The sequence below is a fragment of the Pseudomonas fluorescens genome, from assembly GCF_902497875.1.
GTDB classification, from domain to species: Bacteria; Pseudomonadota; Gammaproteobacteria; order Pseudomonadales; family Pseudomonadaceae; genus Aquipseudomonas; species Aquipseudomonas fluorescens_BR.
Genome location: NZ_CABVHY010000004.1, coordinates 229,278 through 285,290, shown reverse-complemented (window position 1 = coordinate 285,290; position 56,013 = coordinate 229,278). Strand labels below are relative to the sequence as shown.

The 56,013-nt window shown below is 61.9% G+C and carries 55 protein-coding genes (2 of these 55 running past the window's edge); 26 read left to right on the top strand and 29 right to left on the bottom strand.

Annotation, left to right across the window (positions count from 1 at the left end):
• From F8N85_RS05815 to F8N85_RS05770, 10 genes are all read left to right on the top strand, one after another.
• Window positions 1-928, top strand: partial view of an alpha-ketoacid dehydrogenase subunit beta gene (locus F8N85_RS05815; RefSeq protein WP_150802701.1) — the 3' portion only. Its footprint begins 92 nt before the window's first position; the window shows 928 of its 1,020 coding nt (coding positions 93-1,020); its start codon lies off the left edge, out of view; the stop codon is at window positions 926-928.
• The gene (locus F8N85_RS05810; protein ID WP_150802700.1) at window positions 925-2,037 is read left to right on the top strand and encodes an acetoin dehydrogenase dihydrolipoyllysine-residue acetyltransferase subunit; all 1,113 of its coding nucleotides are present in this window, start codon (window positions 925-927) and stop codon (window positions 2,035-2,037) included. The genes F8N85_RS05815 and F8N85_RS05810 overlap by 4 nt, the downstream gene beginning before the upstream one ends.
• A gap of 164 nt (window positions 2,038-2,201) precedes the next feature.
• Window positions 2,202-2,951, top strand: coding sequence for a hypothetical protein (locus F8N85_RS05805; RefSeq protein ID WP_150802699.1), 750 nt, complete (start codon window positions 2,202-2,204; stop codon window positions 2,949-2,951).
• 113 nt (window positions 2,952-3,064) lie between these two features.
• Complete coding sequence (locus F8N85_RS05800; RefSeq protein WP_150802698.1) at window positions 3,065-3,775, top strand: FadR/GntR family transcriptional regulator; 711 nt, start codon at window positions 3,065-3,067, stop codon at window positions 3,773-3,775.
• Between the two features lie 124 nt (window positions 3,776-3,899).
• Window positions 3,900-5,093 carry an L-2-hydroxyglutarate oxidase gene (gene lhgO, locus F8N85_RS05795; RefSeq protein WP_150802697.1) on the top strand — a complete coding sequence of 398 codons (1,194 nt, stop codon included), beginning with the start codon at window positions 3,900-3,902 and terminating at the stop codon, window positions 5,091-5,093.
• A gap of 95 nt (window positions 5,094-5,188) precedes the next feature.
• On the top strand, window positions 5,189-6,541 hold the full coding sequence (locus F8N85_RS05790; protein ID WP_150802696.1) for an MFS transporter: 1,353 nt from the start codon (window positions 5,189-5,191) through the stop codon (window positions 6,539-6,541).
• Window positions 6,542-6,821: 280 nt separating this feature from the next.
• Entirely contained in the window at window positions 6,822-7,961 is a 1,140-nt protein-coding gene (locus F8N85_RS05785) for an iron-containing alcohol dehydrogenase (protein WP_150802695.1), read from the top strand.
• 130 nt (window positions 7,962-8,091) lie between these two features.
• Window positions 8,092-9,357, top strand: a complete 1,266-nt coding sequence (locus tag F8N85_RS05780; protein WP_224795647.1) for an MFS transporter — start codon at window positions 8,092-8,094, stop codon at window positions 9,355-9,357.
• A 40-nt stretch (window positions 9,358-9,397) separates the two neighbouring features.
• Window positions 9,398-9,703, top strand: coding sequence for a DUF1330 domain-containing protein (locus tag F8N85_RS05775; RefSeq protein WP_150802693.1), 306 nt, complete (start codon window positions 9,398-9,400; stop codon window positions 9,701-9,703).
• A gap of 42 nt (window positions 9,704-9,745) precedes the next feature.
• On the top strand, window positions 9,746-10,534 hold the full coding sequence (locus tag F8N85_RS05770) for an SDR family oxidoreductase (protein ID WP_150802692.1): 789 nt from the start codon (window positions 9,746-9,748) through the stop codon (window positions 10,532-10,534).
• A 57-nt stretch (window positions 10,535-10,591) separates the two neighbouring features.
• On the opposite strand, the gene F8N85_RS05765 is transcribed toward F8N85_RS05770, so the two are convergent.
• The 10 genes from F8N85_RS05765 to F8N85_RS05720 all read right to left on the bottom strand — a co-directional run bounded on the left by F8N85_RS05765 (window position 10,592) and on the right by F8N85_RS05720 (window position 20,146).
• A complete protein-coding gene (locus F8N85_RS05765) occupies window positions 10,592-11,362 on the bottom strand; it encodes a DUF2063 domain-containing protein (protein ID WP_150802691.1) in 771 nt (256 codons plus the stop codon).
• Entirely contained in the window at window positions 11,355-12,251 is an 897-nt protein-coding gene (locus F8N85_RS05760; protein WP_412072481.1) for a DUF692 domain-containing protein, read from the bottom strand. Before F8N85_RS05760 ends, F8N85_RS05765 begins: the two co-directional genes overlap by 8 nt.
• A 364-nt stretch (window positions 12,252-12,615) precedes the next feature.
• Entirely contained in the window at window positions 12,616-13,932 is a 1,317-nt protein-coding gene (locus tag F8N85_RS05755) for a sensor histidine kinase (protein ID WP_150802690.1), read from the bottom strand.
• Entirely contained in the window at window positions 13,929-14,669 is a 741-nt protein-coding gene (locus F8N85_RS05750; protein WP_150802689.1) for a response regulator, read from the bottom strand. The genes F8N85_RS05755 and F8N85_RS05750 overlap by 4 nt, the downstream gene beginning before the upstream one ends.
• A gap of 197 nt (window positions 14,670-14,866) precedes the next feature.
• Window positions 14,867-15,655: an amino acid ABC transporter ATP-binding protein gene (locus F8N85_RS05745; protein WP_150802688.1), complete on the bottom strand. Its 789-nt coding sequence runs from the start codon at window positions 15,653-15,655 to the stop codon at window positions 14,867-14,869.
• 17 nt (window positions 15,656-15,672) lie between these two features.
• Window positions 15,673-16,914 carry an NAD(P)/FAD-dependent oxidoreductase gene (locus F8N85_RS05740; protein WP_150802687.1) on the bottom strand — a complete coding sequence of 414 codons (1,242 nt, stop codon included), beginning with the start codon at window positions 16,912-16,914 and terminating at the stop codon, window positions 15,673-15,675.
• A gap of 49 nt (window positions 16,915-16,963) precedes the next feature.
• On the bottom strand, window positions 16,964-17,674 hold the full coding sequence (locus F8N85_RS05735) for an ABC transporter permease (RefSeq protein ID WP_150802686.1): 711 nt from the start codon (window positions 17,672-17,674) through the stop codon (window positions 16,964-16,966).
• Window positions 17,671-18,390 (bottom strand): ABC transporter permease, encoded by a 720-nt coding sequence (locus F8N85_RS05730; protein WP_150642698.1) that lies wholly within the window; start codon window positions 18,388-18,390, stop codon window positions 17,671-17,673. Before F8N85_RS05730 ends, F8N85_RS05735 begins: the two co-directional genes overlap by 4 nt.
• Before the next feature lie 112 nt (window positions 18,391-18,502).
• Entirely contained in the window at window positions 18,503-19,258 is a 756-nt protein-coding gene (locus tag F8N85_RS05725) for a transporter substrate-binding domain-containing protein (RefSeq protein ID WP_150802685.1), read from the bottom strand.
• Window positions 19,259-19,270: 12 nt separating this feature from the next.
• Window positions 19,271-20,146 (bottom strand): MurR/RpiR family transcriptional regulator, encoded by an 876-nt coding sequence (locus F8N85_RS05720; RefSeq protein WP_150802684.1) that lies wholly within the window; start codon window positions 20,144-20,146, stop codon window positions 19,271-19,273.
• A 144-nt stretch (window positions 20,147-20,290) separates the two neighbouring features.
• Between F8N85_RS05720 and F8N85_RS05715 the strand changes: the two genes are divergently transcribed.
• The 5 genes from F8N85_RS05715 to nahK all read left to right on the top strand — a co-directional run bounded on the left by F8N85_RS05715 (window position 20,291) and on the right by nahK (window position 27,549).
• Window positions 20,291-21,322, top strand: a complete 1,032-nt coding sequence (locus F8N85_RS05715; RefSeq protein ID WP_150802683.1) for an Ldh family oxidoreductase — start codon at window positions 20,291-20,293, stop codon at window positions 21,320-21,322.
• 367 nt (window positions 21,323-21,689) lie between these two features.
• A complete protein-coding gene (locus F8N85_RS05710) occupies window positions 21,690-22,874 on the top strand; it encodes a porin (RefSeq protein WP_150802682.1) in 1,185 nt (394 codons plus the stop codon).
• 366 nt (window positions 22,875-23,240) lie between these two features.
• Entirely contained in the window at window positions 23,241-23,513 is a 273-nt protein-coding gene (locus F8N85_RS05705) for a hypothetical protein (protein WP_150802681.1), read from the top strand.
• A 315-nt stretch (window positions 23,514-23,828) separates the two neighbouring features.
• Window positions 23,829-24,992 (top strand): nitric oxide-sensing protein NosP, encoded by a 1,164-nt coding sequence (gene nosP, locus F8N85_RS05700; protein WP_150802680.1) that lies wholly within the window; start codon window positions 23,829-23,831, stop codon window positions 24,990-24,992.
• Window positions 24,922-27,549 (top strand): hybrid sensor histidine kinase/response regulator NahK/ErcS', encoded by a 2,628-nt coding sequence (nahK, locus tag F8N85_RS05695; protein WP_412072480.1) that lies wholly within the window; start codon window positions 24,922-24,924, stop codon window positions 27,547-27,549. The genes nosP and nahK overlap by 71 nt, the downstream gene beginning before the upstream one ends.
• A gap of 209 nt (window positions 27,550-27,758) precedes the next feature.
• Here nahK and F8N85_RS05690 read toward each other — a convergent pair whose 3' ends face one another.
• The 6 genes from F8N85_RS05690 to F8N85_RS05665 all read right to left on the bottom strand — a co-directional run bounded on the left by F8N85_RS05690 (window position 27,759) and on the right by F8N85_RS05665 (window position 32,990).
• Window positions 27,759-28,424 carry a response regulator transcription factor gene (locus F8N85_RS05690; protein ID WP_150802679.1) on the bottom strand — a complete coding sequence of 222 codons (666 nt, stop codon included), beginning with the start codon at window positions 28,422-28,424 and terminating at the stop codon, window positions 27,759-27,761.
• A gap of 56 nt (window positions 28,425-28,480) precedes the next feature.
• The gene (locus F8N85_RS05685) at window positions 28,481-29,038 is read right to left on the bottom strand and encodes a PQQ-dependent catabolism-associated CXXCW motif protein (RefSeq protein WP_150802678.1); all 558 of its coding nucleotides are present in this window, start codon (window positions 29,036-29,038) and stop codon (window positions 28,481-28,483) included.
• A gap of 249 nt (window positions 29,039-29,287) precedes the next feature.
• A complete protein-coding gene (locus tag F8N85_RS05680) occupies window positions 29,288-30,079 on the bottom strand; it encodes an ABC transporter permease (protein ID WP_150802677.1) in 792 nt (263 codons plus the stop codon).
• The gene (locus F8N85_RS05675) at window positions 30,076-30,810 is read right to left on the bottom strand and encodes an ABC transporter ATP-binding protein (protein WP_150802676.1); all 735 of its coding nucleotides are present in this window, start codon (window positions 30,808-30,810) and stop codon (window positions 30,076-30,078) included. The genes F8N85_RS05680 and F8N85_RS05675 overlap by 4 nt, the downstream gene beginning before the upstream one ends.
• Window positions 30,807-31,766: a YVTN family beta-propeller repeat protein gene (locus F8N85_RS05670; protein ID WP_150802675.1), complete on the bottom strand. Its 960-nt coding sequence runs from the start codon at window positions 31,764-31,766 to the stop codon at window positions 30,807-30,809. The genes F8N85_RS05675 and F8N85_RS05670 overlap by 4 nt, the downstream gene beginning before the upstream one ends.
• Before the next feature lie 39 nt (window positions 31,767-31,805).
• Complete coding sequence (locus F8N85_RS05665; protein WP_150802674.1) at window positions 31,806-32,990, bottom strand: ABC transporter substrate-binding protein; 1,185 nt, start codon at window positions 32,988-32,990, stop codon at window positions 31,806-31,808.
• A 156-nt stretch (window positions 32,991-33,146) separates the two neighbouring features.
• On the opposite strand from F8N85_RS05665, the gene F8N85_RS35405 reads away from it, so the two are divergent.
• Genes F8N85_RS35405 through F8N85_RS05655 form a run of 3 tightly spaced genes read left to right on the top strand, consistent with a single transcriptional unit; the run spans window position 33,147 to window position 35,175 of the window.
• Complete coding sequence (locus F8N85_RS35405; RefSeq protein WP_263596367.1) at window positions 33,147-33,269, top strand: hypothetical protein; 123 nt, start codon at window positions 33,147-33,149, stop codon at window positions 33,267-33,269.
• Between the two features lie 2 nt (window positions 33,270-33,271).
• The gene (locus tag F8N85_RS05660) at window positions 33,272-34,534 is read left to right on the top strand and encodes a histidine kinase (protein ID WP_150802673.1); all 1,263 of its coding nucleotides are present in this window, start codon (window positions 33,272-33,274) and stop codon (window positions 34,532-34,534) included.
• Window positions 34,534-35,175, top strand: coding sequence for a response regulator transcription factor (locus F8N85_RS05655; RefSeq protein WP_150802672.1), 642 nt, complete (start codon window positions 34,534-34,536; stop codon window positions 35,173-35,175). The genes F8N85_RS05660 and F8N85_RS05655 overlap by 1 nt, the downstream gene beginning before the upstream one ends.
• Before the next feature lie 188 nt (window positions 35,176-35,363).
• Here the strand turns inward: F8N85_RS05655 and F8N85_RS05650 are convergent, their stop codons facing one another.
• A complete protein-coding gene (locus tag F8N85_RS05650; RefSeq protein ID WP_150802671.1) occupies window positions 35,364-36,014 on the bottom strand; it encodes a pentapeptide repeat-containing protein in 651 nt (216 codons plus the stop codon).
• Window positions 36,015-36,161: 147 nt separating this feature from the next.
• Window positions 36,162-38,057 carry a quinoprotein ethanol dehydrogenase gene (exaA, locus tag F8N85_RS05645; protein WP_150802670.1) on the bottom strand — a complete coding sequence of 632 codons (1,896 nt, stop codon included), beginning with the start codon at window positions 38,055-38,057 and terminating at the stop codon, window positions 36,162-36,164.
• Window positions 38,058-38,309: 252 nt separating this feature from the next.
• Between exaA and pedF the strand changes: the two genes are divergently transcribed.
• The 8 genes from pedF to pqqB all read left to right on the top strand — a co-directional run bounded on the left by pedF (window position 38,310) and on the right by pqqB (window position 46,813).
• A complete protein-coding gene (pedF, locus tag F8N85_RS05640) occupies window positions 38,310-38,771 on the top strand; it encodes a cytochrome c-550 PedF (RefSeq protein ID WP_150802669.1) in 462 nt (153 codons plus the stop codon).
• Window positions 38,772-38,774: 3 nt separating this feature from the next.
• Window positions 38,775-39,650: a substrate-binding periplasmic protein gene (locus tag F8N85_RS05635; RefSeq protein ID WP_150802668.1), complete on the top strand. Its 876-nt coding sequence runs from the start codon at window positions 38,775-38,777 to the stop codon at window positions 39,648-39,650.
• Between the two features lie 9 nt (window positions 39,651-39,659).
• Window positions 39,660-40,421 carry a quinoprotein dehydrogenase-associated SoxYZ-like carrier gene (locus F8N85_RS05630; RefSeq protein WP_150802667.1) on the top strand — a complete coding sequence of 254 codons (762 nt, stop codon included), beginning with the start codon at window positions 39,660-39,662 and terminating at the stop codon, window positions 40,419-40,421.
• A 15-nt stretch (window positions 40,422-40,436) separates the two neighbouring features.
• Window positions 40,437-41,375: a quinoprotein relay system zinc metallohydrolase 1 gene (locus F8N85_RS05625; protein ID WP_150802666.1), complete on the top strand. Its 939-nt coding sequence runs from the start codon at window positions 40,437-40,439 to the stop codon at window positions 41,373-41,375.
• 441 nt (window positions 41,376-41,816) lie between these two features.
• The gene (locus F8N85_RS05620) at window positions 41,817-43,598 is read left to right on the top strand and encodes a PQQ-dependent methanol/ethanol family dehydrogenase (RefSeq protein WP_150802665.1); all 1,782 of its coding nucleotides are present in this window, start codon (window positions 41,817-41,819) and stop codon (window positions 43,596-43,598) included.
• Window positions 43,599-43,929: 331 nt separating this feature from the next.
• Complete coding sequence (locus tag F8N85_RS05610; RefSeq protein ID WP_150802664.1) at window positions 43,930-45,450, top strand: aldehyde dehydrogenase family protein; 1,521 nt, start codon at window positions 43,930-43,932, stop codon at window positions 45,448-45,450.
• 319 nt (window positions 45,451-45,769) lie between these two features.
• Complete coding sequence (gene pqqA / locus F8N85_RS05605) at window positions 45,770-45,841, top strand: pyrroloquinoline quinone precursor peptide PqqA (protein WP_010209364.1); 72 nt, start codon at window positions 45,770-45,772, stop codon at window positions 45,839-45,841.
• Window positions 45,842-45,898: 57 nt separating this feature from the next.
• A complete protein-coding gene (gene pqqB / locus F8N85_RS05600) occupies window positions 45,899-46,813 on the top strand; it encodes a pyrroloquinoline quinone biosynthesis protein PqqB (protein WP_150802663.1) in 915 nt (304 codons plus the stop codon).
• Between the two features lie 10 nt (window positions 46,814-46,823).
• Here the strand turns inward: pqqB and F8N85_RS05595 are convergent, their stop codons facing one another.
• The 11 genes from F8N85_RS05595 to F8N85_RS05550 form a co-directional block, all read right to left on the bottom strand.
• A complete protein-coding gene (locus F8N85_RS05595; RefSeq protein WP_150802662.1) occupies window positions 46,824-47,528 on the bottom strand; it encodes an urease accessory protein in 705 nt (234 codons plus the stop codon).
• Window positions 47,529-47,537: 9 nt separating this feature from the next.
• Window positions 47,538-48,347 carry a hydrogenase nickel incorporation protein HypB gene (gene hypB / locus F8N85_RS05590; protein ID WP_150802661.1) on the bottom strand — a complete coding sequence of 270 codons (810 nt, stop codon included), beginning with the start codon at window positions 48,345-48,347 and terminating at the stop codon, window positions 47,538-47,540.
• A complete protein-coding gene (gene hypA / locus F8N85_RS05585) occupies window positions 48,347-48,688 on the bottom strand; it encodes a hydrogenase maturation nickel metallochaperone HypA (protein WP_150802660.1) in 342 nt (113 codons plus the stop codon). Before hypA ends, hypB begins: the two co-directional genes overlap by 1 nt.
• Window positions 48,688-49,785: a hydrogenase expression/formation protein HypE gene (gene hypE, locus F8N85_RS05580; protein ID WP_150802659.1), complete on the bottom strand. Its 1,098-nt coding sequence runs from the start codon at window positions 49,783-49,785 to the stop codon at window positions 48,688-48,690. Before hypE ends, hypA begins: the two co-directional genes overlap by 1 nt.
• The gene (gene hypD / locus F8N85_RS05575) at window positions 49,782-50,957 is read right to left on the bottom strand and encodes a hydrogenase formation protein HypD (RefSeq protein WP_150802658.1); all 1,176 of its coding nucleotides are present in this window, start codon (window positions 50,955-50,957) and stop codon (window positions 49,782-49,784) included. Before hypD ends, hypE begins: the two co-directional genes overlap by 4 nt.
• Window positions 50,954-51,640: an SIS domain-containing protein gene (locus tag F8N85_RS05570; RefSeq protein WP_150802657.1), complete on the bottom strand. Its 687-nt coding sequence runs from the start codon at window positions 51,638-51,640 to the stop codon at window positions 50,954-50,956. Before F8N85_RS05570 ends, hypD begins: the two co-directional genes overlap by 4 nt.
• Before the next feature lie 12 nt (window positions 51,641-51,652).
• Window positions 51,653-51,928 (bottom strand): HypC/HybG/HupF family hydrogenase formation chaperone, encoded by a 276-nt coding sequence (locus F8N85_RS05565; RefSeq protein ID WP_150802656.1) that lies wholly within the window; start codon window positions 51,926-51,928, stop codon window positions 51,653-51,655.
• Complete coding sequence (gene hypF / locus F8N85_RS05560) at window positions 51,919-54,261, bottom strand: carbamoyltransferase HypF (RefSeq protein ID WP_224795643.1); 2,343 nt, start codon at window positions 54,259-54,261, stop codon at window positions 51,919-51,921. Before hypF ends, F8N85_RS05565 begins: the two co-directional genes overlap by 10 nt.
• A gap of 91 nt (window positions 54,262-54,352) precedes the next feature.
• A complete protein-coding gene (locus F8N85_RS35705; RefSeq protein WP_412072479.1) occupies window positions 54,353-54,460 on the bottom strand; it encodes a DUF6893 family small protein in 108 nt (35 codons plus the stop codon).
• 36 nt (window positions 54,461-54,496) lie between these two features.
• Complete coding sequence (locus F8N85_RS05555; protein WP_150802655.1) at window positions 54,497-54,982, bottom strand: hydrogenase maturation protease; 486 nt, start codon at window positions 54,980-54,982, stop codon at window positions 54,497-54,499.
• A protein-coding gene (locus tag F8N85_RS05550; protein ID WP_150802654.1) for a hypothetical protein crosses the window boundary here: on the bottom strand, window positions 54,979-56,013 show its 3' portion. 351 nt of this gene lie beyond the right edge of the window; 1,035 of the gene's 1,386 nt are visible here — the last part of the coding sequence; its start codon lies beyond the right edge, outside the window; it ends in the stop codon at window positions 54,979-54,981. Before F8N85_RS05550 ends, F8N85_RS05555 begins: the two co-directional genes overlap by 4 nt.

Here is a 56,013-nt window from a genome sequence, read left to right as displayed (position 1 = left end):
CGTCGCCGGCGGTGCCGGAGCACCCGGCGAAGACGACGCCTGGGGCGGTGTGCTCGGGGTCACCAAGGGCTTGTACCACCAGTTTCCCGGACGGGTGCTGGATACGCCGCTGTCGGAACTCGGCTATGTCGGCGCCGCCGTGGGGGCCGCGACCTGTGGCGTGCGGCCGGTCTGTGAATTGATGTTCGTCGACTTTGCCGGCTGCTGCCTGGACCAGATCCTCAATCAGGCGGCGAAATTCCGCTACATGTTTGGCGGCAAGGCCTCGACCCCCCTGGTGATCCGCACCATGGTCGGTGCCGGCCTGCGGGCGGCCGCCCAGCATTCGCAAATGCTCACCTCGCTCTGGACCCACATTCCCGGGCTGAAAGTGGTGTGCCCGTCATCGCCCTACGATGCCAAGGGCCTGCTGATCCAGGCGATCCGTGACAACGACCCGGTGATTTTCTGTGAACACAAACTGCTCTACAGCATGCAGGGCGAAGTGCCGGAAGAGCTCTACACCATTCCCTTTGGCGAGGCCAACTTTCTGCGCGAAGGCAAGGACGTGACCCTGGTGTCCTATGGCCGCACGGTCAATCTGGCTATGGACGCGGCCCGCAGCCTGGCGGGTCGCGGCATCGATTGCGAAGTGATTGACCTGCGCACCACCAGCCCGCTGGATGAGGACAGCATCCTCGAAAGCGTCGAGAAGACTGGGCGCCTGGTGGTGATCGACGAAGCCAACCCGCGCTGTTCGATGGCCACCGACATTTCTGCGCTGGTGGCGCAGAAAGGCTTTTCGTTCTTGCAGGCGCCGATCGAAATGGTCACCGCGCCGCACACCCCGGTGCCGTTTTCCGACGCCCTGGAGGATCTGTATATCCCTGACGCGCCGAAGATCGAAGCCGCGGTGCTCAAGCTCATCGAGTGGAGGAAGCGCCCATGAGTCAGATCCATACCCTGACCATGCCCAAGTGGGGCCTGTCGATGACTGAAGGCCGGGTCGACGCCTGGCTCAAGGAGGAGGGCGCGACCATCACCAAGGGCGATGAAGTGCTGGATGTGGAAACCGACAAGATCTCCAGCAGCGTCGAAGCGCCGTTTTCCGGAGTGTTGCGTCGGCAGATCGCGCGCCAGGACGAAACCCTCTCGGTCGGTGCCTTGCTTGGCATCGTGGTCGAGGGGGAAGCCAGCGAGGCCGAAATCGACGCGGTGGTCGAGCAGTTCCAGGCCAGCTTCGTACCGGGAGATGTCAGTGATGAAGACAGCGGCCCGGCCCCGCAGAAGATCGAACTCGATGGACGGATCATCCGCTATTTCGAGCGCGGCGAAGGCGGCACGCCGATGCTGCTGATCCATGGTTTCGGCGGTGACCTGAACAACTGGATGTTCAATCACGAAGCGCTGGCGGCCGGGCGCCGGGTCATCGCCCTTGACCTGCCTGGCCATGGTGAGTCCGGCAAAGTCTTGCAGCGCGGGGACCTCGATGAGCTGAGCGACGTGGTGCTGGCGCTGCTCGACCACCTGGATATCGAGGCCGTGCATCTGGTCGGCCATTCCATGGGCGGCGCGGTGTCCTTGAACACCGCACGGCTGGCGCCACAGCGGGTGCGCTCGCTGACCCTGATCGGCAGCGCCGGTCTCGGTCCGCAGATCAACGGCGATTACCTGCAAGGCTTTATCGATGCGGCCAATCGCAACGCACTCAAGCCGCAACTGGTGCAGTTGTTCTCTGACCCGGGGCTGGTGAACCGGCAAATGCTCGAAGACATGCTCAAGTACAAGCGCCTGGAAGGCGTCGACAGCGCATTGCGCCAACTGGCCTCGGCGCTATTCGTCGACGGCCGGCAGCAGCTCGACCTGCGCGCGGTGGTGCAAGAGGGCCGACAACCGGTGCTGCTGATCTGGGGCAGCGACGACGCGATCATCCCGGCGGCGCACACCGAGGGCTTGTCGGCGCAGGTCGAATTGCTGCCGGGCCAGGCGCACATGGTGCAAATGGAAGCGGCGGAACAGGTCAACCGTCTGATTCTGGAGTTTGTGCAGCAACACTGATGGAATGCCCGGCTGCCCGTGGGGCAGCCGCTCGGCTGGGTATCCGCCTGGTCGCCTTGGCGATGGCCGTTACAGGCCATCGCACTTTTTCGGGTTTTGCGGCTCTACTCTTGGCCAGGCTGCGGCGACTCCCATCGCATCCGGATTGTCCAAGACCTTTGCCAATGGCCAACGCTACTCCTTCTATTATCGCGAGATATCTTCGTCATCCGTTACTGCTCGGCAGCGTGTTGCTGTTCTGCGCCGGTGGTTGCAGCCAACAGCAGGGTCGGGATATGGCCACTCAGCTCAGCGAAGGAACCCCGACCGAACTGTTTCAAACCAGCGTCGATCGCATCGCCACCCTGAGCATGCAGGACAATCTGCAAAGCCTCTATCTGTTGATGAACAAGCTCTACCAGCGCAATCCCGCCGAGTGGCGCAAGTCCGGGTTCCTCGATGCGCGCACCGCCGAGCGCGAGGTGCGTCATGCGATCGAGCAGCGCCAACCGCTGCCGCAATTGGGCGAACGACGGAACCTGGCGGCGCTCAGTTATGCCCTGAGCCCGGAATTTCTCGGTGACCGGGTCGGCGCCTTCATTTACGCGATCGGTAGCATGCTGATCACGGCTCATGGCGGTCGGCAGGAGTTCTACATCACCGACGTGATCAACCCGCAATTCGTCAATAACGCTGCGCGCAATATCGAGAAAGCCACCTGGCTGCTGAGCCAGCGTCAGAATGCCAACGGCGAACTGCTGCTGTTTTCCAATGAAATTTCGGAGGAGGGCAGCAACCTGAGCTTCGCCGTGGAGTTTGGCAAGATCGTCGCGCGCCTGGACCTGCTCACGCAAATGCTCGATGAGCGTTATCGGCGAATCGGCCTGAACTATGCCCAGAGTCTGCTGTTGATGAATTTCCTGCCGGTGCAATAACCGCACCAGGGCCTTTCGCAGACCCGGGCGAGTGCTCAACGACGCGGCTCACGCTTGACAAGGGGAAAACAGGCAGTCTATTGTCTGACAACCTGACATACCAAGGTTGTCTTATGCTTGAGCTACAGCGCCCCGATTCTCTGGTCATGCGTGTTGTCAGCGCCATCCGCGCAGAGATCGACTCCGGCCAACTGGGTCCCGAATCGCGATTGCCGACCGAACAGCAACTGTCGGAGCAGCTGCACGTCAGCCGCTCGGTAGTGCGCGAGGCGATCGCCCAGTTGAAAGCCGATGGCGTGCTGATTGCCCGGCGCGGCCTTGGCTCCTATATCTCGGCGACCCCTGCCGGCACGGTTTTCCGCTTTCCCGAGCAAGGCGGGCGCAAGCCCGACCTGGCGCAAATGTTCGAAATGCGCTTGTGGATCGAAACCCAGGCCGCCTCGATTGCCGCTCAGCGACGTGATGCAACGGATTTGCAACGCATGAAAGACGCGTTGCAAGAGATGCATGACAAGCGCACCGATTTCGAAGCCGCGGCCTCGGCCGATGTGGCGTTTCACCGGGCCATCGCCGAAGCCAGCAAGAACGACTATTTCGTCGCCTTTCATGACTTTCTGCGCAGCCAGTTGGCAAGCGCGCGCCGAACCGCTTGGGAAAACTCCGCGTCACGTTTTGTCGGCGGTTCGGCGGATGCCGGCCGCGAGCACCAGGCGCTGTACCAGGCCATCGCCGATGGCGACCGTCAGGCCGCCGCAGCCTGTGCCGACGCCCATTTGCGCGCATCGGCCAAACGCCTGCAGCTTGAGCTTCCCCTTACCGACTGAATCGATCGATCACTGAAGCCCTGAACCATTAATGCGTGCGATAGCACGCAGGCTTTTCGCGAAAGCATTAGTCTGACAACCTGATAACTAGACTGGCACTTACTGATCCAAGGTAACCACCACAATGATTTATGACTTTTGCATCATCGGCGGCGGGATCGTTGGCCTTGCCACGGCGATGGAGTTGCTCAAGCGCCAGCCGACCGCGTCCCTGCTGTTGCTGGAAAAAGAAAGCTCCCTGGCCAGGCACCAGACCGGCCATAACAGTGGGGTGATCCACGCCGGTATTTACTACGCGCCTGGCAGCCTCAAGGCCGAGCTGTGCAAGCTCGGGGCCCAGGCCACCAAAGAGTTCTGCACCGAACACGGGATCAAATTCGACGTCTGCGGCAAGTTGCTGGTGGCCTCGACGCCCCTTGAAGTCGAGCGGATGAAAGCCCTGTATGAGCGTTCGCAACTCAACGGAATGAAAGTCGAGCGCCTCGATGCCGATGAGCTGCAGCGCCGCGAACCGAACATCGTCGGGCTCGGTGGGTTGTTTCTGGACGCCACCGGCATCGTCGATTACCGGCAAATCTGCGAAACCATGGCCCGGGTCATCCAGCAACAGGGTGGCGAGATCTGTCTGAACAAGGCCATCACCGCGATCAAGGAAAACCCTGACAGCGTGACGGTCAGCAGTGCAGACAGTCACTGGCGGGCGAAGAAGCTGGTGGTCTGCGCAGGCTTGCAATCGGACCGCCTGGCGACACTCGCCGGGATCAAAATCGATCACCAGATCATCCCGTTTCGCGGCGAATACTTTCGTCTGCCAGCGTCGAAGAACCACATCGTCAATCACTTGATCTACCCGATTCCCGACCCGGATCTGCCGTTTCTGGGGGTCCATCTGACTCGCATGATCGATGGCAGTGTCACTGTCGGCCCGAATGCCGTGTTGGGTCTGAGTCGCGAGGACTACAAGAAGTTCTCGATCAACTGGCGCGATGTTGCCCAGTACGCAAGTTTCCCCGGCTTCTGGAAAACCATCTGGCAGAACCTCGGTTCCGGCAGCGTCGAGATGAAGAACTCATTGTTCAAATCCGGCTATCTGGAGCAGTGCCGAAAGTACTGCCCCTCGCTGAACATTGAAGATCTGCTGCCGTATGAGGCGGGCATTCGTGCCCAGGCGGTCATGCGCGACGGCTCCCTGGTGCATGATTTTCTGTTCGCCGAAACCTCGCGGATGCTCCATGTCTGCAATGCACCTTCTCCCGCGGCCACTTCGGCCATTCCCATCGGCTCGATGATTGCCAAGCGAATTTTGAACCGCGGTTAGTACCGCTCCGTGCATCTGTCTCTGTTGGCCTTGGGCGACTAGAGGCAGCCAGTACTCCCTGAAAATAACTATAAAGACGCACAAGGAAACAGTGAATGACCGCTATCAATGCGACCGGCCAGTTGGCTGAAACCCCGCAACAAACGAAAAAGCGCCTGCGCAAGGTCGCCGCAGCGACTATTTTTGGCTCAATGCTGGAGTGGTACGACTTCTATTTGTACGCAACGATGGCGGCCATCGTTTTCTCGAAAATCTTCTTCGATAACAGCAACCCGCAGACGGCGTCGCTGCTGGCGTTCTCCACCTTTGCCATCGGCTTCATCGCTCGCCCGTTTGGCGGGATTCTGTTCGGTTACCTCGGGGACAAGTACGGCCGCAAGCAAGTGCTGGTAGTGACCTTCTGCATGATGGGCATCTGCACCACGCTGATCGGGCTGATCCCCAGCTATGCCTCGATCGGCATCTGGGCGCCGATCGTTCTGGTCGCGGTACGGATCATTCAGGGGCTGGGGGCCGGGGCCGAGCTGTCCGGCGCGGCAGTCACTTCCTATGAGCATGCCGCGGAAGGCAAACGCGGCAGTCAGGGTGCCTGGCCAGCGCTGGGTCTGAACCTGGGCCTGCTGCTGTCATCGCTGACCGTTTACCTGCTGACCATCAATGGCAATGAGTTCCTGCTGCAAGGCGGCTGGCGCATTCCATTCGTGTGCAGCATTGTCCTGGTCGGTGTCGGGCTGTGGGTACGCAACAGCATTCCGGAAACCCCGGAGTTCAGCGAAATGAGCAAGGAGCTGAGCAAGGAGCACGGCAAGGACACCCAAAAGGCCCAGGTTTCACCGCTCAAAATCTTGTTCAAGAACGACCTCAAAGGCCTGGCGGTGGTGTTTTTCGTAGCCATCGGCTACAACGCCCTGAGCTACATCTTCAAAACCTTCTCGCTGGCCTACCTGACCCAGTTCAAAGGCGTTGATGTGCATGTCACTTCGTTGTCGGTCACTATCGCCAGCCTGATTGCGATTGTCGCCGTGCCGTGTTTCGGCTGGCTGTGCGACAAGTGGAGCAGCAAGACTGTGTTGATGATCGGCGGGGTGTTGTCGTTATTGTTCGCCTATCCATTCCTGGCGCTGCTCAACACCGGTGAAAGCCTGATGATCTATGTCGCGATCGGCATCGGCACCGGCATTCTCGCGCCGATGATGTTCGCTCCACAGGGCTCGTTCCTCAGTCGCCAGTTCCCGACCCAGACCCGCTCCTCGGGCTTTGGCACCGGGCGCGAAATCGGCACCGCGGTCGCGGGCGGCCTGGCGCCACTGGGGGCCTTGTCGCTGGTCTCGGCGTCCGCCACGCACTCCACGGACGGGGTGGTGATCATCCTGGCGATCGCCTCGGTGCTGGTGGTGGTTTTTGCCCTGTGCGACCAGGGACGCAAGCATTCCGCGTTCAAGAACTGATAGCCCGGCGATGAACTGATGGGGCGGACCGACCTTTTCCACAGGGTCGGCCCGCCCCATGCCGTTTTGGCCCCTCAAGGCCGGCGCAAGCCGCTTGAGTCCAATGACACTCCGATCATTGGACTTGAGGATTAGTTATACCGGTATGGATTGTTGTCAATACCGCCCTTTCTTCAACGTACATATACTCCAGCGCAACTGCTTCCGAGCCCATCGACAAGGATTCTCGGGGACCCACTAAAAACGGGTAAAGCTCGTTGTCATACCTGCGGGGTAATGTATGTCGCTTATAAACTACGTCACACAGATCCAGTTCGAGGTCGGGGCCGTTGCATTGCTGCCGGGTGAGTGCACGCGAATCGGGATCAAGCGTCCGTTGATCGTCACCGATGCCGGTGTCAAGGCCGCGGGCATTCTGGATGCGGTATTGGCCACCTTGCCGGCGAATGCCGGGTTGCCGGTTTATGACCGGACTCCATCGAATCCGAACGAATCAGCGGTTCGTGATGCGGTGGCGATGTATCGGCAGCATGATTGCGATGGAATTATCGCCGTAGGCGGGGGCTCCTCCATCGACCTGGCCAAGGGCGTTGCGGTGTGCGCCACCCACGCCGGGCCGTTGAAAAGCTTCGCGGTGATCGAAGGCGGACTGGCGCGGATCACCGCCGCAACCGCGCCACTCATTGCGATCCCGACCACCGCCGGGACCGGCAGCGAAGTCGGGCGCGGGGCGATCCTGATCCTCGATGACGGGCGCAAGGTCGGGGTCATCTCACCCTATGTCGTTCCGAAAGTTGCCATCTGCGATCCGCAATTGACCTTCGGCCTGCCTGCGGGTCTCACCGCCGCCACCGGTATGGATGCAATTGCCCACTGCCTCGAAACCTTCATGGCGCCGGCGTTCAATCCACCGGCCGATGGCATTGCCCTGGACGGCTTGTGGCGGGCCTGGCGGCACATTGAACGGGCGACTCGGGAGCCTGGGAATGTCGAAGCCCGGATGAATATGATGAGCGCATCGCTGCAGGGCGCGCTGGCCTTTCAGAAAGGCCTGGGCTGCGTACACAGCTTGAGCCATGCCTTGGGCGGCATCGATCCGCGCCTGCACCATGGCACGCTCAACGCGATTTTCCTGCCGGCGGTGATCCGCTTCAATCGCCAGGCGCCAACCGTGCAGAACGAGCAAAAGCTCGCGCGTATCGCCCAGGCAATGGGACTCCAGTCACACGAAGCCGTCGAAACCGCCATTGTCGACATGACCCGCGCCCTGGGCCTGCCTACCGGTCTGAGCCAGCTGGGGGTTACCCGCGAACTGTTCCCGCGGATCATCGAAGGCGCGCTCGCCGACCATAGTCATCGAACCAATCCCCGTGAGGCTTCGGCTGCCGATTATCAACTGCTGCTGGAGCAGTCGATGTAAGGCGCGCCTGAAGAACATCGCGCCGCCTGGCGCGACCCACCTGAACAATAATAAAAAGAGTATCGATATGATCCCTGAATCCGCAACCGAGGTTGCAGGTCTCGCGCGCACTGGCGCCCGGACCTCTTCCCTGAAGAAGTACCAGAGCATCACCGTGGTGTTGCTGCTGCTGATTGGCATCGTCAACTATCTGGACCGCAGCGCGCTCTCGATAGCCAATACCTCGATCCAGAAAGACATGCTGATCAGCCCCTCGCAAATGGGCATTCTGCTGTCGGCGTTTTCCCTGGCCTACGCGTTCGCCCAACTGCCGTTGGGCATCATCATCGATCGACTGGGCAGCAAAATATCCCTCGGCGCCGCCTTGCTGACCTGGTCCGTGGCGCAATCGGTCTCCGGGCTGGTGAACAGTTTCGCCGGCTTCATCGGCCTGCGGATCCTGCTGGGAGTGGGCGAGGCGCCGATGTTCCCGTCGGCGGCCAAGGCCCTGTCGGAGTGGTTCGAGGCCGAGAAGCGCGGGACGCCGACTGGCATCGTGCTGTCTTCGACCTGCATCGGGCCGTGCCTGGCACCACCGTTGCTGACGCTGTTCATGATCAATTTCGGCTGGCGCGGGATGTTCGTCATTACCGGGCTGATCGGCATTGTCCTGGCCGCGTGCTGGCTGATGTTCTACAAGAGCAAAAAACAGTACCTGGCCGAACTGGCCGCCAGCGGTCAACTGTCGCCGGAAGTCGTAGAGGTCACCGAGAAAACCGCCGAGGAGGCTCCGCGCAAAGCGCTGTTCGCCGACTGGCTGAGCCTGTTCCAGCACCGCAGCACCTGGGGCGCGGTACTGGGTTTCATGGGCGTCATCTACATGCTCTGGCTGCACCTGACCTGGCTGCCGGGTTACTTCGAGCGCGAGCATGGCCTGGGCCTGTACAAAACCGCCTGGGTGGTTTCGCTGGCTTATCTGTTCGGGGCCTTTGGCACCATCGCCGCCGGGCGCATTTGCGACCGTATGGTCAAGCGCGGCATGAGCGTGTTGGGCAGTCGCAAGGTGACGGCTATTTCCGGCTTGTTGATGGCGGCGTTATTCACCCTGCCGCTGTCGTTTGGCAGCAGTCTGACCCTGAGTGTGGTGCTGCTGTGCCTGGCGTTGTTCAGCATCAACCTGGCCAGTTCAACGGCCTGGATGATCGCCAATACCATTGTCTCCACTCGGCGGGTCGCCTCCTTTGGCTCGATCCAGAATTTCGGCGGCTACATTGCCGGCTCCATCGCGCCGATCGTCACCGGTTTCAGCATCCAGCAATCAGGCTCCTTCGCCACGGCCTTCATGGTCAGCGCGGTGGTCGCAGTGGTCGCGGCGTTGGCCTACTGGGTGCTGCTCAAAGGGCCGGTCGGCGACTGACCGTTAGCTGTTTATCGAACACTATTGAGCGGGAGGATTTATGCCCAAGGGTTATTGGATTGGCCGGGTCGACGTCAACGATCCGCAAGCGTATCAGCGCTATGCCACGGCCAACGCCGTGGCTTACAAAAAGTACGGCGCGCGGTTTGTCATTCGCGCCGGTCGATTCGAAACGGTGGAGGGTCAGAGTCGGGCGCGCAATGTGGTGATCGAGTTTCCCAGTTATCAGGCTGCCATGGATTGCTGGAACTCCCCGGAATATCAGGACGCGGCGAAGATTCGTCAGCCCATTTCCATCATTGATCTGATCATTGTCGAGGGGTATGACGGGCCGCAACTCGATTGAGCCTGGCATCCGTATCACTTAATCATTCATAGAGAGGTCAGCATGGAACTTGGAATCGAAGGACGTTGGGCACTGGTCTGTGGCGCGAGCAAAGGTCTTGGCAAAGGCTGCGCCAAAGCCCTGGTCGCGGAAGGGGTGAACGTGGTGATTACTGCGCGTAACCCCCAGGCGCTGGAAGAAACAGCGGCTGAACTGCGTCAACTGAACAGCAGTGTCACGGTTAAAACCGTGGTCGGCGACATCACCACCGTTGCCGGGCGCGAAGCGGCATTAACAGCCTGTCCGGTGGTCGACATCCTCGTCACCAACGCCGGAGGTCCGCCACCGGGCGACTTCCGCGACTGGACCCGCGAGGACTGGATCGCTGCCCTTGACGGCAACATGCTCACGCCTATCGAGCTGATCAAGGCCAGCGTCGACAACATGGCCGAACGCGGATTCGGCCGCATCGTGAACATTACCTCGGGCGCGGTGAAAGCGCCGATCGGCATATTGGGCTTGTCCAATGGCGCTCGCAGCGGGCTGACGGGTTTCATTGCCGGACTGGCCCGCCAGCCGCAGCTGGTTTCGAACAACGTGACGATCAACAACCTGCTGCCCGGGCTGTTTGACACCGATCGCCTGCGCGAATCGACCCAGGCTTCCGCCAGCGCGGCAGGCCAGGCGCTTGACCAGGCACTGGAAAACAAACGCCGGGCAATCCCGGCCGGCAGGTTCGGTAATGCCGACGAGTTTGGTGCCTTGTGCGCGTTTTTATGCAGCCGCCACGCCGGCTATCTCACCGGGCAGAACCTGTTGCTGGACGGTGGCGCCTATCCGGGGACCTTCTAAGGGAGGTCGCGGGCCGATTCCTTGATCGGCCCGGTCTCGGTGATTTACGCATACCTGTCACTGCCCACTGTGTATGCCAATGACTCCTTCGGCATGCATCTGCTGCAACAGGATCAGGCCGCTGTCCATGAAATCGCTGAGGTCGGTGGCCGCGGCCTCGACGGCCAATTCCTGCAGTTGGACACGTCCCTGCAACTCGGGGAACTGTTCGATGCGTTGCAACAGTCGCCAGGCCAACGGGCTGAGCTCGGAAAAACGCACGCTCCAGTCGGTCGTTCGACGAACCAGCAGTAGGGTAGGCTGGGCTGGCGGCGCCTTGGGTTGGTAGTCGGGCCCCAGCTGATGGACCGGCCAGCTATAGGCCAGGGGCCAGGCCAGCGCTGAAACCTGCAAGAGGCGATCCAGCAACAACCCGCCATCGCTGGCGGGCAGGGGCTCGGCTTCATCCTGCTGAAGCGCCATCTCGATCCACTCGTAATGGGCCAGTTCGACCATGAACGGAGGCCAAGTAGCGTCCTTGAGTACCGCCGGCTCAGCCGCAAGAAAGCCAACGAACTCTTTGGCGATTTCGCCAAATTTCGGCGTTGGGGAACGGTAATCGCGCAAGAACGCCCTCACCAGTACCCGCCAGTTTGTATCGCCGAGGATCTTCACCAGCACCGGAAAGGTTCCGCTCAACAGGGACAGCAGGTTTTCGAAGACCAGCTCGCGATAGATTTGCACCCGCGCCGGGTCCATTCCGGCGGGTGATGGGCAGTTATCGGGATCGCGCAGATAGCGGGTCAGTGACTGTTGTTGCTGCTGCAAGGTTGCACTTGGCTTAACCATGGGCCACCACCAGAGCAGGGTTTTGCGCCCCGGTTTGCAGTTGGCGAATGATGTTCAACTCAGCCACCAGTACCTCGAAGGCCGGGAAGTTGAAATCCCGTTCGAGCAAGGTCGGTTTTGCCCCGAACCGTGTGTAGGCCTGGGCCAGCAATGCCCACACCACCGGTTTGACCGGAGCGCCATGGGTGTCGATTTTCAGCTCGTCGGATTCGTCGTAGTGCCCCGCAACATGCATGGCGACCACTCTGTCGGGCGTAATGCCGGCAAGGAAGGCCTGGGGGTCGAAGCGCTGGTTCACCGAATTCACATAGACATTGTTGACGTCCAGCAGCAGGTCGCAATCGGCTTCCTGGAGCACGGCATTGGTAAAGGTGAGTTCGTCCATATCCTGTTGCGGCGCGGCATAGTAGGAGACGTTCTCCACTGCCAGGCGCCGACCCAGGACATCCTGGGCCTGGCGGATGCGGGCTGCGACGTGATGCACCGCCTCTTCAGTGAAGGGCAGTGGCAGCAAGTCGTAGAGATGGCCGTCGTCACTGCAGTAGCTCAAGTGCTCGCTGTAGAGCGGCACCTTGTACTGGTCGAGAAACACCCGCACTTCCTGCAGGAACGCCACGTCCAGTGGCGCTGTGCCGCCCAGGGACAATGACAGCCCGTGACAGGACAACGGATAACGTTCGGCCAGCGATCGCAGCGCAGCACCATGGGCACCGCCGATGCCGATCCAGTTTTCCGGAGCGACCTCCAGAAAATCGAAGTTGCCGGCTGGGGCATCGCGCAACGGGTTGAGCAGCGAACGACGCAAGCCAAGACCTACGGTTGCCTGGGACGAGGAGAGCACAGGTTCGATGGATGCCTGCTGCACAGTCGAAGAGCGATGGGTCTGCATGAGCTTGATGTCCTTTGATCCAGTGACGGGAAGGTGCGCCGGTAGACAGAGTTAATCGCAGGGGTGTATCCGGTCTGTGTCCTGTGGTTGCGTGAACTAAAGCGGATGTATCAGGAACGCTTCATACACAGTCCGATACAAACCGCGGCCTGGCAGATCCTGGTGGCACAGATCCTGTGGGAGCGAGCTTGCTCGCGATGAGGGCGGTACATTCAAAGCTGCTGTGCCTGCCAGACCGCAATCGCGAGCAAGCTCGCTCCCACAGTTGATCTTCAGCGAACACCGAATTTGAGTACGACTGCGGCCTGGTGTGGGAGCGAGCTTGCTCCGGGCGGCGTTCCGACGATGCAGGCGACTCGGTTAATCAGGTCAACCGCGGATTGCCCAGTTGGAGCTCCGCACACAGTCCACCGCCTTCGCGGTTGCGCAGGGTCAGCGAGCCGCCGATGGCCTGGGCCAGTTGCTGGGCGATGGCCAGGCCCAGCCCGGTGCCGCCGGTGCTTCGATTGCGCGAGCTTTCCACCCGGTAGAAAGGTTTGAGCACCTGCGCCAGTTCCTGTTCGGCGATCCCTGGGCCGCGATCCAGCACCTGGATCGACAGGCTCCGGTCGGCCCTGGTGTGGATCTCTATTTGCGCGGCGCCGGCGAATTTCAGCGCGTTGTCCAGCAGATTGACCAGTACCCGGCGCAACGCATGGGGCCGGGTATCGATCACCGCGGCATTCTTCCCGCTCAGTTGCACCGCCTGGCCCATGTCCTGATAGTCGAAGACCAGACTGTCGAGAAATGAATCCAGATCGATCCGGCAACTGGCTTCGGTGGCGCCGTGGACGCTACGGGCATAGGCAACCCCTTCGCGGACCAGATGCTCGATTTCACCCAGGTCCTGCCAGAGCTTGTCCTTCTCGGCAGACTCGTCCATGAATTCGGCCCGCAGCTTCATGCGGGTGATGGGGGTTTGCAGGTCATGGGAGATCGCCGCCAGCAGTTGCATGCGCTCCTTGAGATAAGCAGCGATGCGCTTCTGCATGGCGTTGAAGGCGGCTGCGGCGTAGGCAACCTCGGTGGGCCCGGATTCATCCAGGTGGATCGCGTGGTTGTTCGGGTCGAGGGTTTCCACGGCCCGGGCCAGCCGCGTCAACGGGCGGATGGCGATCCTCACGGCCAGCCAGGTACAACCGATCAACAGCGCCAGTTGGCCCAGCAGGACAAACGGCAGCCAGGGGGAGAGCGCCATGATCGCCGGCCGGACGTCGATCGTCAGTGGACTGCCATCGGCGAGGCGCAGGTGCGCCTGGAAATGTTTCTGCGGGCCGGGGATATCGGTAAACACCAGCGGGTAATCATGGCCGATGGCGTCCTCGATCGAGCGCATCGCGACCGGCGCGTCAGCCAGTTCCAGGGGGGTGCCGGGCTCGCCCGCGTTCAGCAGGTAGCCATAATTGTGCCGATCCAGACGCCGTAGCCAGTCTGCTCGCTCGGCAGCCGGCAAGCGGTCGAGGATGGCGATGGAGGTCGAGACATCGGTTTCCAGATTGCCCAGCATGGTCGATTTCGCGCTCTGGTAGCGTTCATAGAACTGCGCGCCGAAAGACAGCCCCTGAGCGAGAATCAGCCCGACCAGAAAAATCAGCGAGAGCCGCGACGCCAGCGTGCGCGGCCAGCTCAAGGAGAATCTCATGCTGGCGCCCCGAGGACTTCTACCGGCATAGAGAACACATAACCTTCACTGCGCACCGTCTTGATGCACGCCGGTTCCCGGGCATCATCCAACAGACGCTGGCGCAGGCGGCTGACCAGCAGGTCGATGGAACGGTCAAACAGCTCGGCGTCGCGGCCCTGGGTCAGGTTGAGCAGTTGGTCGCGGCTGAGCACCCGTTGTGGATGATCGAGAAATACCCGCAGCAGACGATACTCGGCACCACTCAGGGCCACCAGGGTGCCGTCCTTGTCGAGCAGGTGGCGGGCCGAGGTATCCAGGCGCCAGCGACCAAAACCCAACAGCCGGCCGCTTTCGCTGACCACCAGGTTCGGCGGCAGCATCCGCGTGCGCCGCAGCACCGCATTGATCCGCGCCAGCAACTCGCGGGCGGCGAAGGGTTTGACCAGATAGTCGTCGGCGCCCATTTCGAGGCCGATGATCCGGTCGGTTTCGTCGTTGCGGGCGGTGAGCATCAGCACCGGGGTGTTTTTGTGTTTGCCGGCCCGCAGCTCGCGACAGAGCATCAGGCCGTCGTCGCCGGGCATCATGATGTCGAGTACGATCAGATCGACCGGCGTCGATTCGAGGAAGCTGCGCATCTGCCGCCCATCGGCGACCACCGTGGTGCGCAGACCGTTCTTCTTCAGGTAGTTGCCCACCAGTTCTCTGATCTCGCGATCATCATCGACTATCAGAATGTGATCGACATGTTCCATCTGCTCAGCCCTGTCTGTGTCTGTTTGTGACACAGCATATCGAGCCTTTCCCGACTTTCCCCCAGGCCTTTGTATTGCAGTGTATCCAGCTCGCCATGGATACATAAACATGCAAAATTCCGGCTTTTGTGCCGGATGTCACCGCTCGAACCGGCACCTGCGGCACCCATCCGGGTCACCGCAAGCGTGTGCCGACCTTAATGCACTATCTGCGCAAGAAAGGCTTTGGCCCGAGCACTTTTCGGCGCGCCGAAGAAGTCGTTCGGCGGCGCATCTTCGATGATTTTCCCGCCATCGAGAAACAGCACCCGCTCGGCCACTTGCCGGGCGAAGCCCATTTCGTGGGTGACGCAGAGCATGGTCATGCCGCTGCCGGCGAGCTTGACCATGACATCCAGCACTTCGCTGACCATTTCCGGGTCCAGCGCCGAGGTCGGTTCGTCGAACAGCATGATCTTCGGTTCCATGCACAACGCTCGGGCAATGGCTACCCGTTGTTGCTGGCCGCCGGAGAGTTGGCTGGGGTATTTGTCGGCCTGGTTTTCGATGCCGACTTTGTTCAGGTAATTGCGCGCCAGTTCTTCGGCCTTCTTGCGCGGCAGACCGCGGACCGAGATCGGCGCCAGGGTGCAGTTGTCGAGCACGCTCATGTGCGGGAACAGGTTGAAGTGTTGGAACACCATGCCCACTTCGCTGCGGACTTTGGCAGCTTCTCGGGTGTTTTGCGAGAGGTCGGTGGCGTCGATCAGGATGCGACCTTTTTCGGCGATTTCCAGGCGGTTGATGCAACGGATCAGCGTCGATTTGCCGGAACCGGACGGGCCGCAGAGCACGATGCGTTCGCCTTCGCGGACTTTCAGGTCAATGTCGTGCAGCACGTGAAAGGCGCCGTAGAACTTGTTCAGGCCGGCGATATCGACCACCACCTTGCGCGTGTCAGGGGCGGCGATCGTCGGGGTTTGCAGCAGGGCAGTGGCGGATTGCATGCTTATCTCTCCAGCGATCAGTGGAAGCGCTCGGCGCTGTAGGGTGTCGGGTCGGTAAACGGCATGCTGCCGGTCATCATCTCGGCCAGCAGGCGGCCGCTGACCGGGCCCAGGGTCAGGCCGTGATGCGCGTGGCCGAAGTTGAACCACAACCCCGGGTGGCGACTGGCCGGGCCAATCACCGGGCACATGTCCGGCAGGCACGGCCGGCGACCGAGCCAGGGTTCGGCATCCAGGCGCTCGCCCAGCGGGTAGAAGTGCCGCGCCAATTCTTCGCAACGGCGCAGCTGGATTTCGTTGATCGGGTCATCGCTGTCGGCAAACTCGATGCCGGTGGTCAATCGAATGCCACGCACCATCGGCGCCAGCACGTAACCACCCACCGGGTCGAGAATCGGATGCTGCATCGGGACCCCGGGTCTGGCCGCGTAGTGCATGTGATAGCCGCGCTTGATCGCCAGCGGAATGCGATAGCCCAAGGGTTCGAAAATGCCCCGGGCCTGGGGCCCGAGGGCAACCACCGCTTCATTGCCGCTGATCAGTCCCCGGTCGCTTTGCACCTGCCATTGGCCATTGTTCTGGCGCAGGCTCAGGGCATCGCCGAGGACAAAAGTCCCGCCGCGTTTCTGGAACAGTTCGGCGTAACCACGGGTCAGGCCACCGGGATCGCTGACGGTCTTGGGGTCCAGCCAGTGCAGGCCTCCCACCACATCGGCGTGCAGCCCGGGCTCGAGTTGGTGGATCCGCTGCCGGTCGAGCACCGCATAGTTCAATCCGTACTCGCTCAGGTCCAGGGCGTCCCGCTGCGCTTGTTCGAATGCCGCCTGATCGCTGAAGGCTTCGATCCAGCCGCCGCCCTGGATCAGGCCATTCATGCCTGCCGGTTCAGCCAGCAGCTCATGTTCACTGACGCAGCGTTCCACCAGCGGCAGCATGGCGCGGGTCGCCGCGGCCAAGCCCTTGGGCCCGGAGTTGCGCCAGTATTGCAGCAACCAGGGACCGGCTTTGGGCAGGTAACGCAGGCTATAGCGCACATCCGACTGTTGATTGAGGCCATAGCGCAGCAGCTTCGACAGCTGGCGCGGAAACGCATAGGGGATGACGCTGGCGCGCTCGATCAAGCCGGCGTTGCCATGGCTGGTGCCGTTGCCCGGTTGCTCGCGGTCGAGCAGCACCACTTTGCGGCCGCGGGCCTGCAACTGCAGGGCGGTGCTGACGCCGACAATCCCGGCGCCGAGAACGATGGTTTCACAATGCATGGGTAAATCCCTGGTACGCGGGCCACCTTGGCGGCCCGGGAAAATCGGATCAGTTCAAATGACGGCCGAGACGGCCTTCAAGCAGTTTCAGGCTGCGCCGCACCACTTCGACGATCAGCAGGTAGAGCACCGCGGCCCACAGGTAGATCTGGAAGTCGAAGCTGCGGGAGAAGGCCAGCTTGGTCACGCCCATCAAGTCATAGATGGTCACCAGCGAGGCAATGGCGCTGGCCTTGATCATCAGGATCAGCTCGTTGCCCAGCGGCCCGATGGCCACCAGCAACGACTGCGGCAGGATGACTTTGCGAAACGTGGTCCAGCGCGACAGGCTCAGGGCCTTGGACGCTTCGCGCTGGCCCTGGGCGACGGCCAGCAGGGCGCCGCGCAGGATCTCGGCCTGGTAGGCCGCGGTGTTCAGGGTGAAGGCCAGCAGGGTGCAGAACCAGGCATCGCGGAAGAACCACCAGAGGCCGACATCCTGCCAGAAGCCTTTGAACGAACCCAGGCCGTAATACAGCATGAACAACTGGGCGAGCAGCGGCGAACCGCGGAAAAAGTACACATAAGCGCCGGTGAAGCCGCGCAAAAACCGGTTGCTCGACAACCGGCCAAGAGCAATGAGCAGGCCGAGCAGGGCGCCGAGGGTGAAGGAGATCGCCACCAGTTTGCCGGTCACCAGCAAGCCGTCGATAAAGCGTGGGCCGTAGCGTTCGAGCAGTTCGGGGCTGAGGAACAGGTTCAACAGTTCATCGAAGCTCATGGCCGGGCACTCCGTTGATGGCGGCTGAAGTACTGTTCGAGAAAGTGGAACAAGCGACCGGACAATGCCGAGAAAAACAGGTAGCCGAAGCAGGCTACGGCGTAGAAGAACATCGGTTCCTTGGTCACGCTGACCGCCAGGTTGGTCTGGCGCATCAGGTCCACCAGGGAGATGGTCGAGACCAGTGAGGTGTCCTTGAGCAGCGACAACCAGTTATTCGACAGGCCCGGCAGGGCAATGCGCGCCAGTTGCGGCAGCACCACCTTGCGAAAGGTCGTGCCCTTGGACAAACCCAGCGCCGCGGCCGCCTCGAACTGGCCCTTGGGCACCGTCTTGAAGGCGCCCAGCCAGATCTCGCTGGAAAACGCGGCGAACACCAGGCTGAAGGCGATCATCGCGGCGACGAAGGTGTTGATCGTGACCTCGGTCTGGTAGCCCATGGCGGCGAGGATTTTCTGCGCGGCGATCTGGCAGCCGTAGTAAATGATCAGCAGGGTCAGTAGCTCGGGCAGCCCACGGAACACGGTAGAGAACACCGTGGCCGAAGTCCGCAACCAGCGCCGTTTGGAACGGGCTGCCAGGGCCACGCCGAGGCCCAGCGGCAAACCGATCGGCACACAGCTGAGGGCCAGCGCGATGGTCACCAGGGCCCCGGCCAACAAGGCCGAGCCCCAGCCGCCGCTGGCGAAAGATAACAGTGACAGATGTTCGAACATGCCCGAACCCTCTCGCGAAATTAAGCCTGCACGCCGCCGACGCGCTCAGGGCGAGCGCGGGGCAGGGGTGTCAGGGGGACAGGTCCGAGGCCAGTGCCGCGGACCCGAAGGCTCAGTAGATATCGAAGGCGAAGTAGCGGCTGGAGATCTTTTTGTAAGTGCCGTCGGCGACGATTTCATCCAGCGCCTTGTTCAGTCGTTCACGCAGGGCGTTGTCTTCCTGGCGCACGGCGATCGAGGCATCGGCGGTGGTGCCGTTGACGTCGCCGATGATCTTGCAGCAATCCTTGCCGGTGCTTTCGGCCCAGGCCAGCAGCGGAAACTTGTCGGCAATCACCCCGTCCAGGCGGCCGGCGGCGAGGTCGCTGTTGGCTTCGTCCAGCGTCGGGTAGAACTTCACATCGGCACCGGCCGGGGCGTAATGATCTTCGGCGTAGATCGCCTGGGTCGAAGACGATTGGGCGCCGACCGTCAGACCTTTGAACCTGGTCTGGGCGTCGGTGATGGCCGAGTCCTTGGCCACCGCGACGGAGAGCGGAGTGCGGTAGTAGTGATTGGTAAAGGCGATCTTCTTCTTGCGTTCATCGGTGGCAATCATCGAGGCGACTACCGCATCGTATTTCTTCGCCATCAGCGCCGGGATGATGCCTTCCCAATCCTGGGCGACGATGCTGCACTCGACTTTCATGCGTTCGCACAGGGCGTTGGCGATATCGACGTCGAAGCCGTGCAGCTTGTTGTCCGAGTCCACATAGTTGAACGGCGGGTAAGCGCCTTCGGTGGCGATTTTCAGTACTTCAGCCTGGGCCCCGGAGACTCCGGCGATGACCATTGCACAGGTAGCTGCAAAGCGAATGACGTTTTTCAAGTGACACCTCGATTATTGTTTTGGTCCTGGTGAGGATGTATATCCAACGAACTCGTTATGTAAGGCTGCGGTTGCTTCAAGACGTCTTTCGACTTCGGGGCCCAACTGCTTGCACACCTCGTTGACCAGCAGGTGCACCAGCGACAGCATGGCCGCCGTGGACTCCCAGAACAGGTTGAACTCGGTGGGCACGCGGAACACTTCATCGGCGTTCTGTTCGGCCCAGTCGCAGAAGGTGTCGGTGACCAGGGTCACCGGGATCCCGGCTTCGCGGGCCTTGCGACACAGATTCAGGGCGTGACGGGAATACCGCCGGGCTTCGAACACCACCAGCGCGCATTCCTCGGGTTTGCTCAGCAGCACGTCGGCGTAATGTCCGGCGGCGCCATCCACCAGCTGCACGCCATCGCGCAGGTACTGCAGCAGATGGACCATGGATGCAGCGATACCGCGTTCGGTCTGGAAACCGGCGACAAACACCTTGCGCCGGGTGGCCAGGCGCTGGCTGACGGTTTGCCAGGTCGGGGTCAGGCTGTATTCGTAGACTTTCATCAGCGCGCCGACTTCCAGCTCGAAACTGTGCGGCAAGCCCTGGGGGCTCTGGCTGGACTGCTGGCGGAACTCCTGCAAGCGTTCACCGACCAGCCATGGACCTTCGCCCAGGTCGGTTTTCAGGTCGTTTTTCAAATCCTTGAAATGGCTGTAGCCGATGGAGCGGCAGAAGCGCCCGACCGTGGACTCGCTGACGCCCAGCTTGGCGGCGATATCCGCCGAGGTCTGGAAGGGCAACTCGTAAAGGTTGGCCAGCATGTAATTGGCGATCGCCCGGCCCGAGGCGGCGGCGGTCGACAAGCTGCTTTCAAGACGTTGTTTGATGGGCTGGCTCAAGGCTGTTTCCTGTTGTTATTCAGCGCTTGAGCAGAAGGTGAATGTTTTCTGTCATTAAGTCAATATTTGACAGATAACTAGCATGACTAGATAGTCAGGCTGCTGCAGCCCACCCCCAATAACAATGTCCCCCGGAGCTTCGCAATGTCCCAATCCACCCCTGTATCGGCCGAGGTAGAGCATCTTGGCCTGGCCGAGTTAAGCCACTTGTTGCAACAGATCTTCGAGCGCCACGGCACCTCCAGCGAGGTCGCGCGGATTCTCGCCGACAACTGCGCGAGGGCGCAGCGCGACGGTTCCCATAGTCATGGGGTGTTTCGCATTCCCGGCTACTTGTCGTCGCTGGCCAGTGGTTGGGTCGATGGCCAGGCGCAGCCGATTGTCGAGGATCTGGCCTCGGGTTTTGTGCGGGTAGACGCCGCCAACGGTTTCGCTCAACCGGCACTGGCTGCCGCCCGCGAACTGCTGATCGAAAAGGCCCGCAGCGCCGGGATCGCGGTATTGGCGATTCGCAACTCGCACCATTTCGCCGCGCTATGGCCAGACGTCGAACCCTTTGCCAGGCAGGGGCTGGTGGCCTTGAGTGTGGTCAACAGCATGACCTGCGTGGTGCCCCATGGCGCGCAACGGCCGTTGTTCGGCACCAACCCGATTGCCTTTGCCGCGCCCCGTGCCGACGGCGAGCCGATTGTCTTCGACCTCGCCACCAGCGCCATTGCCCATGGCGATGTGCAGATCGCTGCGCGCAAAGGCGAACAATTGCCACCGGGCATGGGCGTCGACAGCCAGGGCCAGCCGACCCGGGACCCGCAAGCAATCCTCGCCGGCGGCGCGCTGTTGCCCTTTGGCGGGCACAAGGGCTCGGCGTTGTCGATGATGGTTGAACTGCTGGCCGCCGCGCTGACCGGAGGCAATTTCTCCTTTGAGTTCGACTGGTCGAAACACCCCGGTGCGCAAACGCCCTGGACCGGCCAACTGATGATCCTGATCGACCCGAGCAAGGCCGGCGGCAACAGCTTCGCCAGTCGCAGCGAAGAACTGGTGCGGCAGATGCACGCCGTCGGGCTGGAACGCATGCCGGGTGACCGGCGTTATCAAGCGCGGGAAAAATCCCGCAGCGCAGGCATTCCCCTGGCTGCAGCTGAACTGAAAAAGTTGCGTGAACTGGCGCAGTGACTCAGGAACAACCCGCTTCGTAGCAGCTGGCGCAGCCTGCGTTCGGGCGCGAAGCGGTCGTAAAACCAGCAACCTCATTCTTTCAGCACGGACGCGGTTTGCCCTATTACGACCGCTTCGCGCCCGAACGCAGCCTTCGGCAGCTGCTACGGGGGGTGTATGGGCGCACGGGTCGATCATCCCATCGACCCGGGCTCATAAGCCTTAAGTTTCGCGCCTCGTAGCAGTCCGGTACCGGATCGAATTTGCCGGGCCGCCCGCGCCAATCCAAAGCACCTGCCAATTGCCGCCAAGGCAGCATATAAGGCGCGGCCCTGTCTTTCGATAATCGCCTCCGACATCAAGTCCCCCGGTTGCGGAGCGCGCCATGCACAACAATAAGAATTTTCAGCACTGTTTCTTGCCTGCACTGATTGCCAGCCTGTCGGCCCTGGGCATGAGTTCGATGGCCAAGGCTGAAATCATGCTGTACGACAAGGACCAAACTACTTTCTCCACCGATGGCTACATCAACGCCTTCTACGTCAACAGCGACGTCGACCGCGAGGGCGAGCAGTTCGACCGCCGGCAGTCACGGGTGAAGATGGGCTTCTTGCCCAACTACCTGGGGTTCAACATGGGCAAGCAAGTCGAGGATTTGAAACTCGGCGCGCGGGCGTCGTTTTGGGTGACTATCAACGACAGTCAAACCAACGGCACTGACACCGCCATTGATGTGCGGCAGTTCTACGGCACCGTGGGCAATCCGGGCTGGGGCGAAGTGCTGATCGGTAAAGATTTCGGGCTGTTCGCCCGTTCCAACATCCTGCTCGACGAGATGCTCGCCGGTTACGGCCAGGTCAGCGATACCCTGGGGCTGGTGGATGGCGGCGGGGTGTCGTTCGGCAACATCGGCACCGGCTACCCGTACCCGTTCCCGACCTCGCAGATCACCTACCGCACGCCGGTCATGGACGGCCTGCGCATCGCGGTGGGGATCATGGACCCGGTGGACACCAACGACGACAGCGCGCTGGGCAAGGCCTACCAGGAAAACCCGCGGACCGAGAGCGAGATCACCTACCAGTTCGACGTCGGTGGCGCAAAGATCTACAGCTGGCTCAACGGCAGCTACCAGACTTCGGAAAACACCGACTCCGCGGTGCAGTCGGTCACCTCCAAAGGCGTCGGCTACGGCGTGCAGGCGAAGATGGGCGGCTTGTCGCTGACCGGTTCGGGCTTCCAGGCCAAGGGTATCAATCCGTTCTTCACCAACAACGCCGGCGAAGCAACCCTGCGTGAAGTCGACAGCGACGGCTACCTGGTGCAGGGCTCCTACAAACTCGGCAAAAACCGCCTGGCGTTGTCCTATGGCAAAACCAAAGACGACGGCAACGGCGTGGTCGGCAGCGGCGCGGATTATGAAACCCGCGGGATTGCGCTATTCCATGACGTCAATGACAACCTCAAGCTGGTGGCCGAGTACAACCAGTTCGAAATCGACGGCCACGACACCGTCGCCCAGAATGAAGACACCGACACCTTCGCCGTCGGCGCAGTACTGACCTGGTAACCCCGCCGGATCCGCCCGCGCTGCGCGCATCGCGGTGTGGGGTGGATCCCCTGGCCACAGGTCCTACACCAACCTCGGAAATCCCGTCACATCAACACCTTGCACCGCTCCAATGATGAAGCTTATAGTCCGCCGGTCGCCCATATGGCGATCGGGTTTGGCGACCCAGAGGATGATATGCAAAAGCTTCTGCTTGCTTGCAGGCGTTTTTGCACCCGCAAGGCTGCTTTATGGCGGCTGTGCGCGGGAGACCTTCGGGTCTGCCGGTATCCATCCCCGGTTCGCCAACCTGCGTACAGCTGCCACCCTTATCGTTTGGCGACGACTGAGCGGTAGCTCTCTTCAGTTTTGGATGGAGTTTTACCCATGAATCGATACATGCCCATCACCGGAGTCGACAACGACTTCCACGCCCTGTTGATCGACACCCAAGCACCCCTCGACGTACTGCACGAAACCGCCGACTACCGCATCCGCGCCGTCACCCAACTCTTGGAAAACCTGGCCCTGCGCGAAGAGATCCACTCCGACGCCGTGATCCTGCACGACTTCGCCCAGGTCCTCGCCATCCCGCTGCGTGACGGCTGTGATTTGCTGGATGTAATTGGTCGACGGTTGCGCGCGCAGATGGCGCCATAAACAAAACGGGCGACCTCAGAGGCGCCCGTTTTTTGCAGGACTGATTAAGAAATTCGAGCGATGAAGATCCTGTGGGAGCGGGCTTGCCCGCGAAGCGAACACCGTGGTTTTTCAGGCACTGCGCGTTATCGTTCTTCGCGGGCAAGCCACGCTCCCACAGGTTTTGCGCCTTAACTCCAATCCCCCTCACCACCATCAACCGCCACCCCACACTTCATCCCATCGAACCGCCTACCCGCTACCCAAGTAGCATAGGGTTGACGCCCCGGGCTTCGTACACTCATGCCTCAGACTACGCACCGGCGGGAGGCGAATATGCAACAGGGCCAGACCGATGGCGTCGTCAGTGCAATGTCCCAGGCCACCGATGCCCAGGAGGCCGCCCAGGACCTGGCGCGGCAACTGTTGCATCCGCACCTGGGCTTCGTGCTGTTCTTTTGTTCTGCCGAGTACGACTTGAAGGCGTTAGGTCCGGCCTTGCAGCAAAGCTTTGGCGGGATTCGCCTGGTGGGCTGCACCAGTGCCGGTGAAATCACTCCCAATGGCTATGGCCGGGGGTGCATCACAGCGGTGGGTTTCGATCACCGGCATTTTTCCATCGCCATCGAGCTGATCGATCAGATGGAACACTTCAGCCTGATCGACGCCCAGCAAATGGTCGAGCGCCTGGTGGGCGGCTGTCGTAGCAATACCCTGGCACCGATCAAGGGCAACAGTTTCGCCCTGACCCTGCTCGACGGGTTGTCGAGTCGCGAGGAAATGGTTCTTGCGGCGCTGAGCGCGGCCCTCGGCGATATTCCGCATTTCGGCGGCTCGGCCGGCGATGACAACAAGTTGACCCACACCCATGTGTATTTCGGCGGCGAGTTCCACAGCGGCGCGGCAGTGGTGGTGCTGGTCAACACCTGGCTGGATTTCGAGGTGTTCACCACCCACCACATCCTGCCGCGTGAAGAAAAACTGGTGGTCACCCAGGCCGACAGTCCCTCACGCCGGGTTTACGAGCTCAATGCCGAACCTGCCGCCGAAGAGTACGCCCGGCATATCGGCGTGCCGGTGGCCGAGCTCGATCATCGAGTGTTCGCCGCCCATCCGCTGGCAGTGCGCATCAACGAACAGTACTACGTCAGGGCCATCCAGCAGGTTCACCCGGACCTGAGCCTGAGTTTCTATTGCGCGGTGGAGAACGGCATCGTGCTGACAGCCATGACCCCGGGGCAGCTGTTGCCGAATCTGCAGACGCTGTTCGAAGGGCTTGAAGCGCGGCTCGGCCCACTGCTGCTGACCATTGGTTGTGACTGTTTTCTCAGGCGTCTGGAGCTCGAAGACGATGGCAGCCTGGAGCAAATTGGCGCCTTCCTGCGCGAGCAGCGGGTGATGGGCTTCAACACCTACGGAGAACAGTTCAATGGCATGCATATCAACCAGACTTTCACCGGCGTTGCCATTGCCCGAAACCGGCCCCCCGTCGCCCGCTGAGCTGCAGGAACAGATCGCCAGCCTGCAGCATGAAAACCGCAAGCTGCACCGCATCAATGCCGCGCTGATCGAACGGATCGAGTCCGGGGGCACCCGTGGCAACGATCCGTATTCGGCGTTCCAGCATTCGGTTGTACTGGCCGAACAGGTTCGCGAGCGCACCGATGCACTGAATCAGGCCATGGCCGAACTCAAGGCCGGCAATCATCTGCTCAGCGAGGCCAGGTTGCGGGCGGAAACCGCGCACCGTCACCTGATCGATGCCATCGAAAGCATTTCCGATGCCTTTGTGCTGTTCGACGAAGACCAGCGCATCGTGCTGTTCAACAGCCGTTTCAAGGCCCTCTGGGCCGACAGCCGGGTGCGGATCATTGCCGGCATGCGTCTGGCCGAGGTCAAGCGGCTGATGACCGGCACTGGCCTGTTCAGTGAAGAACCGCGCGGCCATGCCGATGAACATCTGCTCTACCGGCTGCAGAATGGCCGCTGGTTGCAGATCAGTGAACGGCCGACCCAGGAAGGTGGACGGGTGATCCTCTTCACCGACATCACCGAAATCAAACTCAGCGAAACCGCGCGTCGCGAACAGGCGGTGGCGCAGAAGTCGCACCTGTTGCAGCGGGCGGTCGACAACCTGTCCCAGGGCGTGGCAATGGTCAACGCCGACGGCGTCCTGGAACTGTGGAACCGTCGATTCCTCGAATTGAGCGGACTGGCCCCGGTGGCGGCCCATCGGCAGTTCGCCGAGGTGATCGGCGACAGCGAACTGAACCTGTTGACCCCGTCCAGTCGCGACACCAACGGGCGGGTGGTCCACGAGTGCGAGCAGCGGCTCTATGACGGGCGAGTCCTGGAAATTCGCACCCATCCCTTGCCGACCGGTGGTTTCGTCAACACCTTCACCGACATCACCGAGCGTTACCAGCATGTCGAAGCCCTCAGCGAGAGCGAACGCTGGATTCGCCTGATCACCGACCACGTGCCGGCACTGATCGCCTACCTCAACGCCGACCTGGTCTACGAGTTCACCAACAAGGTCTATGAGGAGTGGTACTGCTGGCCGCGCGGGGTGATGCTTGGCCAGAGCCTGCGCGAGGTCCACAGCGAAGAGCATTACCAGCGCCTGGAAACCTACGTGGCACGGGCCTTGGCCGGGGAGAGCGTGACCTTCGAGTGTCCCGAAACCAACATCAACAATCAGGAGCGCTACATGCTGCGCTCCTATGTGCCCAATCGCCTGGCCACCGGCGAGGTGGTGGGGATCTTTGTGCTGATCCGCGACGTCACCGAGCGCCGGCGCACCGCCGAGGCCTTGCATCAGGCCTATCAGAACCTGGAGTTGCGGGTCCGCGAGCGGACCGCCGAGCTGACCAGTCTCAACGATCAGCTGCTGCGCGAGATCGACGAACGCAGCCGGGTCGAATCGCGTCTGCGTGAGGCCAAGCTGGAAGCCGAGCAGGCCAACCTGTCGAAAACCAAATTTCTGGCCGCCGTCAGTCACGACCTGCTGCAGCCGCTCAACGCGGCGCGGCTGTTCACCAGTGCACTGCTCGAACGCCGCGAACCGGTGGCCAACGCGATTCTGGTGCGCAACGTCAGCAACTCCCTGGAAGACGTGGAGAGCCTGCTGGGTACTCTGGTGGATATCTCCAAGCTTGACGCCGGGGTGATCAAGGCCGATATCGCCGCGTTCGCCCTCAGCGAATTGCTGGAAAACCTGGCGACCGAATATGCCCAGGCAGCCCGCAGCGAAGGCCTGCAGTTGCACTTCGTGGGCTGTTCGGCATTGGTGCGCAGTGACATCCAGTTGCTTGCCCGCATCTTGCGCAACCTGTTGAGCAACGCCATTCGCTACACCACCAGCGGCCGCGTGGTGCTCGGCTGTCGGCGGCATCGTCAGCGCTTGTCGATCGAGGTCTGGGACAGCGGCATGGGTATCGCCGAAAACAAGCTGGAAGAAATTTTCCAGGAGTTCAAACGCGGTGACGTGCAACGGCCGAATCAGGATCGGGGTCTGGGATTGGGTCTGGCGATCGTCGAAAAAATCGCCGGCATCCTCGGGCACCGGATTACCGTGCGTTCCTGGCCGGGCAAGGGTTCGGTGTTTGCCGTTGAGGTGCCACTGACCAACAGCGCGCCGAAGGCGGTGGCGCAATTGCCCATGAGCGAGCCGATGCTGGAGCGCTTGCACGGGGCGCGGGTCTGGGTGCTGGACAATGACGCCGCGATTTGCGCCGGGATGCGCACGCTGCTGGAAAGCTGGGGTTGCCAGGTGGTGACGGCGCTGTCGGAGGAAGACCTGGCGCGCCAGGTGGACAACTACCATGCCGAGGCTGACCTGTTGATCGCCGACTACCACCTGGACCATGGTAAGAATGGCGTCGATGCCGTGGCCCTGATCAACGCCCGGCGCGCCTCACCCTTGCCGGCGCTGATGATCACCGCCAACTACAGCAACGAGCTGAAACTGCAAATGCGCGAGCTGGGCCATACCCTGATGCACAAACCGGTGCGGCCGATGAAGCTGAAGATGGCGATGAGTCATTTGTTGGGGTAGCCCCCCAGGAAGATCAAAAGATCGCAGCCTGCGGCAGCTCCTACGGGGGATTTGTGTTCATCCGGCAACCCATGGATGTACACGGTCGGCGTAGGAGCTGGCGAAGCCTGCGATCTTTTGATCTTGCTACCCGGCAATCTCCAGAACCACCAAAAGATCGCAGGTTGCGATCTTTGTGATTTTACGCCAACCCTTGGGGTTGTATCACCTCACCGCCGCAAATACGCCGCAAAATCAATATCCCCGGCACTGAGGATCGCCTGCACCCGATTGTGCACGTTGAGTTTGCGCAGGATCGCCGAGACGTGGGCCTTGACCGTGGTCTCGGCGATTTCCAGGGTGTAGGCGATCTGTTTGTTCGACTCGCCCTTGGTCATCCGTTCCAATACCAGCAGCTGCTTGCGGGTCAAGGCCTGGAGCAGTTCGGGGGCAAAGTTCGGCATGTCGTTCATGCTGCGCCGGGTACCGGGCTTCTGGGTGCGGATGATGTCCGAGGGCAGGTAGACGTTGCCGTTGAGGATCTGCTGGATGGCGTCGGTCATCTGTGCACGCGGCGATGACTTGGTGATGAAACCCACCGCGCCATAGGTGATGGCTTGCAGCACCACCTGCTTGTCCTGCTCGGCGGAGACGATCACCACCGGAATGGTCGGCGCCTCGTTGCGCAGGTTGATCAAGCCGTTGAGGCCGTGCATGCCGGGCATGTTCAGGTCGAGCAGGATCAGGTCCAGATCGTCATGCTCCTGGGTCAGCGCCAGGGCGCTGTCCAAGTCCGCGGTTTCCATGACTTCACTGCCGGGAAAGCCATCGCTGATGACGTTATGGATGGCTTCGCGAAACAGTGGGTGATCATCGGCAATCAGAATTTTGTACATGGCCTTTCACCTCGTTATTTTAATTATGGTAGGGCGCGAATACGCTGCAGAGTGAATCAGGGGAACGGTTCGGGTCGGGCCGCTTCCACTGGCAGGTTCGCCGCCTCCCAGGCATCCAGGCCATCGCGGTACCAATACACATCTTTATAACCCATTTCAGTGGCGCGTTTTACCGCGTTCCAGCTCAGCCAGCAATCGGCGCGACAGTAGAATACGATGGGTTGATCCTTGCGCCCGGCTGCGGCTTTTTGCAAGTTGCGGGCGAAATAGTCCTGCCATGGCGGGCTCAGTTCCCCGTCACCGGTGTTGGCCAGCCAGAGGCTGCCGGGCAGGTTGGCGTGGGGCTGGTCTTCGATGAAACGCCCCTGCAACCATTGACGACGATACACATCGATCAGTACCGGCCTCGGGGTGTGTGCCAGCAAGGTTTGCAGGTGTGTGGTGTCGATGATCCGGCCGCCGTCGAGATGATCCGGGGTCGGGCTGCGATAGAGACTGGTGCGGTAACCCGCCGGGGAAAACAGCGCGGTTTGTGCCTGTGCGACGCCCAGCAACAGGCTCAGCGACAAGACTGCAAGGGCGGGGTGGAGCCAATTACGCGGGGCACGCAGCATCGGAGGTGGTCCTTTTTCTTATAGACCCATTACATGCCAGTGTTGATGCTTTGTGAATGCGACGATAGACAGGAAAACCAGTACTAAAGTCGTAATTATGAGGGCCGGAGGACGACTCTGACCCTGTGGGAGCGAGCTTGCTCGCGAAAGCTATTGCAGCCGCAACATATCCGTCGCCTGAGATGCAGTCTTCGCGAGCAAGCTCGCTCCCACAGGATAGGGGGACATCCAGATCATCTGTGTACCCGATCACCCAGCCCTTCGCAGCGCCGCATGTTGCGGATTGAAGGTCAGCACCGCCAGCAGCGAGAACAACAGCGTCAAGCCCAGGCACACGGCCAGGGCCAGCAGGTTAAGGCGTTCATACAGGGCAAATCGCACCAGTTCCACGGCATGGGTGAAGGGACTGAGGGCGCAGAGCCAATACAGCCATTCGTTGGATTCGCGCATTTTCCACAGTGGATACAGTGCCGAAGACAGGAAAAACAGCGGGAAGATCACGAAATTCATCACCCCGGCAAAGTTTTCCAGTTGGCGGATGGCATTCGACAGCAACAACCCCAGGGCACTGAGCATCAGCGCCACCAGCAGCAGGGCCGGCAAGGCCGCCAATAGGCCAAAGACCGGCGGCTGCACGCCGTAGACCCAGGCGATGGCGAGAAAGGCATAGACCTGCAGCAACGAGATCAAGGCGGTCGCCAGCAGTTTGCTGCCCAACAGAAAGGCCCGGGGCAGGGGACTGGTCAGCAACACCCGCATGCTGCCCATTTCCCGGTCATAAACCATCGCCAGCGAACCCTGCATGCCATTGAACAGCAGGATCATGCAGGCCAGCCCGGGGATGATGTAGACCTCGTAGGGAATGTAGGTGTCGTAAGGCTCGATGATCGCGATGCCCAGCGCCGCCCGGAAGCCCGCGGCGAACACCAGCAGCCACAACAGTGGCCGCACCAGCGCGCTTAGAAAGCGTGTGCGCTGGAGGATAAACCGCAGCCATTCGCGCAGAACGATACCGCTGAAACACTGCCAATAAGCGTTCATCGAGCCGCTACTCCTGGAGTGGTCAGGCGCTGGAACGCCGAACTCAGGTCAGTGCCGTGTTCGAGGCTCAGGGCATCCGCCTGACCACTGGCCACCAGCCGTCCCTGATGCAGAATCAGCAGGTCATCGCTGGGCTGCACCTCGTCCAGCAGATGGGTGGTCCAGAGCACGCTGATGCCCTGATCCCGGCACAGGCTGCGGATGTGCTGGTTAAGCGCCAGACGGCTGGCCGGGTCGAGGCCGACGCTGGCTTCATCGAGCAGCAATAGCCGCGGCTCGTGCAGCAAGGCGCGGGCAATTTCCACCCGCCGGCGGTGGCCGCCATTGAGTTCGCGGACCCGCTCACGGCGGCGTTCGGTCAATGCCTGGCGCGCCAGTTCGGCTTCGACCCGGGCATTCGCCAGGCGCCTGGGCATGCCGTGCAAGGCTGCGTGGTAGCGCAGGTTCTGCTCGACGCTCAGGTCCAGGTCCAGGGTGCTCTGTTGAAACACCACGCCCAATTGGCGCAAGGCCAGACGCGGGGCGCTGCGCAGCGAATGAGCGCCGACCCGGATATCGCCGTGTTGCAGGTCGTACAGGCGAGTCAGCAGGGCGATCAGGGTTGATTTGCCGGCACCGTTTGGCCCCAGCAGCGCGGCGAATCGCCCGGGCTCAAGGCTGAATGTCACTTGGCGCAGCGCTTCACGGGCGCCGTAGGCAAAGCTCAGGTCGCAGACGTCGAGGGCGTTCATGGGGTGACCACCACGCCCCATGGATAACGCCCGACCTTGACCGACTTGATGACCTTGAGACTGTTCACATCGATCACCGACACATCGCCGCTGACGCCATTGGTGGCCAGCAACTGACTCTGATCCGGGGTGAATGCCAACTGCCAGACCCGGCGACCGACCAGCAAGTAGTCGAGAACCTCGAAGGTCTTGGCATCGATCACCGCGATATGGTTAGCCGGGCCGAGGGCGACGAAGGCGTATTTGCCATCGGCGCTGAGTTTGACCCCGACCGGTTGGACCTTGTCCGGGTGCACGCCCTTGATCTGGAATTTCAGGGTTTTGAGGACCTGCCGGCTGGCGACGTCGAGAATCGTCACCGTGCCGCCGATCTCGGCCGAGGCCCAAAGCTGTTTGCCGTCCTGATTGAACTCGACGAAACGCGGTCGCTGATCGACCAGGGTGCTATCGGCCCGGGTCTGGGTGCTGGTGTCGATCCAGTGCAGCATGTTGGTGGTTTCGCTGGTGTTCACCGCCCACTTGCCGTCGGGGCTGACCGCCATGCCTTCCGGTTCGACACCGACGCCGATCTGCGCCAGCACCTTGGAGGATTCGGTATCGATCACCGTGACCAGCGCATCATCCTCGTTGGACACGTACAGCCAGCGGTTATTGGGGTGCAGGGCGAACTGCTCGGGGTCTTTGCCGGAAGGCAGTTCCTTGATGATTTTGCGGGTGGCGACGTCCATCACCTGGACCCGGTCCGAGTCGCTGGCGCAGATGTACAGCAGCTTATTGTCATGGGACAGCAGCAAGCCGCGTGGGCGCTGGCCGACCTTCAGGGTCTCGGTGACTTGCAGCGTTTGCAGGTCGATCAGGCTCAGGCTGTTGTCCTTTTCATTGGAGACCCAGGCGGTGCTCGCCAGCACAGGCGCGGTGGCAAGCAGTAAGGCGGATGCAAGCAGGGTGCGGCGCATGGCAAGTTCCTTTTATTGTCGTTTTGGGAATCAGGGGAATCAGGGGAAGCGGCAACTCACCTCGGGCTTGTCGTAGCCGAGGCTGTCCATTTCGTTGAAGGGGTGCAGGAAACCTTCTTGCGGCGAGGTGCTGACCAGCGCCCGCGGTTGCACGATCGGAATCGGCTGGCGCAGTTGGCCATTCCACGAGCGATAACTGAGCTTGCGACCCTTGAAGCCATCCAGTGGCAGTTGATCGCCCAGCGCCAGTTGGCGAATCGCCTGGGCATCGCTCTGGCGCAATTTGCTCACCGCGCTGGCAATGCTGCGCACGGCGATCCAGGCGGCGAAATCACGGTCATTCATCCAGCGTCCGGCCATGGCTTCGAAGCGCTTCTGCAACTGCGCCGCACCATAGGTTTCCACGGTCTTGTGCCAGCCGGTCGGGGTCAGGCCCTGGGTGCCGGCCACCGGGCGCGGGTACCAGGTCTGGTACGGCACGTATTCGCCAAAGTCACCGCGCTCATCGGCCACCAGCACCACGTCGTATTCGGCGGTCTGGGTGAACAGCGGCATGTCGGCCTGGGCGCTGCGGCGCTGGTCATTGTCGAAAGACCAGGGTTTCTCGGCGACGATCTGCACGCCGAAACGTTTCGCCGCCCGCCGCAGGGCGGCGGCATAGGCCTGGTCGTCCGGGGTCGGGCCGACGATCAGCAAAACGCGCTGCCATTTGCGCACCACCAGAAACTGCGCCAGGGCATCGGCGAGCATCGCCCGGCTCGGCAGGCTGTGCAGCACATTCGGCAGGCAATCAGTGCTGCGCAGGCGGTCATCGGCACTGCCAGCATTGAACAGCAGGCTATCGGGCAGGGCGGCGCTGAGCTGGCGCAGGCTCTCAGCCGGAGCGTTCACTACGAACAGCCGCAGGCCTTGGGCATGCTGGGTTTTAGCTGCATCGAGCAAGGCTTCGGGGCTGTCGACGCTGGCGCTGACCAGACTGTAGCTCTGATTGAGAAAACGCCCGGTGCTGTTGCTGTCGCTGATCGCCAGTTCCGCTCCGCGCAGCCCGGCATCGACCGGCTCGGGAATCACGTTCGACAGCAGTGGACCGGGATCGGGTCGATAACCCAGGTAACCGATGGGGATCTGCAAGCCGCCGTCGGCCGCCTGGCTGTGGGTTGCCAGCAACGCGGCGCTGGCAATCGCCAACAGGTAGAACAAAGCGTAACTGACAAGCTGGCGCATAAGGCACTCCACTACAGGTTGCGTCAGCATAGGAAGTCATGGGGTGCAGGGAAATATGCAGAAAGTACCAGTCGGCCAGTACCAAGGTAGTAGCTCATAGCACCGGGCAGGGTCTTAGGATGGCGGTAACGGCCATCACCCTGGAGATCACCGGCCATGCGCATTCTCAAAGCCTTGCTGCTGCCCTTGCTGCTGATTCTGAGCCTGATCGGCCTGGACAAGCTGCACACGCCGGTGACCTTGCCAGGTCTGGTCACGCCCGCGGCGCCGGGGCGCTAGGCATGTCGGCGCTCTGGCGGATCAACCTGTGGGTCACGGTATTTTTTGCCGTGGTCACCTTCGGTTGCCTGACGCTGCTGGTGCGGCAGGCGACGACCGATGTCGAACGCGAACTGCAGGCCGCCGAAGCGGTGGTCGAGTACCTCAGCGAAACTGCCGAACGTAATCCCGGCAGCCTGCAACCGCGATTGACTGCCAGCCTTCGGCATGTGCGGGTCAGTTGGCTGGAGCCAGGCCAAACCAGCACCCGCCAGGCCGGGGACCAAGGACTGGATGCCTGGCTGGGGCGACAACTGATTGCGCCAGATCGCCATCCGCCTCGGGTGGTGGAGCTGGCCGATGGCCGACGAGTGCTGATTGTCGTCGACCCCAAGGACGAAATCGATGAAGTCTGGGATTCCTTGCAGCAACTGCTGTGCCTCAGCGCCCTGGCATTGGCCATCAGCCTGTTGAGTATCCGCTGGGCGCTACGCCGTGGCCTGAGGCTGCTCGATGATTTATTGCAGGCCTTGCAACAGGTGTCCGACGGCCAACTCCAGGTGCGCCTGCACCACAGCAGTTCGCCCGAAGCGCGGCAACTGAGCGGTCATTTCAATCGCATGACTGCCACCCTGGAACAGGTGCGGGCAGATAATGCTCAACTGACCTGCACCTTGATCGCCGTTCAGGAGCAAGAGCGCACTCAGCTTGCGCAAACCCTGCACGATGATCTGGGCCAATACCTGGCCGGGATTCGTGCCCAGGTCTGCCTGCTACGGGTGGTCGCCGACAAGCCTGAAGCGGTGTCGCAGACCGTGCAGGCCCTGGAACTCAATTGCCAGCACTTGCAGCACGGTTTCCGCGCCCTGGTCCGCGATCTGTACCCGGTGGTGCTTGAGCATTTACCGCTGCCTGAGGCGCTGCAACTGCTGGTGCAACAGTGGCGGAGCAGTCAAGGCATCGACTGCCGGTTATGGATCAGCGATCAGCTGCCGGCGTTGTCCACGCCGGACAAAACCCACCTCTACCGATTCCTCCAGGAAGCCCTGACCAACGTTGCCCGCCACGCCGATGCCAGCCAGGTGCGGGTGCGCCTGCAATACCGGGGCTCGCGTTTGCGCCTGTTGATTCGCGATAACGGTTGTGGTGCCCGGCAGCCGCAACGCCCTGGGGTCGGCCTGTACTCGATGCAGGAACGGGCCCGCAGCCTCGGTGGCGAGCTGCGTATTTTCAGTCAGCCCGGCGCCGGTTGGGCGCTGGCCTTGAGTATTCCCTCGGAGGTCTGATGAACATTTTACTGGTGGACGATCATGCGGTGGTTCGACAGGGCTACGCCAGCCTGTTGCGGGCGGTATTGCCAGCGATGCAGGTGCGCGAGGCGGCGAATGGCGAAGAGGCGCTGGTGCGGGTCCAGGAACAGATTCCCAATCTGGTGATCATGGATTTCGGCTTGCCGGGCATCAGCGGCCTGGAAACCACCCGGCGCCTGCGTCAGCGCTTGCCGCAGCTGCGGGTGCTGTTCTTCAGCATGCACGATGAACTGCCGTTGGTGCGCCAGGCCCTGGACGCCGGCGCCTCGGGGTATCTGACGAAAAACTCCGACCCCGAAGTGTTGATCGAAGCCGTGAGGCGCATCCTCGCCGGCCACGCCTACATCGAACAACCCCTGGCCACCCAGCTGGCGTGCAACCCGCAGCAACGGGATGCCAGCGACCCGCGCTTGCAAAGCATGACCCAGCGCGAGCTGGAAATCTTCGTCATGCTCGCCAAAGGCACCCCGACCCGGCAGATCGCCGAACAGCTGTGCATCAGCGCCAAGACCGTGTCCAACCACCTGACGTTGCTCAAAAGCAAACTGCAGGTCACCTCCCATACCGAACTGGTGCATCTGGGGATTGATATGGGGGTGGTGCGGGTGGCGGTTTGATCAGAGCCTGGTGATACCCCTGTGGCGAGGGAGCTTGCTCCCGCTGGGTCGCGAAGCGGCCCTAAAACCTGCAATCGCGGTTTTTCAGGTAGAACACATCCACAGGTTTTACGACTGCTGCGCAGCCGAGCGGGAGCAAGCTCCCTTGCCACGGGGTTTGTGTTCGCAAGCCTGGTTCTTCTGCTGGCTCATTTATCCCAAGTCGTCGGACACCCCTTGCACCCCTCCATATTACTGTCCTCGAAATTCGCATAATGCTGGCGCGAACCGCTGAGGTCGGCCTGTTCCAGGTTACTTTGTCCGAACTTGGCTTCTTGCAGGTTGGCGTCGCTGAGGTTGGCGCCTTTGAGGTCGGCCTTGCTCAGCCAGGTCATTTCCAGGTCGGCGGCTTGCAGGTTGGCGTTGTGCAGCCTGGCACCGGAGAGACGGGCGAATTGCAGGTAGGCGCCACTCAGGTTCGCGTCCTGGAACTGCGCGCCCTGGGCGAACAGGCCCCAGCCCTGGATCGCCACCAGCTTCGCGCCACTGAAGTCGGCCAGGCGCAGATTGCTTTGCTGCAGGCTGGCGCGGGTCAGGTTGGCGTTCTGCAGTTGGGATTTTTCGAGATTGGCAAGATCCAGCCGCGCGTGACGCAGGTTGGCGTCGCGCAGATCGGCGCCGCTGAGGTTCATCTTGCGCAGGTCCTGGTTGCTCAGGTCGGCACCGCGCAGGTTGGCGCCGGGGCATTGGCTGGATTCGGCGATGAGGCAGCCGTTGATGGTCAGCGGGGTGATGTCACCGTCATTGGTGGCGAAGGCGGGGGGCAGGGTGAGCAGGAGAAGCAGAGGCAGGTAGTTCATGGCTGGGTTCTCGGGTGTGGATGGGAGAGCATTCCCGTGTAGGAGCGAGCTTGCTCGCGATGGATTCAAGGGCAACGCGTTTATTCAGAAAACACGCGTTATCGTTAACGTCCATCGCGAGCAAGCTCGCTCCCACAAGGGCAAGCCTTACTTCTGCGCGGTCTGGTTATCCCAACTCGGGATCTTGAACACCCAGAATGAACCGCCTTGCGCCACTGGCTTGGTCAGTTCGGCCATGTCGCCGCCCCACAGGGGTACTGCGCCGCCGTAACCCACGGTCACGCCGATGTACTGCTCGCCATCCTGTTCCCAGGTGACCGGCGGCGAGACGATGCCGCTGCCGGTCTGGAACTTCCACAGTTCCTTGCCGGTTTTCGCGTCGAAGGCCTTGAAGAAACCGTCGCCGGTACCGGTGAATACCAGGTTGCCCTTGGTCGCCAGTACGCCGGCCCACAACGGCAATGCTTCGTTGTGCTCCCAGACCACCTTGCCTGTGGTCGGGTCCATGGCGCGCAACGAGCCGACGTGATCGTCGTACATGCGCTTGATCCGGAAGCCCATGCCCAGATAGGCCGAACCCTTCTTGTAGTTGACCTCTTCGGTCCAGTATTCCTCTTTCCAATGGTTGGCCGGGACGTAGAACAGGCCGGTGTCCTGGCTGTACGCCATCGGACTCCAGTTCTTGCCACCGAGGAACGGCGGCGAGACTTCCACCGATTTACCCTTGGCTTCACCCGGTAACGGCTTGGCCGGACGCTGGCCAGGGTTTTCCACGGGCTTGCCGGTCTTCAGGTCGATGTGGCTGGCCCAGGTGATGTTGTCGACGAAGGGGAAGGCGTTCTGCAATTTGCCGTTGTTGCGATCCACCACATAGAAGAAGCCGTTGCGGTCGGCGTGGCCGGTGGCTTTGACCACCTTGCCGTCCTTGTCCTTGTAGTCGAACAGCACCAGTTCGTTGTTGCCGGAGAAGTCCCAGGCGTCGTTCGGGGTGTGCTGATAGAACCACTTCACCTCGCCAGTGCTCGGGTCGACGCCGACCTGGCCGGAGGTGTAGAGGCTGTCATAGTCGTGGGGGTTGCCGTCTTTCGAGGTCCGCGCCCAGGTATTCCACGGGCCGGGGTTGCCCGCGCCGACAATGATGGTGTTGGTCTCGGGATCGAAACTGGCGCTCTGCCACGGCGCGCCGCCACCGTGGCTCCAGGCCTCGACCTTGCCGGTGGCGGTGGTCTTGTCATCCGGCCAGGACGGTGCCTTGACGTCGCCGGTGGTGGTGCTGTCCTTGCCGTTCAGGCGGCCCATATGGCCTTCGACAAACGGGCGCATCCAGACTTCTTCGCCGGTGTCCGGATCGCGGGCGTACAGCTGGCCGACCACGCCGAACTCGTCACCGGAGCTGCCATGGATCAGCAGTACCTTACCGGTGACCTTGTCCTTGATCAGGGTCGGCGCGCCGGTCATGGTGTAGCCGGCGGCGTGATCACCGAATTTCTTGTTCCAGACTACCTTGCCGGTGTTTTTGTCGAGGGCGATCAGGCGCGCATCGAGGGTGCCGAAATAAATCTTGTCGCCGAAAATCGCCGCGCCGCGGTTGACCACGTCGCAGCACGGACGGATGTTGTCCGGCAGGCGGTGGTTGTAGGTCCACAGGCGTTTGCCGGTCTTGGCGTCGAGGGCGAACACCCGCGAATAGGAGCCGGTGACGTAGACCACGCCGTCGTTGATGATGGCCTGGGATTCCTGGCCGCGCTGCTTTTCATCGCCGAAGGAATACGACCAGGCCGGGGTCAGCTTGAACACGTTCTTGTCGTTGACCTGGGCCAGCGGGCTCCAGCGCTGGGCGTTGTTGCCCATGCCGTATTGCAGCACGTCCTTGGTGGTCAGGTGGTCGTTGGCGATGTCTTCCCAGGTCACGTTTTTAGTGGGAGTCGTCGCGGCTGGCGTGGCGGCGTTTACTCCGGCCGTCAATGACAGGCAGCTCACCAGCAAGAAGGCTTGCACGGCAAGGGCCAGCGGGGAGAGGGCGGGTAACGATCTTATTGTCATGGTTGCAGTTCCCAGTGGAGGTTTTGGCCTGCCTACGATGGAACCCAACGCCGCGCGGTGATACGGAAAAAGTCCCGCCCTTGCCGGGATTAGTTCCCGGTTGGCACCTGAATTAGACCACCGCCACAAGCCCTACTACCAAGGGAGTAGAGGGCGGACACCAAAGCAGCATTCGGCTTACAGTTCACTGTTCTTAAGATGAGGGCAGAGCCTCTGCAGAGAGGTTTAGCGTGCAATCCTGAGGGCATAACAATGACAACAAAACGCAACGCCATACTCGTCGCCGGTCTGCTGGCTGGCCTTATCACTACCGGTTCAGCACTGGCCCACGGCAACGTGGTGCCACAAGCGGTGGAAACCAAGGGCTTGACCTCGATCAAGGATGCCGGAGTACCGGTCGATGGTGATGGCTGGGCTGCGGTAAACCCCTATCGCACTACCCCGGAAAAAGACAAGGCGGTCGAAATCGGTTCCTCGGCCTTTAACCAGAACTGTGCGGCCTGCCACGGTCTGGAAGCCAAGTCCGGCGGAATCGCCCCGGATCTGCGCATGCTCGATGCCGGTGAGCTCGGAGATGAGTGGTTTGTCGAGCGGGTGCGCCATGGCGCGGTGCGCGACGGTCGCGTCTACATGCCGAAAATGGCCGACTACTTGAGCCAGGAAGCCTTGTGGGCGGTGCGCACCTACCTGGACAGCGTGCACATCGAGGAGTAACCCATGGGCCGGTTCGCTGTGCTGTTAACTGCGCTGTTGCTGTGCTGTCAGACGCTGCAGGCGCAGGTCCGTACCTATGATGAAATGATCGCCGCCGGCGAGTTGAAGGTCGCGGTCTACAAGGATTTCGCCCCCTACAGCTTTGAAGACGGCGGCCAGCCGCGGGGCGTCGATGTGGACCTGGCGAAGGCCTTGGCCAAGGCCCTCGGCGTGCGCCTGGAACTGATCTGGGCGCCTGCCGGCGAGAAGCTCGACGACGATCTGCGCGATTACATCTGGCGCGGCAATCAGCTGCGTAACCAGCAATTGGCCGACTTGATGATGCGCGCGCCTTATGACCGCGACTACGCACAAAAGCGCAATGAACTGGGTGAGCTGGAAAACGGCCACGTGGTGATGTTCGGCCCGTACCAGAACGAGTCCTGGCAAGTCGCCTATGACCGCCGCCGACTCGACAAGGTGGGCAGCGTCGCGGTGTTCGAGCACCACCCGATCGGTGTCGAGGTGGACAGCGTGCCGTCGTTCTACCTGACCTCGGTGTTCAACGGCATGCTCAGTGCCAAGACCCACCATTACCCCACCGTAGCCAAAGCCTTTGCCGCAATGAAAGCCGGCGAGGTGGATGCGGTGATGGCCATGCGCGGCGAGATCGACTGGCAGGTGCACGAAGCCTCGGACGCGCAACTGGCGCTGGCGGAAAACGCCTACCCGAACATGGGCAAGCAACTCTGGGAGATCGGCATGGCGGTGCATGAAAGCAACCGTCAGCTGGCCTATGCCGTGGAACAGGCACTCGAAGGCTTGATCCTCGACGGCACGCTCAAGGCGATCTATGCCGAGTACGGCCTGCGTTATGAAGTACCGGAGATGTATCAATAGGAGCGGTTGATGAACTGGCGAGCGAGTTATCTGTTGGCCTGCTGGTTGCCGCTGGCGGCCCAGGCCATTGAGGTTGACCCGGGCAAGGACCCGGTGCCCTCGGTGATGTGGGCCTTTTATCACAAGCAGATCCTCGGTGATGCGCCGTTCGTTTTTGATGAGCGGGTCAAGCTGCTGGCGCCGCCGTTCGCCGAAGACGCTCGACAGGTGCCTCTGGAAATCGACGCTCGGGCATTCAAGGGCGAGGTGGTGAGGATTCTGGCCTGGGCCGAGCTTAACCCGCTGCCGCAGATCGTCGACTTCCAGCCGGGAGAGCGGGTGCTGCCCTGGCTGGCGATCCGCATCCGTATCGAACAGGCCACGCCGCTGCGGGCGGCGGTGCTGACCCGCGACGGGCTCTGGCATGTCGGCTCGACCCTGATCGACGCCGCCGGCGGCGGCTGCACCGCACCCAGTGTGGTGCGCAGCCAGCCGGGCTGGGAAGAACATATCGGTGAAGTCCTCGGTGGACGTTATTCCCGTGGCGAGTTCAGCCGTTTGCGATTGCAGGTGGCGCACCCGATGGATAACGGCATGGTCAGCGGGATTCCCGAGTTCTTTCTCAATCATGCCGAGTTACGTGACGCCGACGGCCAACTGCTGGCCAGTCTTGAACTGTTCCCGGCGGTCAGTGAAAACCCGAATCTGGCGTTCGACGTCGAAGGGGCAGGGCAGACGCGCTTGCTGCTGCGCGATAACAGCGGCAATCAATTCGATGCGGCGATTCCCTAACCCCAGGAGAGCGCCATGCGCTGGATGCTGCTGTTGTGCCTTACGTTCAGTCTGCCGGCCCTGGCGGACTTCGACTATCAACTCAAACCCCGGCAGATCGCCGAGGACACCTGGCTGCTGGAAGGCAGTACCGACAATTTCGCCAAGGCCAATGGCGGGAATATCGTCAATACCGGGTTCATCGTCACCGATGACGGGGTAGTGGTAATCGACACCGGGCCGTCGAAACGCTACGGCGAAGCCCTGCGCAAAGCGATTGCCGCGACTACCGACAAGCCGGTGATTCAGGTCTTGTTGACTCACCATCATCCCGATCACGTGCTGGGTAACCAGGCGTTCAGTGATGTGCCGATCGGCGCGCTGGCCGGCACCAGCACATTGCTGGGTCAGCAAGGCGAGGCCATGGCCGAGAACCTGTATCGACTGGTGGGCGACTGGATGCGCGGCACTGAAGTGGTGTTGCCGACCCAGGAGTTGACCCCGGGAACCCTGAACATCGGCGGTCATTCGTTACGGCTGCTGGGATTGCGCGGACATACCGGCGCCGACCTGGCGATCCTCGACGAGAAAACCGGCGTGCTGTTTGCTGGCGACCTGGTGTTTTATGAACGTGCCCTGACCACTCCCAACTCTCCGGGGTTGGAGGCGTGGCAAGCGGATATCGATCAGCTCGAAGCCTTGCCCTGGACACTCATAGTGCCCGGCCACGGGCCTGTGACCTCCGACCACGCGCCCTTTGTTCAGATGCGTGACTACCTTGGCTGGCTCGACCAGTTGATGCGCGACGGCGCCAGCAGCGGCAGCGAAATGGGCGAGATGATCCGCAGCCCGATTCCCGAGCGTTTTGCCGCCATCAGCCTGAGCCGCTATGAGCTGATTCGCAGCGTCAGCCATCTGTACCCGAGCTATGAGCGCGGGCAGATGACGCGGGTGGATTCCGGCTCGCGGCCATAAACCGGCGCCCGTAGGAGCTGCCGCAGGCTGCGATCTTTTGATTTTGAAACTGCGAAACCCTGGAAAAGATCGCAGCCTATCGGCAGCTCCTACGGGATTTGTGTTTCCACACGGTCAGCGTAGGAGCTGCCGCAGGCCGCGATCTTTTGATCTTGAATCCGCGAAACCCCGGAAAAGATCGCAGCCTATCGGCAGCTCCTACGGGATTTGTGTTTCCACACGGTCAGCGTAGGAGCTGCCGCAGGCTGCGATCTTTTGATTTTGAATCTGCGAAACCCTGGAAAAGATCGCAGCCTATCGGCAGCTCCTACACGTTCCTTGTACCAAGGAACTAGAAAACTCCGCACTGCGGCCAATTGTCGCCAGAGCCCTACGGACCAAGAATCTGCACCAGACCGGGAAAATTTCCCGGGTATAACAAAAACCGCAGAGGTAGCCGTCATGACCCAATCCGCACGCCGCCAACCCTTCGCCTTGAGCCTGCTGCTCAGCGCCATGTTGTTGTCCGCCTCGGCCCTTGCCGCAGTCACCGATCAAGACATCCTCCAGGATCCGAAGAACCCGGGGCAGATTGTCACCAACGGCCTGGGTGTCCAGGGCCAGCGCTATAGCCCACTGGATGCTCTCAACACCGACAACATCAAAGACCTGCGGCCGGTCTGGGCCTTTTCCTTCGGTGGCGAGAAACAGCGCGGTCAGCAGGCGCAGCCGATGATCAAGGACGGCGTGATGTACATGACCGGTTCCTACTCACGGGTGTTCGCGGTGGATGCCCGCACCGGCAAGAAGCTCTGGCAATACGATGCACGCCTGCCGGATGACATCCGCCCGTGCTGCGACGTGATCAACCGTGGCGTCGCGCTGTATGGCGACCTGGTGTTTTTCGGCACTCTCGACGCCAAGCTGGTAGCCCTGAACAAGGACACCGGCAAGGTGGTCTGGAGCAAGAAAGTCGCCGACCACAAGGAAGGTTATTCCATCAGCGCCGCGCCACTGGTGATCAACGGCAAGCTGATCACCGGGGTCGCCGGCGGCGAGTTCGGCGTAGTCGGCAAGATCGAAGCCTACGACCCGAAAAACGGTGACTTGTTGTGGACCCGGCCGACCGTGGAAGGCCACATGGGCTTCGTCTACAAGGACGGCAAGGCGGTCGAGAACGGTATTTCCGGCGGTGAGGCGGGCAAGACCTGGCCCGGCGATCTGTGGAAAACCGGTGGCGCCGCGCCTTGGCTTGGTGGCTACTACGATCCGGAAACCAACCTGCTGCTGTTCGGCACCGGCAACCCGGCGCCGTGGAACTCGCACCTGCGCCCGGGCGACAACCTCTACTCCTCGTCGCGTCTGGCGCTGAACCCGGACGACGGCACCATCAAATGGCACTTCCAGAGCACCCCGCACGACGGCTGGGACTATGACGGTGTGAACGAGCTGGTGTCCTTCAACTACAAGGACAAGGAAGGTAAAGAGATCAAGGCCGCAGCCACCGCCGACCGCAACGGCTTCTTCTACGTGCTCGACCGCACCAACGGCAAGTTCATCCGCGGCTTCCCGTTCGTAGACAAAATCACCTGGGCCACCGGCCTCGACAAGGAAGGTCGGCCTATCTACAACGAAGCCAGCCGTCCTGGCGCTCCAGGCACTGAAGCCAAGGGCAGCTCGGTGTTCGTCGCACCGGCATTCCTCGGCGCGAAGAACTGGATGCCCATGGCTTACAGCCAGGACACCGGCCTGTTTTATGTGCCGTCCAACGAATGGGGCATGGACATCTGGAACGAAGGCATTGCCTATAAAAAAGGCGCGGCGTTCCTCGGCGCCGGCTTCACCATCAAGCCATTGAACGAAGACTACATCGGCGTGCTGCGTGCCATCGATCCGAAAACCGGCAAGGAAGTCTGGCGCCACAAGAACTACGCGCCGCTCTGGGGCGGGGTGCTGACTACCAAAGGCAACCTGGTCTTCACCGGTACCCCGGAAGGCTTCCTGCAAGCCTTCAACGCCAGGACCGGTGAGAAAGTCTGGGAATTCCAGACCGGCTCCGGCGTCCTCGGCTCACCCGTCACCTGGGAGATGGACGGCGAACAGTATGTCTCGGTCCTCTCCGGCTGGGGTGGCGCGGTTCCACTGTGGGGCGGCGAAGTCGCGAAACGGATCAAGGACTTCAACCAGGGCGGCATGCTCTGGACCTTCAAGTTGCCGAAAGACCTGGTAGTGGCCAAGCATTGATCTGACGAAGCCCTCAATCCCCCTGTGGGAGCGGGCTTCTTGTGGCGAGGGGGCTTGCCCCCGCTGGGTCGCGAAGCGGCCCTTAAATCAGACGCCGCGCACTTTCAGAGAGACCGCAGGCGCAGGTTTTACGACTGCTTCGCAGCCGAGCGGGGGCAAGCCCCCTCGCCACAACAGCCCTTTCGCCGCAAATGCTCCACAGACTGGCAAAAACTACTACCAAATGACGAGAGTCCCCCTGCCAACGGCGCATTCGTCTGGCACGCGGGGCTCTCTACTATCGGTTCATGGCCTGTCCGACCGACAGGCATCGACCAAGCAGAGGCCCACCATGATTTACGCTCAACCCGGAACACCAGGCGCCGTCGTGTCTTTCAAGCCGCGTTACGGCAACTTCATTGGCGGCGAGTTCGTCGCGCCGGTCAATGGCGAATACTTCACCAACACCTCGCCGGTGAACGGTGAAGTGATTGCCGAATTCCCGCGCTCCAGCGCTGCCGACATCGAGAAGGCGCTGGACGCCGCCCATGCCGCCGCCGATGCCTGGGGCAAGACCTCGGCCCAGGACCGCTCGCTGGTGCTGCTGAAAATCGCCGACCGCATCGAACAGAACCTGGAAATCCTCGCGGTCACTGAATCCTGGGACAACGGCAAGGCCGTGCGCGAAACCCTGAACGCCGACGTGCCGCTGGCTGCCGACCATTTCCGTTATTTCGCCGGCTGCATTCGCGCTCAGGAAGGCGGCGCCGCCGAAATCAACGAACTGACCACCGCCTATCACTTCCACGAACCGCTGGGCGTGGTCGGGCAGATCATTCCGTGGAACTTCCCGCTGTTGATGGCCGCCTGGAAGCTCGCTCCAGCCCTGGCTGCCGGTAACTGCGTAGTGCTCAAGCCGGCCGAGCAGACCCCGCTGTCGATCATGGTGTTTGCCGAGCTGATCGCCGATTTGCTGCCGCCAGGCGTGCTGAACATCGTCCAGGGCTTCGGTCGCGAAGCCGGTGAAGCGTTGGCTACCAGCAAACGCATTGCCAAGATTGCGTTTACCGGGTCTACCCCGATCGGCGCGCACATCATGAAATGCGCAGCCGAAAACATTATTCCGTCGACTGTCGAGCTGGGTGGCAAGTCGCCAAACATCTTCTTCGAAGACATCATGAAGGCCGAGCCGCAGTTCATCGAGAAGGCCGCCGAAGGCCTGGTGCTGGCGTTCTTCAACCAGGGCGAAGTCTGCACCTGCCCGTCGCGGGCGCTGGTCCAGGAATCGATCTACGACGACTTCATGAAAGTGGTGATGAAGAAGATCGTCAACATCAAGCGCGGCAACCCGCTGGACACCGAGACCATGGTCGGCGCCCAGGCCTCCGAGCAGCAATTCGACCGGATCCTGTCCTATCTGAAAATCGCTCAGGAGGAGGGTGCCGAACTGCTCACCGGTGGTGCCGTCGAGCGGCTTGAGGGTGACCTGGCCACGGGTTTCTACATTCAGCCGACCCTGCTCAAGGGCCACAACAAGATGCGCGTGTTCCAGGAAGAAATCTTCGGCCCAGTGGTGAGCATCACCACCTTCAAGGACGAAGCCGAAGCCCTGGCGATTGCCAATGACAGCGAATTCGGCCTTGGCGCCGGCCTCTGGACCCGCGACATCAACCGCGCCTACCGCATGGGCCGGGCGATCAAGGCCGGGCGTGTCTGGACCAACTGCTACCACCTGTACCCGGCCCATGCCGCGTTCGGTGGCTACAAGAAGTCCGGCGTCGGCCGCGAAAACCACAAGATGATGCTCGACCACTACCAGCAGACCAAAAACCTGCTGGTCAGCTACGACATTAATCCATTGGGTTTCTTCTAACCCAACCGGCGTAGGAGCTGCCGCAGGCTGCGATCTTTTGATCTTCGCTTGTCGGTAGCTCCCGTTGCCAGGTCGAAAAGATCGCAGCCTGCGGCAGCTCCTACACCGACCCGGTACACTCGCGCATAATCGGGTGTACACAACCTCTGTAGGAGCTGCCGAAGGCTGCGATCTTTTGATCTTGAGTGCCTGACACCCCGCCGACCCCCCCCCTACCAATGCACCCCGCAACCTCCTTCCAAAGTAGCATTCAGTCTCGCCCAACCCCGTGCATTAATGCCTCTACCGGAATAGCCCGGCATAAGAAGAGGATTGACCCATGTGGACTAAACCCGCGTTTACCGATCTGCGCATTGGCTTCGAAGTGACCATGTATTTCGCCAGCCGCTGATTGTTCTCCCGGCCAGTCTTTACATTGGCCGGGACCTCCTCACTGGAGCATTGCCCCATGCATATCCGGATTCTCGGCTCCGCCGCTGGCGGTGGTTTTCCGCAATGGAACTGCAACTGCCGCAATTGCGCCGGCGTGCGCGATGGCAGCGTGCGGGCGCAACGGCGGACACAGTCGTCGATTGCCCTGAGCGACAACGGCTTGAGCTGGATTCTGTGCAACGCCTCGCCGGACATCCGCGTCCAGCAGGAGTCTTTCCCGTTGCTGCAACCGGCCCGCCAGGTGCGCGATACGGCGATTGCCGGAGTGATCCTGCTCGACAGCCAGATCGACCATTGCACCGGCCTGCTAAGCCTGCGCGAAGGCTGCCCGCATAAAGTCTGGTGTACCGAGATGGTCCATCAGGACCTCAGCAGTGGATTCCCCTTGTTCAATATGCTCAGCCACTGGAATGGCGGCCTGCAGTGGCAGCCCATCGGCCTGGACGGCGAACCCTTCAGCATCCCCGGTTGCAACCACCTGCGGCTGCGGGCAATCCCGTTGCGTAGCAGCGCGCCGCCGTATTCGCCCCATCGCGGCAACCCGCAGCCGGGCGATAACATCGGCCTGTTCATCGAAGACCGGCGCAGCGGCGCCAGCCTGTTCTATGCCCCGGGGCTCGGTCAGGTCGATGATCAATTGCTCGATTGGATGCAGCGCGCCGACTGCCTGCTGGTGGACGGCACCCTCTGGCGCGACGATGAAATGCGCGCCTGCGAGGTCGGCGACAAACTCGGCAGCGAAATGGGCCATCTGCCGCAAAGCGGTCCCGGCGGGATGCTCGAAGTGCTCGAGGGTTTCCCCGAGCAGCGCAAGATTCTGATCCACATCAACAACACCAACCCGATCCTCGATGAGGACTCGGCCGAACGGGCACTGCTGGAACGTCGCGGGATCGAAGTGGCGTTCGATGGCATGGACATCACCCTCTAGCCGCTGCCCCTCACACGAGCGGCGTCAGGTAGTTCTGATAAACCAGCAGGCTGCCTATGGCAATGGTCGTCACGGCGACCGAAGCTTGCAGGCCGTTACACAGCCAGGTGATGTGCCGCACGCTGTGCAGCGGCACGCTGATAATCAACGACAACAGAGCCATGCCGGCAATCGAACCGAGGCCGAACAGGCCGACGTAGACCAGCCCGGTCAGCGGTGACGAGACGTGGCCCAGGGTCAGCAGAATCAGCGCCGCCGAGCCGGCCAGCCCATGCATCAGGCCAACGCAAAGTGCCCGCAGCGGGAATTGCCGGGGGTGTGGATGCGCGTGATTCAGGCTGTGCGGCCCCCTGTCACCGGCATGGGAGTGGGCGTGCACGTGCAGGGTGTTGTCAGCATGGCGATGCAGATGAAAATGCACCCGCTCGCGGCGCATGCGCCGTATCAGGTCCAGACCCAGCAGGATCAGCATCACCCCGACCGCGCCTTCGAGCCCTTGTGCCAGGCGCTCGGGGATCACTCCGTCCATGGACAACACCAGGCCGAACACCACCAGCAAGGTAAGGGTGTGTCCCAGGCCCCAGGCCGCTCCCAGCAAAATCGCCTCGCGGGTGCCGCGGCTGCCAGTGGTGAGGGTTGCCACGGCAGCGACATGGTCGGCTTCCATGGAGTGGCGCATTCCCAGCAGAAAACCGAGGATCAGCAGTTCGAACATGATGCCCTCTCAGACGGCGCTGAACAGTTGGCCGCGCAACCAGGCGTACCAGTGGGGCAATCCCTCGCCGCGGGTCGCGGAGAGTGGCAGCACTTCGATGTCGGGATTGATCCGACGGGCGAAGGCAATGCAGGCATCCAGGTCGAAATCCACATAGGGCAGCAGGTCGATCTTGCTGATGATCATCAGGCTCGAGGCTCTGAACATGTGCGGGTACTTGAGCGGCTTGTCGGCACCTTCGGTGACCGAGAGGATGACCACCTTGGCCCGTTCGCCAAGATCGAACAGGGCAGGGCAGACCAGGTTGCCGACGTTTTCCACCATGACCAGCGAGTTGGCCGCAGGCGCGAGCTGCTTGAGCGCGCCGGCGAGCATTCCGGCTTCCAGGTGGCAGCCGGTTCCGGTATTGACCTGCACCGCCGGGCAGCCAGTGGCGCGGATGCGCTCGGCATCGAACAGGGTTTCCTGGTCGCCTTCGACCACGCTGATCGAAAGATCACCGGCAAGGTCACGCAGGGTGTGCTCGAGCAAGGTGGTTTTACCGGCACCGGGGGAGCTCATCAGGTTCAGCAGCAGAATGTTGCGGTCTTTGAGCCACTGGCGATTGAGCTCGGCCAGACGGTTGTTCTTGGCCAGAATCTCCTGCTCGAGATTGAGGGTGGTGCCATGCACCTGGGCATGTGAGTGTGCAGGTTCGTGCTGCCGCCTGCGCATAGGCAGGCCTTGCAGCTGCTGCTCGGTGACCCGTTGCAGCTTGCTGCCGGTCAAGTCGGTGATCCTCGCCCCGGCGCCATCGGAGCAACCGCAGGTGGTACACATCAGGCTGCCTCCTCTATTTCCATCGACTTGATCCGCAGCTGGTCGCCACCGCGCGGACGCTCCAGATTGATCGAACCGCAATGACAGCTGGACAGCAGGTCGTCCATTTGCACCGTTGCACCGCAATCGTGGCAGCGGCTGAGGCCGGGAATGCGGATGATCTCAAGGGTCGAGCCTTGCAGCGGCGTGCCTTCGCAGACCACCTCGTAGCAAAAGCGCAGGGCGTCCGGCATCACGCAGGACAAACTGCCGACCTCCAGCGTGACCCGCAACACCCGCGCCCCCGCAGCGCGCTCGTTGCAGGCTTCGACAATGCTCTGGGTGATGGACAGCTCGTGCATCAGCAGATCCTCGGCAGTTGTTCACCGATCAGCATGTCGACGATGCGTTCTCCACCGAAAGCGGTGTGCATGATCACGCAGCCGACCGGGCTGGCGCCGATCTCACCGATGATCGCCGCGTCGACACCGGCCGGGTGTGTGCGCATCGCCGTCAGCGCAGCCTCGGCCAGATGGCCGGGGACCACGGCCACCAGCTTGCCCTCGTTGGCGAAATACAGCGGGTCGAGACCGAGGATCTCCGACACGCCCTTGACCGCTTCGCGCACCGGAATGGTCGGTTCATCGAGGTTGACGCAGACATCGGCGGCCTGGGCGAACTCGTTCAGCACCGTGGCGATGCCGCCGCGTGTGGCATCGCGCAGGCAGTGCACATCCGGGCAGGCCTTGAGCAGCGCCGCAATCAGGCCGTGCAGTGGCTGGCAGTCGCTGCTGATCGGCACATCCAGCGCCAGGTCGTCACGGGCGGCGAGGATTGCCACGCCATGGTCGCCGATGTAGCCATTGACCAGGACCTTGTCGCCGGGCCGGGCACGGGTGGCGGCGATGTTGACCCCCGCCGGAATCACACCGATGCCGCAGGTGTTGATAAAGAGTTTGTCCACCGCGCCACGCTCCACCACCTTGGTGTCGCCCGTGACGATCTGCACCCCGGCGACTTGCGCAGCCTGCTGCATGGAAGCGACGATGCGCCGCAAGTCGGCCACCGGGAATCCCTCTTCGAGGATCACCGCACAGGACAAATAAAGGGGCAGGGCGCCAGACACCGCCAGGTCGTTGACCGTACCGTTGACCGCCAGGTCGCCAATATTGGCCCCGGCAAAGAACAGCGGATCGACCACATAGGAGTCGGTGGTGAACGCCAGGCGGTCACCGCGTCTGGCCAGGTCGCTCAAGGCGAAGCGCGCCTGATCTTCCAGCGGTGCCAGCAGCGGGTTGTCGAAGGTACCGACGAATACATCGTCCACCAGGTCGCGCATGGCCTTGCCACCGCTGCCATGAGCGAGGGTGATGGTGTCGCCGCGCACCTTGCCGCTGCGCTGACGAATACGCGCAGGTGGTTGCTCGAGGAGCAGATTCAGTGGGTCGGGTAGCCTCATGTCTGGTGCTCCCTGTGGGTTTCATCGGCAGTGGCTTCGCGTTGTTTGAGAATGTCCACCAGGTCGATGCGCCCGTAGTTGTATACGGCGGCGCAGGCCCCTTCGCTGGAGACCATCAACGAGCCCAGGGGCATCTCCGGGGTGCAGGCGGTGCCGAATACCTTGCACTGCCAGGGTTTTATCACGCCCTTGAGGACTTCGCCGCACTGGCAGGACTTGGGGTCGGCGATCTTCAGGTTCGGCACCGGGTATTTGCGCTCGGCGTCGAAGCGCGCATAGGCCTCGCGCAGCTTGACCCCCGAATGGTCGATCGAGCCGAGCCCGCGCCACTCGAAGAACTCGCGCAACTGGAAGACCTTTTGTACCGCACGCAGGGCCGGGTTGTTGCCAGCGTCGGGGACCACTCGCTGGTACTGGTTTTCCACCTCGCAACGACCTTCGGCGAGTTGTTGGGTGAGCATCCACAACGACTGCAGGATATCGAGGGGTTCAAAGCCGGAAATCACCAAAGGTTTTTTGTAGTGCCTGGCGATGAATTCATAGGGTTCGCTGCCGATCACCATGCTCACGTGGCCGGGGCCGAGGAAGCCGTCCAGGGTCAGTTCCGGCGAGTCGAGGATCGCCTTGATGGTCGGGATGATGGTGATGTGGTTGCAGAACACCGAGAAGTTTTCAAGATTCTCGGCGTCGGCCCGCAGGATGGTCAGGGCGGTGGACGGCATGGTGGTTTCGAAGCCCAGGGCGAAGAACACTATTTCGCGGGCCGGGTTGTCGCGAGCGATTTTCAGCGCGTCCATGGGCGAGTAGACCAGGCGTACATCAGCGCCTTCGGCCTTGGCCTGCAGCAGGCTCTTTTTCGAACCGGGGACGCGCATGGCGTCACCGAAGGTGGTGAAGATGATGTTCGGGTGCTGCGCCAGCGCCACGCAGTCATCGACCCGGCCCATGGGCAGCACGCACACCGGGCAACCGGGGCCGTGCACCAGTTCGATGGCGTCGGGCAGCATCTGCTCGATGCCGTACTTGAAGATCGAGTGGGTGTGGCCGCCACAGACTTCCATCAGTTGCAGCGGGCGCTTGCGGCACACCGGGATCCGCAGCACCAGCTTCTCGATCTGCTTCACCAGCACCCGGGCCTTGGCCGGGTCGCGGAACTCATCGACGAACTTCATGGCCGGGCCTCCAGGCCGCCGCGCTCATCGGCGAGCAAGGTGTGCACCAGGTCCCAGAGAATGTGGTAGGTGGCGACATGCACTTCCTGGATGCGGTGGATGCTGTCGGTGGGCACCACCAGGCAATGATCGAGGTCCGCCGAGCGAGCCATTGCCCCTCCGTCGCCACCGGCCAGGCCGATGGTGGTCATGCCCATTTCCCGGGCCTTGGCATACGCCTTGAGCAGGTTGCCCGAGTTACCACTGGTGGAAAATCCTACCAACCCGTCCCCTGGCCGCCCCAGCGCAATCAGCTGACGGACGAAAATGTGATCGAAGCCGACGTCGTTACCCACCGCCGTCATCATCGCCTGATCGGCCGCCAGGTTGGTGGCGGTCAAGGCCGGCCGGCCAGCGGTGATCGGGTGCAGGAACTCCACCGCGAAGTGCGCGGCGTCGCAGGAAGAACCGCCGTTGCCCATCGACAACATCCGCCCACCTCGCCGATAAACCGCGGCAATGGCGCGAGCGGTCGCCACCACAGCCTCGGCGTTTTCGGCAAAAAACCGTTGTTTGACCTCGACGCTGTGGGCGGCCTTTTGTTGCACGGATTCGAGCAGCGCCGCATCGAGCGCGCCGACCTCTTGCTTGTCGCCGTGCAAGAACGGGTACAAGCCACGCAGTGGACTATCACCTTGGGACATGGTCGTGCCTCCCTATCGGTTGTCCTGCATCAGGCGCATTTCTTCGGCCATTTCGCCCAGCGCCTGGAGCAGTTCGAGGGTCTTGATCGCCTCTTGTTCATCGATCCGGCTCATGGCAAAACCGACGTGCACCAGCACCCATTCACCAAGGCAATCGGCGTGGCTGCGACCGTCGCCGACCACGCAAGAAATATTGATCGCGCGGCGGATGCCGCCGATCTCCACGGTGGCGGTGTCGGTCGCCGCATCGACGATCTCGACGATTTGTCCAGGGATGCCTACGCACATGGTTGCCGCTCCTCTTGTGCCGCGAGGGTTTGCGCCGTGGCGACTGCCGCCTGGCCCAGGCTCAGCCCGCCGTCGTTGGCCGGCACCCGTGCCTGGCGCAGCACCTGCAAGCCACGAAATTCAAGGCGCTGGATCAGCTCGCGGGTCAGTACCGCGTTCTGCAATACCCCGCCCGACAGCGCAATGCGCCCGGACCAGAGATCGCCATGCAGTTGCGTCAGGTGTTCGATCATCTGAACAACGGCTTGCGCCAGGCCGAGATGGAAGCGCGCCGCTATCACCCCGCGGGCCACACCTGTGTGCAGGTCAGTCAACAGCGCCTGCCACATCGGTTGCGGCTCCAGGCGTGGCAGGCCGTCGTCCGACACAATCGCAAAGGGATAGCCCGGGTGGTCGGCCAGCGCCGATGCATCGACGGCGGCCTCCAGCTCAATAGCCGCCTGACCCTCGTAACTAACCTGTTGGCACAGGCCAATGACCGCTGCAACCGCGTCGAACAGGCGTCCGCAGGAGCTGCACAGGGGGCTGTTGAAGCCTGTTGCGAGCATGCCGTCCAAGGTTGCCAGGGGTTTGTCCGCCAGCATCTGGAAGTACGGCAGATCGCCAAATTGCTTGATCAGTACTGACCATTGCGCGACGCGCCGCAGGTGGGCATAGGCCATGCGCCAGGGTTGCTCGATAGCCACTTCGCCGCCCGGCATGGCGACCGTTGCCAGGCTGGCCAGGCGCCGATAGCCATGGTAGTCGGCGAGCAGGAACTCAGCGCCCCACAGGCTGGCGTCATCGCCATAACCGGTGCCATCCAGCGCAATGCCGAGCACCGGCGGCGAATCCAGTTCGACAGCGTTATCGGCCAGGCAGGCGGCGATATGCGCGTGGTGATGCTGAACTTCGACCAGCTTCAGGCCCTTTTCCGCAGCCCACTCGCGGCCGAACTTACTCGGCAGGTAGTCGGGGTGGCAGTCAATCGCCAGCACCTGTGGCTGGAACTCGAACAGCTGCTGGTACAGCGCCAGGGTCTGGCGGTAGGCCGCGTTGGCGCTGGCGTTGGCCAGATCGCCGAGATGCTGGGAGAGAATCGCCTGACCGTCCTTTATCAGACAAAAACTGTTCTTCAGTTCGCCGCCCAGGGCCAAGACCGCAGGTGCAGCGCCAAAGCTCGCAGGCAAGCGCAGCGGCGTCGGCGCATAGCCACGAGCGCGACGCAACAGGGCGGGACTGTCGTCCACCAGCCTGGCCACCGAGTCGTCCAGCCGGTTGACGATCTCCCGGTCGTTCAGCAGCAATGCGTCAGCGATATCGCCCAAGCGTTCACGGGCCTCGTCGTTGCCTATGCACTGCGGTTCTTCACTGCGGTTACCGCTGGTGAGCACGATCGGTGCCTGCAGGCCGGCCATCAACAGATGGTGCAGGGGCGAGTAAGGCAGCATGAAACCGTAGCAGCACTGCCGGGGAGCCACGCCATCGGCCAGGCGTTCCGGGCCCTCGATGGGCAGCAGCACGATCGGCGCGGCGGGCTCCTGCAGCAGCGCGGTTTGCGCCGGGTCCAGGCTGCAATAGCGGCGGATCATTGCCGTATCGCGGGCCATCAGGGCGAAGGGTTTATGCTCGCGGCGCTTGCGTTGGCGCAGTCGAGCCACGGCGCTGGCATTCGAGGCATCGCAAGCCAGATGCACGCCGCCAATGCCTTTGATGGCCACGATGTGCCCGGCCTTGAGCAAGCGGCGGGTCGCTTTGAGTGGATCACCACTGCAATCGACCGCGGATCCACTGGCAGCTTCGAGCCATAGCCGCGGCCCGCATACAGGGCAGGCATTGGGTTGAGCATGGAAGCGCCGGTCGGCGGGATCCCGATATTCGCGCAGGCAGGCCGGGCACAGGGTAAATGCCCCCATGCTGGTAGTGCCGCGGTCATAGGGGATGGCACGGACAATCGACATCCGCGGCCCGCAATGGGTGCAATTGGTGAAGGCGTAACGGTAGCGCCGATTGACGGGGTCAAACACTTCGCGCAAACAGGCCGCACAGGTCGCGGCGTCGGCGACTATCCCGGTATGCACCCGCCCGCCGGAGCTTTTGACGATACGAAAATCGCTCAGCGGCGACTGTCCGCTCAGCGCCATGGACTCGAGTGAGTCGATCCGCGATAGCGGCGGGGCTTCTTCGCGAAGACGCTTGAGAAACTGCTCGCGGTCCGCACGCGTGCCCCAGATGCGAATCAGCACGCCTTCGGCGTCATTGCAGACGTCTCCGTACAGCCCGCAATCGCGGGCCAGACGCCAGACGGTGGGTCTGAAACCCACGCCTTGCACCAAACCTCTGACACGAATCACTTCACCGGCACCTGCCGCTGCATGCAAAACCTGATCACACCCTTTGCAAGCCATCACCATTGCCATCTCCCAGACCAAGCGGTGCTCGGGATCACATATTGCGGATTCTGAAATAGCGTTTGATGTCGTGGAAATTCACCACCACCAGAACGACGATCACCACCAACAGAAAAACCCAGAAAATCGTCCAGCCACTCATCGCGATCCTCCCGGAGCTTGCAGGCTCCTGTTGCACTTATGCCAGTAACTCGTCCACCAAACCGAGAACCTCGGTTAGCGCCTTGTCGACGGATTGGGTGACCTCTTCGCTCAAGCCCATATGCCCCTGTTCTCCCCCCAGGAACGCCGGCTGACAGCAGACCATCAGCACCCGTGGGCGCCGTTGATCGAGCGCGGCAATGAAGCGCAGGACGCTGGCCGGGTCCATGCCGTGGGGTGCCATCAGCTGTTCACCGCGTGCCGGCGCCGCCGCGTCGCCGATCTCGGGCTCGATCAGATACAGGGTGCCCGGCGCTTCGCCACGGTCCACGGTGTCGATCAGGATCACCACTTCGTAGCCATCCATCAGCGCATAACCGAGGTCCAGGCCGCGGATGCCGAAGTCCACCACGTCGACACCGGCCGGCACCTTGCGCTGACTCAGTCGGCCGGCGACCTCGCAGCCAAAACCGTCATCGCCCATGAAGATATTGCCGATGCCGGCGACCAGGATTTTCATCATGGCGTTCCCCCATGCGGTGGGGAATCCAGCGGCTGGATTTCTTCGGGCGAGAAGAAGAACCGGTGCCCGGGCATTCGCTGCAGGCCCCACTCGCGGCCGGGGTCGTCGTCGATGGTCACCGCCACATGCAGCCGGTCCTCGAAGTCGCGTTCGATGGCCTCGATCACGGCGGTTTTGCCCGCCAGCACCAGGTCCATGGTGTCGCCGCCACGCTTGGGTTGCAGGCGCACCCGATCACCGACCCGCAGCGCCGCACCGCCGTTGCTGTCAAACGCCAGACGAGGGCCGCCTGGCTCAGGCTGCAGTGCAGGGGGCCCGGCGGCGGACCCGGACAGGGGATCACGCAACACGCCATGCAGGCGCATGAAGCTGTCGCTGTCCAGGGCCTCGGTGCGGGCCAGCAACGCCGCGGTGCGCGGGTCGAGGGCGGCCATCTCGCGTTTTTCCGCGTCGGTCATGGCCAGGATGCGCAGGCTGAGGATTTCGTCGATCTCGCTGGAGTCGAAAAACTCGCCGAGGCTTTCCGGGGCGACTTGCGGGTAGTCGTAGAGAATGATCGGCGAAGACAGCAGGGTGTCGCGGGCACCGGGCTCACCAATCAGCACCGGATAAGTGCCTTGATTGTCGCAAGCTGCCGCTGCGTCCCGGAGCGCCGGCGGCGGGTCCATCAGGCTGACAAAGCCTGCGTCCTGCACCGCGAGAATGGTATGGGTGGAGGCGAAACTGTAAAGACTCGCCTGCTCACGGTCGGTCACGCTGGCGGGGTCCATCCGGGTATGATTTTCGATCCGCACTGTCAGGCGATAGACCCGTCCGCTGATGGGCGCAAGCTTCAGCTCGACACGCCCCTGGATCGCGCACTGATTGCGCAGCAGCACACCGCGAATGGCGCCGTCGCTGCGCAGCGGTTCCAGTTCCCGGCGACCTTCGAAAGCGAAAGGCACACTCCGGGCGTCTTGCAGCAGTTCGCTCAGTGGACAGTCGGCCACCAGCAGATCGCGTTCCACGGCTTCCTGCCAGCAATGAAACTG

Excerpts from the sequence above, each read along its gene's own strand:
- F8N85_RS05675 (WP_150802676.1), bottom strand. The coding sequence starts at position 30,810 with ATGAACGCCCTCGACGTCTGCGACCTGAGCTTTGCCTACGGCGCCCGT.
- F8N85_RS05755 (WP_150802690.1), bottom strand. The coding sequence starts at position 13,932 with ATGAGATTCTCCTTGAGCTGGCCGCGCACGCTGGCGTCGCGGCTCTCG.
- F8N85_RS05685 (WP_150802678.1), bottom strand. The coding sequence starts at position 29,038 with ATGCTGCGTGCCCCGCGTAATTGGCTCCACCCCGCCCTTGCAGTCTTG.
- F8N85_RS05680 (WP_150802677.1), bottom strand. The coding sequence starts at position 30,079 with ATGAACGCTTATTGGCAGTGTTTCAGCGGTATCGTTCTGCGCGAATGG.
- F8N85_RS05810 (WP_150802700.1), top strand. The coding sequence starts at position 925 with ATGAGTCAGATCCATACCCTGACCATGCCCAAGTGGGGCCTGTCGATG.
- nosP (WP_150802680.1), top strand. The coding sequence starts at position 23,829 with ATGCAACAGGGCCAGACCGATGGCGTCGTCAGTGCAATGTCCCAGGCC.
- hypD (WP_150802658.1), bottom strand. The coding sequence starts at position 50,957 with ATGAAGTTCGTCGATGAGTTCCGCGACCCGGCCAAGGCCCGGGTGCTG.
- F8N85_RS05630 (WP_150802667.1), top strand. The coding sequence starts at position 39,660 with ATGAACTGGCGAGCGAGTTATCTGTTGGCCTGCTGGTTGCCGCTGGCG.
- F8N85_RS05805 (WP_150802699.1), top strand. The coding sequence starts at position 2,202 with ATGGCCAACGCTACTCCTTCTATTATCGCGAGATATCTTCGTCATCCG.
- F8N85_RS05625 (WP_150802666.1), top strand. The coding sequence starts at position 40,437 with ATGCGCTGGATGCTGCTGTTGTGCCTTACGTTCAGTCTGCCGGCCCTG.
- hypA (WP_150802660.1), bottom strand. The coding sequence starts at position 48,688 with ATGCACGAGCTGTCCATCACCCAGAGCATTGTCGAAGCCTGCAACGAG.
- F8N85_RS05735 (WP_150802686.1), bottom strand. The coding sequence starts at position 17,674 with ATGAGCTTCGATGAACTGTTGAACCTGTTCCTCAGCCCCGAACTGCTC.
- F8N85_RS05715 (WP_150802683.1), top strand. The coding sequence starts at position 20,291 with ATGTCCCAATCCACCCCTGTATCGGCCGAGGTAGAGCATCTTGGCCTG.
- F8N85_RS05800 (WP_150802698.1), top strand. The coding sequence starts at position 3,065 with ATGCTTGAGCTACAGCGCCCCGATTCTCTGGTCATGCGTGTTGTCAGC.
- F8N85_RS05620 (WP_150802665.1), top strand. The coding sequence starts at position 41,817 with ATGACCCAATCCGCACGCCGCCAACCCTTCGCCTTGAGCCTGCTGCTC.
- F8N85_RS05565 (WP_150802656.1), bottom strand. The coding sequence starts at position 51,928 with ATGTGCGTAGGCATCCCTGGACAAATCGTCGAGATCGTCGATGCGGCG.
- hypE (WP_150802659.1), bottom strand. The coding sequence starts at position 49,785 with ATGAGGCTACCCGACCCACTGAATCTGCTCCTCGAGCAACCACCTGCG.
- F8N85_RS05665 (WP_150802674.1), bottom strand. The coding sequence starts at position 32,990 with ATGCGCCAGCTTGTCAGTTACGCTTTGTTCTACCTGTTGGCGATTGCC.
- F8N85_RS05765 (WP_150802691.1), bottom strand. The coding sequence starts at position 11,362 with ATGGTTAAGCCAAGTGCAACCTTGCAGCAGCAACAACAGTCACTGACC.
- F8N85_RS05595 (WP_150802662.1), bottom strand. The coding sequence starts at position 47,528 with ATGTTCGAACTGCTGATCCTCGGTTTTCTGCTGGGAATGCGCCACTCC.
- F8N85_RS05745 (WP_150802688.1), bottom strand. The coding sequence starts at position 15,655 with ATGCAATCCGCCACTGCCCTGCTGCAAACCCCGACGATCGCCGCCCCT.
- F8N85_RS05660 (WP_150802673.1), top strand. The coding sequence starts at position 33,272 with ATGTCGGCGCTCTGGCGGATCAACCTGTGGGTCACGGTATTTTTTGCC.
- F8N85_RS05740 (WP_150802687.1), bottom strand. The coding sequence starts at position 16,914 with ATGCATTGTGAAACCATCGTTCTCGGCGCCGGGATTGTCGGCGTCAGC.
- F8N85_RS05570 (WP_150802657.1), bottom strand. The coding sequence starts at position 51,640 with ATGTCCCAAGGTGATAGTCCACTGCGTGGCTTGTACCCGTTCTTGCAC.
- F8N85_RS05690 (WP_150802679.1), bottom strand. The coding sequence starts at position 28,424 with ATGTACAAAATTCTGATTGCCGATGATCACCCACTGTTTCGCGAAGCC.
- F8N85_RS35405 (WP_263596367.1), top strand. The coding sequence starts at position 33,147 with ATGCGCATTCTCAAAGCCTTGCTGCTGCCCTTGCTGCTGATTCTGAGC.
- F8N85_RS05710 (WP_150802682.1), top strand. The coding sequence starts at position 21,690 with ATGCACAACAATAAGAATTTTCAGCACTGTTTCTTGCCTGCACTGATT.
- nahK (WP_412072480.1), top strand. The coding sequence starts at position 24,922 with ATGGCATGCATATCAACCAGACTTTCACCGGCGTTGCCATTGCCCGAA.
- F8N85_RS05705 (WP_150802681.1), top strand. The coding sequence starts at position 23,241 with ATGAATCGATACATGCCCATCACCGGAGTCGACAACGACTTCCACGCC.
- pqqB (WP_150802663.1), top strand. The coding sequence starts at position 45,899 with ATGCATATCCGGATTCTCGGCTCCGCCGCTGGCGGTGGTTTTCCGCAA.
- F8N85_RS35705 (WP_412072479.1), bottom strand. The coding sequence starts at position 54,460 with ATGAGTGGCTGGACGATTTTCTGGGTTTTTCTGTTGGTGGTGATCGTC.
- F8N85_RS05655 (WP_150802672.1), top strand. The coding sequence starts at position 34,534 with ATGAACATTTTACTGGTGGACGATCATGCGGTGGTTCGACAGGGCTAC.
- F8N85_RS05650 (WP_150802671.1), bottom strand. The coding sequence starts at position 36,014 with ATGAACTACCTGCCTCTGCTTCTCCTGCTCACCCTGCCCCCCGCCTTC.
- F8N85_RS05785 (WP_150802695.1), top strand. The coding sequence starts at position 6,822 with ATGTCGCTTATAAACTACGTCACACAGATCCAGTTCGAGGTCGGGGCC.
- F8N85_RS05770 (WP_150802692.1), top strand. The coding sequence starts at position 9,746 with ATGGAACTTGGAATCGAAGGACGTTGGGCACTGGTCTGTGGCGCGAGC.
- F8N85_RS05635 (WP_150802668.1), top strand. The coding sequence starts at position 38,775 with ATGGGCCGGTTCGCTGTGCTGTTAACTGCGCTGTTGCTGTGCTGTCAG.
- F8N85_RS05670 (WP_150802675.1), bottom strand. The coding sequence starts at position 31,766 with ATGCGCCGCACCCTGCTTGCATCCGCCTTACTGCTTGCCACCGCGCCT.
- hypB (WP_150802661.1), bottom strand. The coding sequence starts at position 48,347 with ATGTGTACCACCTGCGGTTGCTCCGATGGCGCCGGGGCGAGGATCACC.
- F8N85_RS05750 (WP_150802689.1), bottom strand. The coding sequence starts at position 14,669 with ATGGAACATGTCGATCACATTCTGATAGTCGATGATGATCGCGAGATC.
- pedF (WP_150802669.1), top strand. The coding sequence starts at position 38,310 with ATGACAACAAAACGCAACGCCATACTCGTCGCCGGTCTGCTGGCTGGC.
- F8N85_RS05555 (WP_150802655.1), bottom strand. The coding sequence starts at position 54,982 with ATGATGAAAATCCTGGTCGCCGGCATCGGCAATATCTTCATGGGCGAT.
- F8N85_RS05790 (WP_150802696.1), top strand. The coding sequence starts at position 5,189 with ATGACCGCTATCAATGCGACCGGCCAGTTGGCTGAAACCCCGCAACAA.
- lhgO (WP_150802697.1), top strand. The coding sequence starts at position 3,900 with ATGATTTATGACTTTTGCATCATCGGCGGCGGGATCGTTGGCCTTGCC.
- F8N85_RS05775 (WP_150802693.1), top strand. The coding sequence starts at position 9,398 with ATGCCCAAGGGTTATTGGATTGGCCGGGTCGACGTCAACGATCCGCAA.
- F8N85_RS05610 (WP_150802664.1), top strand. The coding sequence starts at position 43,930 with ATGATTTACGCTCAACCCGGAACACCAGGCGCCGTCGTGTCTTTCAAG.
- F8N85_RS05760 (WP_412072481.1), bottom strand. The coding sequence starts at position 12,251 with ATGCAGACCCATCGCTCTTCGACTGTGCAGCAGGCATCCATCGAACCT.
- F8N85_RS05730 (WP_150642698.1), bottom strand. The coding sequence starts at position 18,390 with ATGTTCGAACATCTGTCACTGTTATCTTTCGCCAGCGGCGGCTGGGGC.
- exaA (WP_150802670.1), bottom strand. The coding sequence starts at position 38,057 with ATGACAATAAGATCGTTACCCGCCCTCTCCCCGCTGGCCCTTGCCGTG.